The organism is Calidithermus chliarophilus DSM 9957, assembly GCF_000430045.1.
GTDB lineage: Bacteria > Deinococcota > Deinococci > Deinococcales > Thermaceae > Calidithermus > Calidithermus chliarophilus.
Window position 1 is genome coordinate 190608 of the sequence record NZ_KE387023.1, and the last position, 51311, is coordinate 241918.

74 protein-coding genes (1 of these 74 only partly in view) are annotated in these 51311 nt (G+C 65.8%); 44 read left to right on the forward strand and 30 right to left on the reverse strand.

Annotated elements, in window-relative coordinates:
- The 11 genes from MEICH_RS0101005 to MEICH_RS0101055 form a co-directional block, all read left to right on the forward strand.
- On the forward strand, positions 1-172 hold the end of the coding sequence (locus MEICH_RS0101005) for a hypothetical protein (protein ID WP_027891081.1). It extends 425 nt beyond the left edge of the window; the window shows 172 of its 597 coding nt (coding positions 426-597); its start codon lies beyond the left edge, outside the window; it ends in the stop codon at positions 170-172.
- The gene (locus MEICH_RS0101010) at positions 169-579 is read left to right on the forward strand and encodes a hypothetical protein (protein ID WP_027891082.1); all 411 of its coding nucleotides are present in this window, start codon (positions 169-171) and stop codon (positions 577-579) included. The genes MEICH_RS0101005 and MEICH_RS0101010 overlap by 4 nt, the downstream gene beginning before the upstream one ends.
- Positions 580-770: 191 nt before the next feature.
- The gene (locus MEICH_RS22925) at positions 771-1529 is read left to right on the forward strand and encodes a hypothetical protein (RefSeq protein WP_245587588.1); all 759 of its coding nucleotides are present in this window, start codon (positions 771-773) and stop codon (positions 1527-1529) included.
- Positions 1526-2752 (forward strand): hypothetical protein, encoded by a 1227-nt coding sequence (locus tag MEICH_RS0101020; RefSeq protein ID WP_027891083.1) that lies wholly within the window; start codon positions 1526-1528, stop codon positions 2750-2752. The genes MEICH_RS22925 and MEICH_RS0101020 overlap by 4 nt, the downstream gene beginning before the upstream one ends.
- A gap of 12 nt (positions 2753-2764) precedes the next feature.
- Positions 2765-4165 (forward strand): S-layer homology domain-containing protein, encoded by a 1401-nt coding sequence (locus MEICH_RS0101025; RefSeq protein WP_027891084.1) that lies wholly within the window; start codon positions 2765-2767, stop codon positions 4163-4165.
- A gap of 9 nt (positions 4166-4174) precedes the next feature.
- Entirely contained in the window at positions 4175-4801 is a 627-nt protein-coding gene (locus MEICH_RS0101030; protein WP_027891085.1) for a hypothetical protein, read from the forward strand.
- 152 nt (positions 4802-4953) lie between these two features.
- Positions 4954-5223, forward strand: a complete 270-nt coding sequence (locus MEICH_RS29915; protein WP_245587589.1) for a hypothetical protein — start codon at positions 4954-4956, stop codon at positions 5221-5223.
- 528 nt (positions 5224-5751) lie between these two features.
- A complete protein-coding gene (locus MEICH_RS0101040; RefSeq protein ID WP_245587590.1) occupies positions 5752-6891 on the forward strand; it encodes a hypothetical protein in 1140 nt (379 codons plus the stop codon).
- Positions 6892-7172: 281 nt separating this feature from the next.
- Positions 7173-7319, forward strand: a complete 147-nt coding sequence (locus MEICH_RS29775; RefSeq protein WP_157202541.1) for a hypothetical protein — start codon at positions 7173-7175, stop codon at positions 7317-7319.
- Positions 7316-7447, forward strand: coding sequence for a hypothetical protein (locus MEICH_RS30400; protein WP_275052612.1), 132 nt, complete (start codon positions 7316-7318; stop codon positions 7445-7447). Before MEICH_RS29775 ends, MEICH_RS30400 begins: the two co-directional genes overlap by 4 nt.
- A 198-nt stretch (positions 7448-7645) precedes the next feature.
- Positions 7646-8377: a sigma-70 domain-containing protein gene (locus MEICH_RS0101055; RefSeq protein WP_027891089.1), complete on the forward strand. Its 732-nt coding sequence runs from the start codon at positions 7646-7648 to the stop codon at positions 8375-8377.
- 54 nt (positions 8378-8431) lie between these two features.
- Here the strand turns inward: MEICH_RS0101055 and MEICH_RS0101060 are convergent, their stop codons facing one another.
- A complete protein-coding gene (locus tag MEICH_RS0101060; protein ID WP_027891090.1) occupies positions 8432-8692 on the reverse strand; it encodes a hypothetical protein in 261 nt (86 codons plus the stop codon).
- Between the two features lie 150 nt (positions 8693-8842).
- Here MEICH_RS0101060 and MEICH_RS0101065 point away from each other — a divergent pair, with 150 nt between their 5' ends.
- Positions 8843-9100: a hypothetical protein gene (locus MEICH_RS0101065; protein ID WP_027891091.1), complete on the forward strand. Its 258-nt coding sequence runs from the start codon at positions 8843-8845 to the stop codon at positions 9098-9100.
- Positions 9101-9160: 60 nt separating this feature from the next.
- Here the strand turns inward: MEICH_RS0101065 and MEICH_RS0101070 are convergent, their stop codons facing one another.
- From MEICH_RS0101070 to MEICH_RS0101085, 4 genes are all read right to left on the reverse strand, one after another.
- On the reverse strand, positions 9161-9619 hold the full coding sequence (locus MEICH_RS0101070) for an RES family NAD+ phosphorylase (RefSeq protein ID WP_027891092.1): 459 nt from the start codon (positions 9617-9619) through the stop codon (positions 9161-9163).
- Positions 9616-10023 carry a type II RES/Xre toxin-antitoxin system antitoxin gene (gene parS / locus MEICH_RS0101075; protein WP_027891093.1) on the reverse strand — a complete coding sequence of 136 codons (408 nt, stop codon included), beginning with the start codon at positions 10021-10023 and terminating at the stop codon, positions 9616-9618. The genes MEICH_RS0101070 and parS overlap by 4 nt, the downstream gene beginning before the upstream one ends.
- Before the next feature lie 23 nt (positions 10024-10046).
- The gene (locus tag MEICH_RS0101080) at positions 10047-10280 is read right to left on the reverse strand and encodes a hypothetical protein (protein WP_027891094.1); all 234 of its coding nucleotides are present in this window, start codon (positions 10278-10280) and stop codon (positions 10047-10049) included.
- Positions 10281-10463: 183 nt separating this feature from the next.
- Positions 10464-11603, reverse strand: a complete 1140-nt coding sequence (locus MEICH_RS0101085; RefSeq protein WP_027891095.1) for an RNA-guided endonuclease InsQ/TnpB family protein — start codon at positions 11601-11603, stop codon at positions 10464-10466.
- Between the two features lie 107 nt (positions 11604-11710).
- Here MEICH_RS0101085 and MEICH_RS0101090 point away from each other — a divergent pair, with 107 nt between their 5' ends.
- Positions 11711-12103, forward strand: coding sequence for a hypothetical protein (locus MEICH_RS0101090; protein ID WP_157202542.1), 393 nt, complete (start codon positions 11711-11713; stop codon positions 12101-12103).
- 70 nt (positions 12104-12173) lie between these two features.
- Here the strand turns inward: MEICH_RS0101090 and MEICH_RS0101095 are convergent, their stop codons facing one another.
- A complete protein-coding gene (locus MEICH_RS0101095; RefSeq protein ID WP_027891097.1) occupies positions 12174-12836 on the reverse strand; it encodes an IS1595 family transposase in 663 nt (220 codons plus the stop codon).
- Between the two features lie 101 nt (positions 12837-12937).
- Between MEICH_RS0101095 and MEICH_RS0101100 the strand changes: the two genes are divergently transcribed.
- From MEICH_RS0101100 to MEICH_RS0101140, 8 genes are all read left to right on the forward strand, one after another.
- Positions 12938-13765, forward strand: a complete 828-nt coding sequence (locus MEICH_RS0101100) for an IS982 family transposase (protein ID WP_027891098.1) — start codon at positions 12938-12940, stop codon at positions 13763-13765.
- 204 nt (positions 13766-13969) lie between these two features.
- Positions 13970-14284: a hypothetical protein gene (locus MEICH_RS0101105; RefSeq protein WP_157202543.1), complete on the forward strand. Its 315-nt coding sequence runs from the start codon at positions 13970-13972 to the stop codon at positions 14282-14284.
- 166 nt (positions 14285-14450) lie between these two features.
- Entirely contained in the window at positions 14451-14609 is a 159-nt protein-coding gene (locus MEICH_RS29920) for a response regulator (RefSeq protein WP_169730616.1), read from the forward strand.
- Positions 14609-14851 (forward strand): response regulator, encoded by a 243-nt coding sequence (locus tag MEICH_RS29925; protein WP_027891100.1) that lies wholly within the window; start codon positions 14609-14611, stop codon positions 14849-14851. Before MEICH_RS29920 ends, MEICH_RS29925 begins: the two co-directional genes overlap by 1 nt.
- 828 nt (positions 14852-15679) lie before the next feature.
- A complete protein-coding gene (locus MEICH_RS0101125; protein ID WP_027891101.1) occupies positions 15680-16600 on the forward strand; it encodes a carbohydrate ABC transporter permease in 921 nt (306 codons plus the stop codon).
- An 8-nt stretch (positions 16601-16608) separates the two neighbouring features.
- Positions 16609-17487 carry a carbohydrate ABC transporter permease gene (locus tag MEICH_RS0101130; protein ID WP_218916375.1) on the forward strand — a complete coding sequence of 293 codons (879 nt, stop codon included), beginning with the start codon at positions 16609-16611 and terminating at the stop codon, positions 17485-17487.
- Between the two features lie 67 nt (positions 17488-17554).
- Entirely contained in the window at positions 17555-18781 is a 1227-nt protein-coding gene (locus MEICH_RS0101135; RefSeq protein WP_027891103.1) for an ABC transporter substrate-binding protein, read from the forward strand.
- A gap of 7 nt (positions 18782-18788) precedes the next feature.
- Entirely contained in the window at positions 18789-20048 is a 1260-nt protein-coding gene (locus MEICH_RS0101140; RefSeq protein WP_036218106.1) for an alkaline phosphatase family protein, read from the forward strand.
- Between the two features lie 118 nt (positions 20049-20166).
- Here the strand turns inward: MEICH_RS0101140 and merA are convergent, their stop codons facing one another.
- Genes merA through MEICH_RS0101155 form a run of 3 tightly spaced genes read right to left on the reverse strand, consistent with a single transcriptional unit; the run spans position 20167 to position 22262 of the window.
- The gene (gene merA / locus MEICH_RS0101145) at positions 20167-21540 is read right to left on the reverse strand and encodes a mercury(II) reductase (protein ID WP_027891105.1); all 1374 of its coding nucleotides are present in this window, start codon (positions 21538-21540) and stop codon (positions 20167-20169) included.
- The gene (locus tag MEICH_RS22935) at positions 21537-21806 is read right to left on the reverse strand and encodes a heavy metal-associated domain-containing protein (RefSeq protein ID WP_036218108.1); all 270 of its coding nucleotides are present in this window, start codon (positions 21804-21806) and stop codon (positions 21537-21539) included. Before MEICH_RS22935 ends, merA begins: the two co-directional genes overlap by 4 nt.
- A gap of 48 nt (positions 21807-21854) precedes the next feature.
- On the reverse strand, positions 21855-22262 hold the full coding sequence (locus MEICH_RS0101155) for a heavy metal-responsive transcriptional regulator (protein WP_027891106.1): 408 nt from the start codon (positions 22260-22262) through the stop codon (positions 21855-21857).
- Positions 22263-22834: 572 nt separating this feature from the next.
- Between MEICH_RS0101155 and MEICH_RS0101160 the strand changes: the two genes are divergently transcribed.
- Genes MEICH_RS0101160 through MEICH_RS0101180 form a run of 5 tightly spaced genes read left to right on the forward strand, consistent with a single transcriptional unit; the run spans position 22835 to position 24198 of the window.
- Positions 22835-23068, forward strand: coding sequence for a zinc metallopeptidase (locus tag MEICH_RS0101160; protein WP_169730617.1), 234 nt, complete (start codon positions 22835-22837; stop codon positions 23066-23068).
- An 18-nt stretch (positions 23069-23086) separates the two neighbouring features.
- Positions 23087-23272 (forward strand): DUF433 domain-containing protein, encoded by a 186-nt coding sequence (locus MEICH_RS0101165; RefSeq protein ID WP_027891108.1) that lies wholly within the window; start codon positions 23087-23089, stop codon positions 23270-23272.
- Positions 23273-23322: 50 nt separating this feature from the next.
- Entirely contained in the window at positions 23323-23544 is a 222-nt protein-coding gene (locus tag MEICH_RS0101170; protein WP_027891109.1) for a hypothetical protein, read from the forward strand.
- 22 nt (positions 23545-23566) lie between these two features.
- Positions 23567-23788 (forward strand): ribbon-helix-helix domain-containing protein, encoded by a 222-nt coding sequence (locus tag MEICH_RS0101175; RefSeq protein ID WP_027891110.1) that lies wholly within the window; start codon positions 23567-23569, stop codon positions 23786-23788.
- Complete coding sequence (locus tag MEICH_RS0101180) at positions 23785-24198, forward strand: type II toxin-antitoxin system VapC family toxin (RefSeq protein ID WP_027891111.1); 414 nt, start codon at positions 23785-23787, stop codon at positions 24196-24198. The genes MEICH_RS0101175 and MEICH_RS0101180 overlap by 4 nt, the downstream gene beginning before the upstream one ends.
- A gap of 55 nt (positions 24199-24253) precedes the next feature.
- On the opposite strand, the gene MEICH_RS29930 is transcribed toward MEICH_RS0101180, so the two are convergent.
- The 20 genes from MEICH_RS29930 to MEICH_RS0101275 all read right to left on the reverse strand — a co-directional run bounded on the left by MEICH_RS29930 (position 24254) and on the right by MEICH_RS0101275 (position 40481).
- On the reverse strand, positions 24254-24625 hold the full coding sequence (locus MEICH_RS29930; protein ID WP_245587591.1) for a transposase: 372 nt from the start codon (positions 24623-24625) through the stop codon (positions 24254-24256).
- Entirely contained in the window at positions 24516-25424 is a 909-nt protein-coding gene (locus MEICH_RS22940; RefSeq protein WP_245587592.1) for an RNA-guided endonuclease InsQ/TnpB family protein, read from the reverse strand. Before MEICH_RS22940 ends, MEICH_RS29930 begins: the two co-directional genes overlap by 110 nt.
- Before the next feature lie 90 nt (positions 25425-25514).
- Positions 25515-25913: an IS200/IS605 family transposase gene (tnpA, locus tag MEICH_RS0101190; protein WP_036218111.1), complete on the reverse strand. Its 399-nt coding sequence runs from the start codon at positions 25911-25913 to the stop codon at positions 25515-25517.
- A gap of 164 nt (positions 25914-26077) precedes the next feature.
- Entirely contained in the window at positions 26078-26920 is an 843-nt protein-coding gene (locus tag MEICH_RS0101195; RefSeq protein WP_027891113.1) for an SDH family Clp fold serine proteinase, read from the reverse strand.
- Between the two features lie 9 nt (positions 26921-26929).
- Positions 26930-27589, reverse strand: coding sequence for a rhomboid family intramembrane serine protease (locus tag MEICH_RS0101200; RefSeq protein WP_027891114.1), 660 nt, complete (start codon positions 27587-27589; stop codon positions 26930-26932).
- A gap of 15 nt (positions 27590-27604) precedes the next feature.
- Positions 27605-28729 carry a cation:proton antiporter gene (locus MEICH_RS0101205; RefSeq protein ID WP_027891115.1) on the reverse strand — a complete coding sequence of 375 codons (1125 nt, stop codon included), beginning with the start codon at positions 28727-28729 and terminating at the stop codon, positions 27605-27607.
- Positions 28729-29205: a cation:proton antiporter regulatory subunit gene (locus MEICH_RS0101210; protein ID WP_027891116.1), complete on the reverse strand. Its 477-nt coding sequence runs from the start codon at positions 29203-29205 to the stop codon at positions 28729-28731. The genes MEICH_RS0101205 and MEICH_RS0101210 overlap by 1 nt, the downstream gene beginning before the upstream one ends.
- Positions 29195-29629: a phosphate-starvation-inducible PsiE family protein gene (locus tag MEICH_RS0101215; protein ID WP_027891117.1), complete on the reverse strand. Its 435-nt coding sequence runs from the start codon at positions 29627-29629 to the stop codon at positions 29195-29197. The genes MEICH_RS0101210 and MEICH_RS0101215 overlap by 11 nt, the downstream gene beginning before the upstream one ends.
- A 5-nt stretch (positions 29630-29634) precedes the next feature.
- The gene (locus MEICH_RS27625; RefSeq protein ID WP_157202545.1) at positions 29635-30078 is read right to left on the reverse strand and encodes a ferritin-like domain-containing protein; all 444 of its coding nucleotides are present in this window, start codon (positions 30076-30078) and stop codon (positions 29635-29637) included.
- Positions 30079-30146: 68 nt separating this feature from the next.
- Positions 30147-30551, reverse strand: coding sequence for an Hsp20/alpha crystallin family protein (locus tag MEICH_RS0101225; protein ID WP_027891119.1), 405 nt, complete (start codon positions 30549-30551; stop codon positions 30147-30149).
- A 15-nt stretch (positions 30552-30566) separates the two neighbouring features.
- Complete coding sequence (gene trxA, locus MEICH_RS0101230; protein ID WP_027891120.1) at positions 30567-30995, reverse strand: thioredoxin; 429 nt, start codon at positions 30993-30995, stop codon at positions 30567-30569.
- An 81-nt stretch (positions 30996-31076) separates the two neighbouring features.
- Positions 31077-31247 carry a hypothetical protein gene (locus tag MEICH_RS29935; protein ID WP_245587593.1) on the reverse strand — a complete coding sequence of 57 codons (171 nt, stop codon included), beginning with the start codon at positions 31245-31247 and terminating at the stop codon, positions 31077-31079.
- Between the two features lie 266 nt (positions 31248-31513).
- Positions 31514-32014 carry a DoxX family protein gene (locus MEICH_RS0101240; protein ID WP_027891121.1) on the reverse strand — a complete coding sequence of 167 codons (501 nt, stop codon included), beginning with the start codon at positions 32012-32014 and terminating at the stop codon, positions 31514-31516.
- 58 nt (positions 32015-32072) lie between these two features.
- Positions 32073-32342 (reverse strand): glutaredoxin family protein, encoded by a 270-nt coding sequence (locus MEICH_RS0101245; protein WP_027891122.1) that lies wholly within the window; start codon positions 32340-32342, stop codon positions 32073-32075.
- A gap of 3 nt (positions 32343-32345) precedes the next feature.
- A complete protein-coding gene (locus MEICH_RS0101250; RefSeq protein WP_027891123.1) occupies positions 32346-33023 on the reverse strand; it encodes a peroxiredoxin in 678 nt (225 codons plus the stop codon).
- Between the two features lie 15 nt (positions 33024-33038).
- On the reverse strand, positions 33039-33467 hold the full coding sequence (locus tag MEICH_RS0101255; RefSeq protein ID WP_027891124.1) for a ferritin-like domain-containing protein: 429 nt from the start codon (positions 33465-33467) through the stop codon (positions 33039-33041).
- Positions 33468-33478: 11 nt separating this feature from the next.
- The gene (clpB, locus tag MEICH_RS0101260) at positions 33479-36046 is read right to left on the reverse strand and encodes an ATP-dependent chaperone ClpB (protein ID WP_027891125.1); all 2568 of its coding nucleotides are present in this window, start codon (positions 36044-36046) and stop codon (positions 33479-33481) included.
- A gap of 84 nt (positions 36047-36130) precedes the next feature.
- Positions 36131-37576 (reverse strand): amidase family protein, encoded by a 1446-nt coding sequence (locus MEICH_RS0101265; protein WP_027891126.1) that lies wholly within the window; start codon positions 37574-37576, stop codon positions 36131-36133.
- A gap of 167 nt (positions 37577-37743) precedes the next feature.
- On the reverse strand, positions 37744-40125 hold the full coding sequence (locus tag MEICH_RS28310) for a hypothetical protein (RefSeq protein WP_157202547.1): 2382 nt from the start codon (positions 40123-40125) through the stop codon (positions 37744-37746).
- A gap of 2 nt (positions 40126-40127) precedes the next feature.
- Positions 40128-40481, reverse strand: coding sequence for a hypothetical protein (locus tag MEICH_RS0101275; RefSeq protein ID WP_027891127.1), 354 nt, complete (start codon positions 40479-40481; stop codon positions 40128-40130).
- A gap of 334 nt (positions 40482-40815) precedes the next feature.
- On the opposite strand from MEICH_RS0101275, the gene MEICH_RS0101280 reads away from it, so the two are divergent.
- From MEICH_RS0101280 to MEICH_RS29095, 10 genes are all read left to right on the forward strand, one after another.
- Positions 40816-41853: a hypothetical protein gene (locus tag MEICH_RS0101280; RefSeq protein WP_027891128.1), complete on the forward strand. Its 1038-nt coding sequence runs from the start codon at positions 40816-40818 to the stop codon at positions 41851-41853.
- Between the two features lie 108 nt (positions 41854-41961).
- Complete coding sequence (locus tag MEICH_RS0101285) at positions 41962-42180, forward strand: hypothetical protein (RefSeq protein WP_027891129.1); 219 nt, start codon at positions 41962-41964, stop codon at positions 42178-42180.
- Entirely contained in the window at positions 42177-42623 is a 447-nt protein-coding gene (locus tag MEICH_RS0101290; RefSeq protein WP_027891130.1) for a hypothetical protein, read from the forward strand. The genes MEICH_RS0101285 and MEICH_RS0101290 overlap by 4 nt, the downstream gene beginning before the upstream one ends.
- Before the next feature lie 36 nt (positions 42624-42659).
- Positions 42660-43043: a hypothetical protein gene (locus MEICH_RS26735; RefSeq protein WP_051303822.1), complete on the forward strand. Its 384-nt coding sequence runs from the start codon at positions 42660-42662 to the stop codon at positions 43041-43043.
- A gap of 73 nt (positions 43044-43116) precedes the next feature.
- Complete coding sequence (locus tag MEICH_RS0101300; protein WP_027891131.1) at positions 43117-43719, forward strand: zinc metallopeptidase; 603 nt, start codon at positions 43117-43119, stop codon at positions 43717-43719.
- A gap of 17 nt (positions 43720-43736) precedes the next feature.
- The gene (locus tag MEICH_RS0101305; protein WP_027891132.1) at positions 43737-43955 is read left to right on the forward strand and encodes a DUF433 domain-containing protein; all 219 of its coding nucleotides are present in this window, start codon (positions 43737-43739) and stop codon (positions 43953-43955) included.
- Positions 43956-43963: 8 nt separating this feature from the next.
- On the forward strand, positions 43964-44314 hold the full coding sequence (locus tag MEICH_RS0101310) for a DUF5615 family PIN-like protein (RefSeq protein ID WP_169730673.1): 351 nt from the start codon (positions 43964-43966) through the stop codon (positions 44312-44314).
- A gap of 62 nt (positions 44315-44376) precedes the next feature.
- A complete protein-coding gene (locus MEICH_RS0101315; RefSeq protein ID WP_036218116.1) occupies positions 44377-45192 on the forward strand; it encodes an ArdC-like ssDNA-binding domain-containing protein in 816 nt (271 codons plus the stop codon).
- A gap of 48 nt (positions 45193-45240) precedes the next feature.
- Positions 45241-45732, forward strand: a complete 492-nt coding sequence (locus MEICH_RS22960) for a DUF6839 family protein (protein ID WP_157202548.1) — start codon at positions 45241-45243, stop codon at positions 45730-45732.
- An 80-nt stretch (positions 45733-45812) separates the two neighbouring features.
- Positions 45813-45965 (forward strand): hypothetical protein, encoded by a 153-nt coding sequence (locus MEICH_RS29095; protein ID WP_018465391.1) that lies wholly within the window; start codon positions 45813-45815, stop codon positions 45963-45965.
- 124 nt (positions 45966-46089) lie between these two features.
- Here the strand turns inward: MEICH_RS29095 and MEICH_RS0101330 are convergent, their stop codons facing one another.
- Positions 46090-46461, reverse strand: coding sequence for a helix-turn-helix transcriptional regulator (locus tag MEICH_RS0101330; protein WP_245587594.1), 372 nt, complete (start codon positions 46459-46461; stop codon positions 46090-46092).
- A 496-nt stretch (positions 46462-46957) separates the two neighbouring features.
- Here MEICH_RS0101330 and MEICH_RS0101335 point away from each other — a divergent pair, with 496 nt between their 5' ends.
- The 8 genes from MEICH_RS0101335 to MEICH_RS0101370 all read left to right on the forward strand — a co-directional run bounded on the left by MEICH_RS0101335 (position 46958) and on the right by MEICH_RS0101370 (position 51240).
- Positions 46958-47239, forward strand: a complete 282-nt coding sequence (locus MEICH_RS0101335; protein ID WP_027891134.1) for a hypothetical protein — start codon at positions 46958-46960, stop codon at positions 47237-47239.
- 87 nt (positions 47240-47326) lie between these two features.
- Positions 47327-47854: a hypothetical protein gene (locus MEICH_RS0101340; protein WP_027891135.1), complete on the forward strand. Its 528-nt coding sequence runs from the start codon at positions 47327-47329 to the stop codon at positions 47852-47854.
- A complete protein-coding gene (locus MEICH_RS0101345) occupies positions 47830-48114 on the forward strand; it encodes a hypothetical protein (RefSeq protein WP_027891136.1) in 285 nt (94 codons plus the stop codon). The genes MEICH_RS0101340 and MEICH_RS0101345 overlap by 25 nt, the downstream gene beginning before the upstream one ends.
- Positions 48115-48162: 48 nt before the next feature.
- Positions 48163-48318 (forward strand): hypothetical protein, encoded by a 156-nt coding sequence (locus tag MEICH_RS28315; protein WP_157202549.1) that lies wholly within the window; start codon positions 48163-48165, stop codon positions 48316-48318.
- Positions 48319-48399: 81 nt separating this feature from the next.
- Positions 48400-48603, forward strand: a complete 204-nt coding sequence (locus tag MEICH_RS26740; protein ID WP_051303823.1) for a hypothetical protein — start codon at positions 48400-48402, stop codon at positions 48601-48603.
- 53 nt (positions 48604-48656) lie between these two features.
- Complete coding sequence (locus MEICH_RS0101355) at positions 48657-48839, forward strand: hypothetical protein (protein ID WP_027891137.1); 183 nt, start codon at positions 48657-48659, stop codon at positions 48837-48839.
- Positions 48808-49341, forward strand: a complete 534-nt coding sequence (locus MEICH_RS29940; protein ID WP_245587595.1) for a hypothetical protein — start codon at positions 48808-48810, stop codon at positions 49339-49341. The genes MEICH_RS0101355 and MEICH_RS29940 overlap by 32 nt, the downstream gene beginning before the upstream one ends.
- Before the next feature lie 756 nt (positions 49342-50097).
- Positions 50098-51240 (forward strand): hypothetical protein, encoded by a 1143-nt coding sequence (locus tag MEICH_RS0101370; protein WP_027891138.1) that lies wholly within the window; start codon positions 50098-50100, stop codon positions 51238-51240.
- The last annotated feature ends 71 nt before the right edge of the window (positions 51241-51311 follow it).

Consider the following 51311-nt stretch of genomic DNA (forward strand, 5'->3'; position numbering starts at 1 on the left):
CTCGGTGGTGGGGCGCACCGGGCTGCCCCTGCTCATCCTGGACAACCAGGCGGTCTATATGCCCACCTGGTGGCAACTGGACGGCCCCACCATGCGCCAGGTGCTCACCTGGGGGTGCTTGCTGGTGGACCAGATCAGGGCCGCCAACCTACGCAAGCAGGAGGTCAAATGAGATTCCTGGCCCCCTTCCTTCTTCTGTGGATGGGTTTGGGGCTGGCCCAGCAGCCGCAGCAGATTCTCTTCCAGACGGCCAGCCTCCCCCAGGCGGTGGGGTGGGTGAGCAGCGTGGGGGGGCAGGACGCCCTGGTCATTGGTGACCTGCCCGATCCGGCCTTTGCCCGCGCCCTGCCCCCACGCACCCGCGTCCTGGTCTCCGGGGCGCTGCCCTCGTGGGTCAGGACCGGGATGGAGGTGCGGTATCTGAAGGGCTTGCGGGGCAAGGGGATGCTCCTCATTGACCGGAGGTACTTCGTGGTGAAGGACGGCAAAGGGCTGTGGACGGTGCTGGCGAGCCCGGAGGTGGGGATGCAGGTGGCGTACTACCTCGAGCAGCTGTGGCAGATGGGGGTGCGGGGATGAGAGCGCTGATCGCTTTAGCCACCACGGGGGTCATGGGCCTGGCTATGGCCCAGGGGCCCGACTGCTCGAGCGTTTCCCCCTCGCTCGTCCCCAGCCTCAGCGCTCGGCCCGCGATGAGCGTGAGCGTAGCCCCAGGGGGATTGGCCGCACCAGGGACCTTCTCCGTACAGGCCGACGCACGTGCCTACGTAATGAGCGCGACCCTCTCAGTGCGGGGGGCGTTGCGCTGGGGCGACTACGGCCCGGTGGTGCTCACGTCCTGGACAGGCTCGTCTACCGCGGAAGCGGGATTCGGCCCACTCTCCTCGAGCGCCAACGGGATGTACACCTTCACCCTCACCGCCACGGTCTGCTACCGGCTGAACGGGGTGGTGATGGGGGAAACCCTCACTCAGGAAACCCGCGTGCCTGTGTACATCCCCTGGAGCACCGCCGACCTGCCCTGGCTGTTGTGGAAGGAGGCGGAAGCCACCAACTACATCAGAGGGATCCTGAACGACGTGGCCGGAGGCCAGCCCATGTTCATCGAGGGCCTGGTCACCGGCCTGGCCGAAGGGGTGCGGGCGGTGCTGCGCGACTACCTGGCGAAGGGCTACCTCAACCAGGGGAACTACCCGCCGTCGTGCTCGGGGTTGTGCTACTCCATCGCGCCGGTGCAACTGCGGCTTTACGCGGTGCAGGGCGTGGGGGGGCTCTTCCAGCAGGGCTGGGCCAGCCTGGGAGTCTACGGCGGGATGAAAGACAGCCGCTCCTACGAGCTCGGCACCAAAGGGGTGGCGGGGGTGCTCATCGTGCGCGGCTACCGCCACGACTACATCCTGCTGTCGGGGAAAGGAGATTTCTCCGATACCGTCCAGGTGATCGAGATGCCCAAAGGCGGGGCGGAGCTCTTCCGCAAGGCCCTCTCCCTCTCGGCCTTGCAGTCCCAGGCGCGGGAGGTGCGGCCATGAGGTGGACCGTCGGTGTATTTCTGGCTCTGGGGGTGGGGATGGCTCAGACCACCAGCGGCAGCCTCAGCGACCTGTCCGGCCTCAGGAGCGTGCTGAACGCGCCGGGGGAACTGCACCTGGTGGTGCCGCAGATTACCCCGTGGGCGCTCAGGCTGCGGGAGTGGCGCACGGCGGGGCCCACGACCTTCTACATCCCGCAGTCGGAGGCCCGCAAATACTGCGGCAGCACGCTCCCCATCCGGGTGCTCCCCGGCGGCGTGAAGGAGCCGGTGGGCTTCATCGTGGGGCAGGGAGGCACCCTGGAGGGCATCGCCCTCCGGGGCCTGGGGCTCATCTACGACCCGGGGTGGGCCGAGAACGACCGCATCGCCCTGTGGATGGGCCTCTCGGGGCCGAGGGCGGGGCGGGCCTGGGTGGAGGGGAGCTGGACGGGCGGCCTCACCGCGCGGGTGGAGTTCCAGGTCACCGAGCGCTACCTGGGCGACCCCGTCACGACGAGCTACCTGTTCAATCACGTCTGGGACGGGCGCATCCAGGACGTGCGGGCGCAGGGGTATGACCCCTACCGCGTCTACAGCGGGGAGAGCCTCACCCTGGTGGAGGCCAGCGGGACCGCGCGGGGCGACTGCACGCTGCGCTCGCGCACGGCGCTGGTGGAGGCGGGGGTGGACACCGGCCGCACCACCACCTCCGCCAAGGTCGCCTGCTGCGGGGGTGACGGGGGGGCGACCTTCAGCTTCGACCCCGGCAGCGGGGTGGAGACCTTCCGCAGCGTGCAGACCTCCAAGCAGTGCGGCTGGCTCGGCTGTACCCGCCGGGACTACGTCATCTACGACCTCCAGGGGCGCAGCCGGGGCTACGGGGTGGGCTGGCAGTGCGGGTGGGGCTGGTGCCAGGAGGTGGGCATCCACCCCCTGAGGTACGAGACCCGCAAGACGGGCGAGGAGGTCACCGCCCGCATCCGGCCCTGGCTCGAGCGCGTGGTGTGGCAGCCCCAGGGCACCTTCCCGGTGGAGCCGGGGGGCTTTGTGCGGGTGAACGGAGAGGTGTACCAGATACCGGGCCTTGAGGGCTACGGCAAAAGGCCCCAGGGAGTGGGGATCGAGTGGATACGTGGGGAACCTTTTGTCAGCAACCTGGCCATAGCGACCGGCCTCATGGGGGGGCAGGTTTACCGGGGTCAGGTGATGAGCTTGCAGGAATATTGTGCAGATGTAAGGTAATATGTTATTGCTATGCCTTCACGAGAAAAGCGTTTGCGTCTCACTAAAGCCGCCCTTTCTGTTTGGAGCGCCAGTCTAGGATTGGCCCTGGCCCAACAGGCTCCCTTCAAGGATGTTCCTCCCACGCTAGAGGACATCCGTTTTCTTTACCAGAAGGGGATCGTCCAGGGGTATCCCGACGGCACGTTTCGGGGTAAGGAGTATATGACGCGATACCAGGCCGCCGCGATGCTCTACCGCACCTATCTGGTCTTTGCCGACGACGTGGCGAAGCGGGTGCGGGAGGCGCTGGCCCAGGACTCTCAGGCCCGCCTCGAGGAGGCCCTGGCCGCCATCAAGGACTTACAGGAAGCCGTGCAGATCGTGCAGGAGGCGATGGCGGACTACCCCGAGGTCAGGGCCAGTCTGGAGGAAACCCGCAAGAACGTGGAGGGCCTGGCCGAGGAACTGGCCCAGGTCTCCAGCCAGATGGTCACGCGGGAGGAGATCGGGGATTTGATTTCATCGGTCGGGGCCCTGGAGAACCTGATCAAACGCTCGGAGGACGGCCTGAAGGCCCTCCAGGCCAGGGTAAGCGTGCTCGAGGGGGCTCTGCGTGACCTCGAGGGGCGCTATCAGGCCGGTCAGGGGGAGCTCAACAAGAAGGTCTATGACCTCGGCGGGCGGGTGGACGCGCTGGAGAAAAAGGGCAAGAACGCCCCAAAGCTCACCGTAGGGGGGTCGGTCGGCCTCTCGGACGGACAGCCGGACGGCGAGGTGTTCGTCCGGGGTGAGGCGAACGGCGTCCGGCTGGACGGTCGGCTGACCTCGGACGGGGTGCAGGTGCGGGCTGAACAGGGCGGCCTCACCCTCGAGCACCGCGCCCAGGGCGGGCTGTCGGAGAGCCGGGCCGGGTATCGGCTGTTCGAGGGGGTGGCCCTGGGGCTGGAGTTGGGGTATGGCGACTCGGCCTTCGGGGTGGTGCGGATCGTGCACGAGCCGGACGGGGGCCTGATCCCCGGCGTGGTGGCGGAGGCCGGGGTGGGGGCCGGGTTTCACGAGGGCAACCTCTCGCGCAACCTGCTCTTCGCGCGGGCGGGCTACCGCTTCGGGGCGGTGACCCCCAGCGTGGGCTACTACCGTTACCAGGGGGAGGAGCCCTACAGCCTGCTGGAAGGGCGGCTGGACTGGGGGGCCGACTTCGGCAGCCTCGGGGGGTACTACCGGCTGGTGGCCTTCCCCGGAAGCGGAAACAGGGGCAGCGAGTGGGGGGTGCGCTTCACCTCGAGCTCCAACCCCTTCGTGGAACTCGGGCTGCGGGGAGCGAACGGGCTGGTGGCGGGCGAGCCGGGCAGCTTCAGCTTCCGCTACCAGAACGCCACGGCCAGCCGGACGGACTTCACGGTGCGGGTGGGGTACAGGCTGGAGTTCTAGGAGGCAGCGGTGAAAAAGTCTGTGCTTCTCGGGGGGGCCTTGCTGGCCCTCCTGGTCTCTGGATGCGACGTAATCTCAGGGGTGGCCGGGGAGTTCCAGCCTGCCGCCCTGGTGGAGGTGACGGGGGCGCTCGAGGGGGCCTGTGTCCGACTCGAGGCCATCAAGGACAACCGGACGGCGGGAAGCTGGACGGGCTGTACGGCTCCGTACACCTTCCGGGTGGACCTGCCGGACGGGGCGTACACCCTGGTCGGACAGGCCGGACGGGACGGGCTGGTCTATCAGGAGGGCCGGACGGACGCCACGTTGAAGAAGGGTGGCCGGACGGGGGTGGCCCTCTCCCGCAAGCGGGTGAACGTCCAGGTGACGGCGGCCTGGCTCGACCCGGCGCAGGGGGGCTTGGCCGAGGCCTGGATGCTCCCCCAGGAGGCGGCGGGCGTGCCTACCTACGCCGACCCCCCGCCGGCCAGCCTGAACGGGCGGGTGCTGGTGGCCCGTGAGGTGGTGGCCCAGGGTAAGGCCACTCTCTCCGTGCCCACCGGACGGGACGTGGCCTTCCGGCTGGTGCAGGGGGAGAGCGAAGGGGTGACGAGGGTCAGCCGGTTGGAGGCGGACGGGAAGGTGGTGGTTCCCTGATGGAATGGAAGGATGAACCGAACGAACGGACGGACGGACAGGGGCGGACAGAGACGGGCAGGCGAATCCCGGTCCTGGTTGTACGGTCGAGGGCATGGACGCTGTGGGTACTGGCGGGGCTGACCTACCTGGGGTACGTGGCGATGGCGGCGATGGAAGCGCCCACCCTGCCGGTGGCGGCGGGGCTGGCCCTGCTGCCCCTCTTGCGGCTGTTGCCGGAGCGGACGCTGGTAGGGGTGGGCATAGGGACAGGCTGGTTCGTGGGTGGGCTGTTCGAGGCTGTCAGCGCGTACACCCTGTTCGCCCTGATACTGGCCTCGGGGATGCTGGCCCTGGCCGCTGGCCGGGTCGAGCGGTGGGGCTGGCTCATCGGGGTGGTGGCGGGCTACGTGGCTGGAATCTGGTGGGAGGTGTCCCGATAGGACACCCCGGACAGGTCAGGGTGGACACCCCCCTGTCCGGTCTAGCCTGGACAGGGTTGGGACACCCCGAACGAGGGACGAGTGTTGCTGGAGTATCCCAACTTCCCCACCCCCCGGACACCCCCTGTCCAAACCGCTTGAGGACGAGAAAAATCGCAGATGGCGGTGAGGTCGAAAATGTCCAGCGAGGATAGAGAAAATAGCGTGCAGGAGAGAAGAAAGGGCGCTGAACCCCCTCAATCGGACAGGGTGGAGGGACAGGGTGGACACCCCCTGGACACCCCCCCTGTCCTGTCCGTGGACACCCCTGAAGGACAGGTCGGACAGGGCAGGGACACCCCGGATGGACACCCTGGGACACCCAGGGTGGACAGGGTGGGACACCCCCCGGACACCCTGAAGGACACCCCCCCTGTCCCGGCAGAGAGGGTAGGGACACCCCCCGGACAGCCTGGTGCGGACACCCCGGACACCCCGGACGCCCTGTCCGGCAAGACCCGGACCCGCTGGAAGGAGGCGTACCGGAAGGTGTTTGGGGAGGTGGATGGCCTCTTCGAGGCGCGGGTGCGCCGGGCGATGGGCTTGATGGAGCGGGGTGAGGCCAGGAGCCGGGTGGAGGCGCTGGAAGCGGTGCGTCCCTGGAACCCGGACCACGAGTTCGACCCCCTGGTCCTGGGGCCGGGCGGCAGGCCGGTAGAGGCGGGGCGCATCCTGCCCCCGTCACCGGACGAGGAAGGGGAGCCAGGGGGCAAGACTGCCCCCATGAGCGAGGGGGAGGCACAGCCGGACAGGCCTGTTTCCTCTTCCGAGGACGATCCCCTGTCGGGACGCTCTGCGAGCGTACACCGGGAGGACACTCGAGCGAATCGAGTGAGGATTGAAACCGAGGAAACTCAGAACCGCAATCGGGCGAAGTGGCACGAGGCCTACCGGACGGTGTTCGGGGAGGAGCCGGACGGCCCGCTGGCCGAGGCCCGCATCCGTGCGGCCATGAACTTCTACGACCCCGGACGCTCGGTCGGACGGCGGAAGGCCCTCGAGGCCGTCCGGGCGTCCGAAGAGGAAGCCGCCGGACGGACGAGGGAGCTCACGGAGGTCCTGGGGCCGGACGATCCCCTGGTGGGACGGGGTTCACGCCCCGTACACCGGACGGACGAACCGGACGAGGAACCGGAGTTGGGTGGGACCGCGTACCTCCCCCTGCCGAGCGAGGAGGCCCTGACCCTGGGGGCGGCGCTGATGAAGATCGGACGCCTCGAGGCCGAGGTCGAGGAGCTTCGCCGGGCAGTGGCCCGGCTGGAGGCGGGCCTGCACCGCACCGAGACCCGGCTGGGGGGGATGGCCCCAGGGCTTCGGGCGTTGCGGGAGGCCGCCCGGGAGGCCCGCGACCTGGCCCTGAAGGTGAGCCATAGGGTAGACACCCTCGCGCCTGCTTCCTCTTCCGAGGAAAAGTCCGCGCCTCCGGGCAAGAAGGAGATACGGGAGCTCCGGGCACGGATGGACGAGGAGCGCGGGCGGATACTGCTGGAGGTGGAGAACCGGCTGGAGGAGGCCGAGGAGCTCATGCGGCGCTCGACGGAGAGCCGCATCGCGGCGCTGGAGTCGTGGGTGCGGCGGGTGAGCCGGTATCTTGGAATGGGTAAGAAAGGAGGACTGTTCGGAAGATGAGAAAGCCTATTTTGATCGGACTGGTGATCGCGGCAATGGGTACGGGTTTGGGTCTTGCGCAGAGTGGCGATAGGGCTTTCTATGTAGTCCCGCCGGGCATCCCCCTACCCCTTGCCAAGTCCCTGGCAGAGGGCGCGTGCAAGGGGTTGCTGGATCGCGCCGTCAAGCTTGTGGGCGCGGGGCCAAAGGATGTGGGTTGCTACAGCTTCTCCCGGAGAAAGGGCGACACCCTGGTCAATCAACTCGCGAGCGGGTGGGCGCTTAGCCTTTCGGCCACGCCTGTGCGCCTGGTTGCTGCCTACGAGGTGGAGGGGATCTTCGTAGCGTCTTTCGTGGACACTCTGAACCCTTCGCGCGGCTACTACCTGGCGGCGGGTGAGGTTGACCCCTCCACGGCGCAGGTGGTGATCTGGAGCATCTCCCGATGACCCTCGAGCACGTGGCACTGATCTGGCAGCAGGGGGTGGGCTTCGGCTTCAAGGCCGGAGTCGCAGTCGGGGTGGTGGCGGGCGTGGCCCTGGCCTGGCTGTGGGGCCGGTGGGTGCGCTCGAGGTAGAAGCAAGCCGGAATGTAGGGGGGCGGATAGCCCCCTTTCTCGCATTAAGCACTTCAGCCTCCCTTGCGGGAGGCCTCGGTGCAGGAAGTAAAACCACCAGCATCAGCCGAGTGGTGCCTTCACAGGCAGCTTCAGTATAGCACGGATGGCCGCACTTTATTGATCGTACATGGTAATCTGTTCCCAGGAGGTAAAACCATGTACGACAGCATCCGGCTGATGGTCGGCGGCCTGGCGGTCGCTAAAGCGAGCCCTCTTGGGCTTTTGTCGCGGGAGATGGTCATGCGGAACTACATCGCTTACAAGCACGGGGATGGCCAGGCTTTCGAGGCCCTGGTGGCCCACTACGGCTACCTGGCGTTCGAGAAGGCTTTCCGGCTGTTCCACCGCCTCGGCGACGAGGCCCGTGACCTGGCCCAGGAACTCCACTGGGAAGTGGTGGAGGTGCTGAAGAAGCCCCTCCCCTCCGGCTCCAAGAACCTCACCTTCTGGGTGAACGTGGCCCTCGACCGCAAGGTCCGGGAGCGGCTGACCCAGGACGGCGTGGGCACGTACCGCGAGAACCGGCTTCTCAAGAAGCTGGTGGCGGTGCGGCTGGAGCGGGAAGGGGAACTGGGCCGTGCCCCCACTCCCCCCGAGCTGGCGCAGGCCCTCGGGGTCGATGAGGAGACCCTCGAGCGCCTGCTCTACCTGGAGGAGGCGAACCGCATCCTCAGCCTCTCGGCTCCCCACCCGGAGACCGGTACCCGGCTTGAGGAGATGGTGGCGGTTGAGTTTGAGGATGAGCTCGAGGAGGCTCTGGAGAAAGCCCGACTGGGGCTGAAGGCTGAGGAACTCTCTACCCTCGACCGCTTCCTGGCGGGAGAGGAAGTCTCCCAGGCCAATCTGGACGCCCTGGCGGCGACGCTCAAGGCCCGCATGGTCGCATAGCAGGCAAGCCTTTTTGCCTTCCGAGGATCATCCCTGTCCTTGGAAGGTTCTTTTTTAGTTCATCGGGCCGCGCTTGCGGAAACGCAGGTACTCCCCCTCAGCGTAGGGAAGGAGGGTGCGGTCGCGCGACCTTTCAAGAAAGGTCAACATGCGAGGAGCACCGGAACAATCGATCTCTACCACGTCGTTATCTACGCTGATTTCCGGAGCCTCGCCCATACCCTCGGCTATGCGGCGCAGAAAGTAGGCTAGGTCCTCCGGGTGATCGGTGTCAACGAAACGAACGCGGGTTCCTTCGTGAACGGCTCTGGGCATAGCTCCATGTTAACGCAGAGTGACCGGGATGGCCCGGCCACTTGCGGTCAGGAGGGGAAAAGATGTCCCCTTCCGCAAAACATGGTACTCGAGGGGGCTTGAAACGGTCAAGGATTGAGCAATACCATATTGCTGTCAGGAGGTAACAAAATGGAAAAGGTGTTTCTGTGCCGGGATATGGACGTCGCCTTCAAAGCCATCCTCGAGTTCCCCTACACCCTCTTCGGCATGAGGATGGACACCGACGAGGTGCAACCGGATGACCCGAAGCGGGTGTACTCCGCTGTCGCTGACGACGGCTGGACGTGGAACGCCTATAGGGTAAAAGGGGATCCCATCTTCGTCCGGGGCCTTGCCGAATACTGCAAGGCGTACTTTGGAGACGAGTGGTTCGTAGCCCTCGATTAACCCTTCCGTCCTTCTTTGCCTTCTGGGGATCGTCCTTTTCCTCAGGGGGTTCTTTTTTGCCTAGCGCAGCAGACGCGGGTCAAGGAAGAGCGGCTGGGGCTGGCCGACCCTCACCTCGGGCATCGCGGGGTGGCGGGGGTTGAGCAGCAGGTTGAACTCGCTGGGGACCACCGCCGAGGGGACACGCAGGGCCAGGGAGCGCAGGCTCAGGGCCCACTCGCTGCCCAGCCTCTGGGTGGACTCGGGGTAGGGCTCGGGCAACTGCCGCCAGTCGGGGGGCAGTTCGCTCAGCTCCTCGACGTGGGGATCGGGGATCTCCACCTCGATGGCTGCGAACGCGGTCAGGTGAGCCCGGTCGTCCACGTGAACCAGCACCTCCAGGATGCCGGTGGAGAGGTGTTCGGCCAGGTACACCACCGGGACCCCGAGGCGGTTCCAGCGTCCGGGGCTCTTGGCTGCCCCTTCCCCGGTGAAGGCGGTGTGGGCGTAGCTGCGCGAGGCGATGCGCCAGGCCCTCACGTCACCAGGCCGTCCTCCAGGCGGCCCAGGAGGTGCTCCACCGCCTGGGAGCCAGGTTCAGTGTCCAGGTACGCGAGGGGGCTCGAGCCGTGCAGGAACACCTTGGGGCTGTTCATCCAGGAGGCCGCCAGCTGGGGCGAGCCGAAGAGCTCCTCGGCACGGCGCAGCAGGTAGATCACCCGGTACAGGCGGTTGGACTGCTCCTGGTTCAGGCGTCCCAGGCCCTTGTAGCGGTGGACGCTGCTGCGGGGGATGCCGGCGGCTTCCAGCACGTCGTGCTGGCTGAGGCCGTAGTGCCGGGCCACCTCGGTGATGAGTTCGACCGGCAACCCTTCCCGGACGCTCGCCACGTCAGTGGGTGAGCCGTCGAAGCGGAGGGGGAGCACTGTTCCCATATGGGACATTATGGCGTTCCACCTTGAACAAGTCAACGCTCCAGCCCCAACCTCCTCGCCGCCCGCAGGGTGCGGGGGGCCTGGGAGAGATCGGCCTCGAGGTAGTCCCGCCTCCGGCGGAAGCGGGCGGCTTCCCCGTAGCGCTTTGCCAGCGCCCGGAAGTAGTCCTCGCTGAAGCGGAGGAAGGCGGTAGCAGCCTCTCCCCGCAGGGTACAGGGCGGGTAGAGGCGGAAGCCGTTCTCTCCATAGCGGATATGGGGCTTCATGTTTCGATGGTAGCAGAAATGCGTGTGGGTGGGGTCTTCTTGCCCCCGTCGTGGGATGGGAGGGGCAAAAGGGGAGGCAAGAACCAGGGGGCCTAGCGGCCCCAGATCGAAAGGCAACAACCCGTAAGTCCTGACTGCGCGGCGCACAGGCGGGGTGAGGAGGTTTGCGTAACAATCCCACGGCTAAAGCGCGTGGGCTTTCGGGAAGGGACGATGCAGAGTAGAGATTCCCAAAATCGGGGCCGTGTTACGGCGGCCCGCGCCCGTCGAGCCCGCTCTCTGGGCGATGTTGGCGGATGCGTTCAGGTCGGCGTTTTGCTGATACCCGCACCGTTGGCAGCGAAACAGGGCTTGGCTCTTGCGGTTGGCCCCGTCGCAATGCCCGCACCGGCTGCACGTCTTGGAGGTGTCGCGGGGGTCAACGGCGACCACCCGCACCCCCTTGAGCGCCGCCTTGTACCCCAGCAGGGAGCGGAAGCGGGCGTAGGGCCAGAGGTTGTGCAAATGCCGGGCCTCCTTGCCTCGCTTGACAGTGCGACTTCTAAGCCCCGTCAAGTCCTCGATGGCGAGCGTATCGCCGGGTTCGAGGCTGTCCACAATCCGCTTTGCCAGGGTGTGCAGGGTGTGGTCCACGAAGCGCCGCTCTTTACCGCTAAGCCGTTCCCAAAGGGCGCTCAGCCCCTTGGTGCGCCCGGTGTCGAGCTTGCTCCGTACCTCGGCGCGCTTGTTGCGGAGGTGGATGCGCCGAGACTTCACGCCCCCGCCCGAGACCTGGATGCCGCTGGACAGGGTAGCCATGTAGCGCTGCCCCATGTCCAAACCAACCACTTTACCGCCGCCTGTGGGCGGGGTGGGGACTTCCAACCTGAGTATCAGGTTGATGTACCACTTGCCCTTCGGCCCCTTGGTGAGCACCCCGCCCTGGACGCTCTTGGCCCTCGCCAGCATCCCCCGCTGGTAGTTCCCGAGCTTCATCGGGACGATGAGCCGCCCCGCCGTGGTGGTCAAGGACACCGACTCACCCCGGAGGGACAGGGTGCGAACGTCAAAGGCGGCCGAGGTGGGCTGGTAGAACCTGGCCCGGCTGCCCTTCTTGCGACCCACGCGGGCAATCGCTTGTATGGCGAGGTTGGCACTGAGCCCCATCGAACGGAGGTCGTTATAGACCAGGCGGTGCAGGCTGAACCGCCGGAACTCCCCCTTCTCCCGCGCAACCCGCAGGGCGTGGTTGCAGCCCTCGGCAAACAGCCGCACCGTGGCCTCCAGCGCTGCCGCCTGTTCAGGGGCGGGCTTCAAGGTGCAGCGGAGCGTGAGGGTCTGCATAGGGCTATTCTAACACGTCATAGCATTTGGGGGTATCCAGCGCTCTTCCAGAGCGCAACCCCCTTCCTCCCAGGGCTAAAGCCGCTGGGTTTCCGGGGGTCATCTCTATGAGCAAAGACGGCGGCGCTTATGGGGTGTTCGTGCCGGTGGAGGTGGGCGACGAGAAGACCTTCTGGAACCGCATCGGGACGGGCTTCGTGAACAGCAAGGGGCTGACCCTCTTGCTCGATGCCATCCCCGCACAGGGCCGGGCGGGGGTGGTGGCGGAAGACCTGGCCACCGAGGACAAGCCCTACAAGGTCTTTACCCCGGTGGAGTACGAGAAGGACGGGGAGCGCAAGACCCGCTGGACCCGCATCGGCACCGCCATCCCCAACAAGAAGGGCCTGACCGTGCTCTTCAATGCCCACCCCGTGAGCGGCAAGGCGGTGGTGATGGTCGAGGAGGAGAAGGAAGGGGGTGAGAAGGGCGAGGAAGGCGAGGTGATCGACATGTTCTAGTCCAGCGCTGTCGTACATGGGAAGGGGGCTACGGTCCCCTTTTTTGTTTTGGGGCTGTCCTAGATAAGCCCTAGATTACCCCCTCCTCCCTGAGCCAACGTTTGAGTAGCTGTAGTTGCTCTTTGGGACTGCCGTAGTTGAATCTGAACCCGCACTCCTTGATGAACAGCTCGAAGTTGTCCCTGGGGATGCCGTTGTACTTGCGCAGGATTCGCTTAGCTTGATTCCGGAAGTTCTCGATGCCATTGATGTGCTTGCCTGCGTCGTCCACGAGTCCCTCGCCGTGATTGATGCGTTCGTGCTTGAACTCGCCTACGTCGAGCACGTCGTAGCCCTTGAAGCCGTCGACGTACACAATGGAGTCGGGCACAACTTTCTCCCGGTTGATCGGCATCAGGGTCTTGGCCTTGAGGTCGTCGGGGACTACCGTGTACACCTTGCCCACACGTTTCAGAATACCGAACACCGCCACCTTCCCCGCCGCGCCCCGGCCTCGCCTCCCCTTGCGGGCTCCGCCGAAGTACGACTCGTCCACCCCCACCTCGCCCGCAAACGGCGTTTCATGCTTCAGCCTGCGGGCGATCACCCCCCGTACCTTGCGGTAGAACAGGGCGGCGGTGTCCTTGCTCACCCCCACTAACTCCGCCGCCCTGCGGGCCGTGACCTCGGCAATAAACAGCTCCAAAAGTCGCTGAACTTTCCAGTCGCTAAGTTTTGTCCTTCTGCTCGTCATAAAGCTGTGCCTAGACTACCCTTATCTAGGACAGCCCCTTATATTCTAACTCAAGTTGCTACCTAGCCAAATAGAGCAGGAGGGGAAAAACTAAGGCCACTATGACCTGGACAATCGTAGTGGCCTACTGCATTGTAGATGATTTGCTCAAGGTGTTGGGACACCAAGACGACCCCCAGAGCAAAACCCCCGCCAGTGTAGTGCTCAGCATCTGGATACTGGCTGCTCTCGAACATGGAGGCAAGCACAACAAAGCCTTGGAGCGTTGTGAGGAACTGGGATTATTTAGCTTCATTCCCTCCAGAAGCCGTTTCAATCGCCGATTACACGCGGTGAGTTATCTAATCCCGCTGCTGTTGCCCCTGTTCAAGACCCTATGGGAACAACTCCAAGAGGTACAGGAGTATGTCCTGGATACCCTCCCTTTGCCCGTGTGTGAGAATATTCGTGCTCCCCGCTGCCGTCTGGCTAAAGATATCAGCTACCGGGGTTACATCCCTAGCAAAAAGGTCTACTTTCATGGCTTGAAGCTACATTTGTTAGCCGCCAGCAATCGGTTCATTTGCGAGGTGCAGTTCACCCCAGGCAGTACGGCTGATCTAGATGGGCTGTATCTAATGTCCCTCGACTTAGCCCAAGGCAGTGAACTCTATCTAGATCGGGGTTATACCGACTACCTGGCTGAGGACGACCTAAAACAAGCTCAAGCCATCCACGTCAGGGCTATTCGTAAGCACAACTCCAAACGCTACTATCAGCCCAGCCAGTTCATCGCTATCCTAGGCCGCAAGATCATTGAGTCGGTGGGGTCTGCACTGACCGAACTCTTTCCCAAACGCATTCACGCCACTACTCTCCAGGGCTTTGTCCTCAAGGTCTGGGGCTTTGTTTTTGCTCACAACTGCAAACTTCTAGCTCGCATTTTGTAGGTGGCAACTTGGGTTATTCTAATGTGACTTAGTGTCTAGCTTTAGGCCGATAAAAAGAAGCCTTTGTTCGTATCCCCGTAGGAATTTTTAGGTTGGCGGGGGTGGGGTTGGGGTCCCCGAACTCCGACCCGGACTCGAGGCTGATTCCGGCTATATATGTAAGCGGGTGGCGTCGCCACCCGCAATGGAGGTGTGATGGCTGGGATGATCGAGGTGCTAGGAACCGACATGCTGCCGCAGCTGGCGATCGATTTAGAAAACATCGACTTGGTGTTCACGTGGGCGGCGCGGGACGAGTCGCAGTGGCTCAGCACCCGTGGGTGGGTCTTGGTTTATCTGCGCGGCGGGCTGTTAATCCGGCTCGCGTACGCCACGAGCGACGCAGCACGCGCCAGCGCCTGGGAACTCCAGCAGGCCCGCAACGGCGGCCAGCCCGACGTGGGCGTGATCCGCACGGGGCTGTGCCAGCTCGAGATCTGCCCGGCGGGTTCCGGGAGCTACGTGCGCTACGACTTCTGACGCGGTGCCGGGGCAGGCCCGAAGAATAAGTTGGGGTGCTATCCGCCCAATGCCCCGGCACCCCGGCCTGGTGGTGGACACCTGGCGGGTCACTGGGAGGTGGGGCGGGCTCGACTGACCTTGCCTTGCCCTCCGGGGCGGGGGGGTCATGAGGATGAGGATGAGGATGAGGACCGTCCTGGTGGCCGACGACGACCGGGCCCACCGCAACCTCCTGCGGCGCGCGCTGGAGCTGTCGGGGTACGCGGTGCGGCTGGCCGAGGACGGCGAGGCCTGCCTGCGGGAGGTCGAGCGCGACCCCCGGACCTGCTGGTTCTCGACCTGATGATGCCCGGCCTCGACGGCTACGCCCTGCTGCGCCGGTTGCGGGGGCGGGGGCTGCGGGTGCTGGTGCTCAGCGCGAAGGACGAGGCGGAGAGCGGGCCAGGGGACCTGGAGGGCGCCGACGCCTACCTGGCCAAGCCGGCGCGGCTGGAGGAACTGCTCGAGGCGGTCGAGCGCCTCAGCCGGGCGGGGCGGAAGCCCTCCCCGCCCGGCGGGGACGGCCCGGACGCGGCGCCCGGCTGAGGGGCCTGGCCCGCGCTCACCCCGGCCTTAAAGCGATCCCCGGCCGCAGGGCACCCAAAGGACTCTTCGGCTGCGGCCGGGGGTTCCTCCTGGAACGGGGCCAGTGTACACCGGCCTGAGGGGCCGGGCGGCCGTAGATGAACCCCGTGCGACGCGCCGTTCTCATGGTTGACCCCGGGCCGGGGATAAGATCGGGGGCCCGAGGCGGGGAGGAGGGAGGAGGAAATGGGGAGAAGGGGCAAGCGCAAGCGGGCGGCTCCCCCCGGACCCCACTCCTGGGGGTGGAGGACGAACTTCGTCGTGGCCGAGGAGGACCTGCTCTCGCGGGAGGGGCGGGATCGCGGGCCCGCAGGCGCCTTGCGCAACCCCTAACCCCTGGATCGTGGACGCGCCGGAGGAGTACCTCGACCTCGCCGCGGGACCCCGGCTCAGGGCCTAGCCCCGCGACCTGTGGGCCGGGGCGTGACCCTTGCCGAGCGGGAGGAGGCGGTGCTGCGGCTGCTGCAGGGCGAGCCCGCCGGGGCGGTGGGGGCCGGGCTGGGGGTGCAGGCGCGCGCTTTGCGGGGGTGGGTGCGGGTGTTCCACGAGTGGGAGGCCGCGAGCCGCTTGCCGGGCGCGGCCTCCACCCGGAGGGGGCTCCGGCGGTGCGGGGTATCCGCGGGAACCGCTCCGGGTACGCTAGGAGCGTACAGAAAAGAAAGGCCTTCTTCCGACCCACTCGAGCATTCGTGGTCCTGGGCAGGCGGCGCTTCCATACCCGCTTAGACACCCCTGCGTCATGGGAGTGTGACTGGCAAGCCTTTGACATTGGGGCTTTAGCCTCCGGGCGTGGCTATCGCACGCGACCGCCCCGCAGTGGCCCCACGGGCCCGTCCCCGAGGCGTTAACCACCTGGTGGAGGCGCTGCCCTATCTGCTCCCGGCGCTTTTGGTCTTCGCCCTCTTCGAGTACTACCCCCTGCTCCGGGTCATCTACCTCAGCCTCACCGACGCCGACCTGCTCAAGAGCCCCCAGTGGATCGGGTTAGCCAACTACACCCGGATGTTCCAGGACGCTGAATTCTTGAACAGCTTGGCGGTGACGGTGATCTTCGCCTTCGCGGTGACCGGGCTCGAGGTCGTCCTGGGGATGACCCTGGGTTTTTTGATGAACCGCAAGGGCCCTTTCCAGAATCTGGTGCGCGGGGCCATCTTCGCCCCGGTGGTGGTTTCCCTCGCGGCGGCGGCGGTGATCTGGCTCCACCTGCTCAACCCCACCAGCGGCCCGGTGAACCAGTTGCTCCAGGCGCTCGGGTTGCCCCCCTCCCGCTGGCTGCAAGACCCCAGCACCGCGCTGGCTTCGGTGATCCTCATCGCCCTGTGGAAGGGGGTCGGCCTGCCCGCGGTGCTGTACCTGGCCGGGCTGCAAGGGATCCCCAGGGAGCTTCAGGAAGCCGCCCAGGTGGACGGGGCCACCCCCTATCAGGCGGCCCGGTGGATCACCATCCCCCTGCTCGCCCCCACCACCCTGCTGGTGTTTTTCATCTCGCTGGTGGGCACTTTCCAGAGCTACGGCCTAATCCTGGTGCTCCGCACCGACGGCGGCCCGGTGGGCAGCACCATGCTGCTGGGCTACTACATCTACCAGAACGCCTTCCAGTACTTCCAGATGGCCTACGCCAGCGCGGTGTCAGTGTTCTTGTTCTTGTTGCTGGTCTTCCTGGGCTGGTTGCAGTTCAAGGTTTCGGAAAGGCGGGTGCATTACCGGTGAGGTCGAAGGTGAAGGGTCCCAAGCCCGGCGCCACGGCCCGCCTCGGCCTGGTCGCGGGGACGCCGGTGGCTCGAGCCCGCCTGGGCAGCGTGCTGATGGACGGGCTGACGCTCTTTGTGGCCCTGTTGTTCCTGGCCCCGCTGATCTGGCTGGCCCTGGGGGCTTTCAAGACCCAGAGCACCCTCTTCACCGGCCCCCTCATCCCCGAAAGCTGGAATTGGCGCAACTTCGTGGACGCTTGGAACAGCGCCCCCTTCGGGCGCTACCTGTTCAACTCCCTGCTGGTCTCGACCGCGAGCACCTTCCTGGTGGTCATGACCTCGGCGCTGGCCGCCTTCGCCTTCTCCAGGATGAGCTTTCCCGGCCAGCACGCCCTGTTCCTCCTCGCCCTGGCCACCTTGATGATCCCCGGCGACGTGCTCCTCATCCCCAACTTCCTCACCGTCCGCGGCTTCGGCTGGATCAACAGCTACTGGGCGCTGATCGTCCCCTTCGCCGCGAGCGCCTTCGGGATCTTCCTGCTGCGGCAGGCCTTCCTGAAGACCCCGCAGGAGCTCGAGGACGCCGCCCGTATCGACGGGGCCACGCCCATGCAGTTCCTCCTCCGCGTCCTGATGCCGGTGAACGCCCCGGCCCTCAGCGCGCTGTCGGTGCTGACCTTCCTGTCGAGCTGGAACGCGCTGGTGTGGCCCTTCATCGCGACCAGCCGCGACGAGTACCGCACGGTGCAGGTGGGTCTGGCCCAGTTCAACAACCTCGAGGGGGCCACCAACGTCCCCGAGATCCTGGCGGCCACGCTGATCGTCATCACCCCGGTGCTACTGGTGTACGCCTTAGCCCAGAAGTGGTTCATCGAAAGCGCCGCCAGCAGCGGGCTCAAAGGCTGAGTGCGGGGTGAACGATGACCCTATCCCTGGACTTTCGACGGCAATAAGGGCAATAAGGAGGAGCAGAATGGGAAAGAGACCGCTAGTGCTGGGTTTGGCCGTGGTGCTGGGCTTCGGCTTCGCCCAGCCGAGGACCGAGATCACCTTTTTGTACGGGCTTGGGGGGCGCCTGGGCGAGATCATCCGGGCCACGGTGGACACCTTCAACAAGAGCCAGAACGAGGTGGTGGTTCGCGCCGAGTTCGCCAACAGCTACGAGGGGGTGCTGCAGAAGGCCCTGGCGGGGATCGCGGCGGGGCAACCGGCGGCGGACGTGCTGCAGCTCGAGGTGGCCCTGTGGCCCCGGCTGGCGGCGGCCGGCCAGCTCACCGACCTCAGCGCCCTGCCCGGCTTCAAGGCCATGTTCGACAGCTTCTGGGGGGTGTTCAAGCTCCAGGCCGATCCGGACAAGGACGGCAAGGTCTTCGCAACCCCATGGAACAACTCCAACCCCGTCACCTACTACAACCCCGAGCTGCTCAAGAGGGCCGGCTACAGCGCCCCTCCGCGCACCTGGCCCGAGATGCGCGAGTTCGCCCGCAAGGTCAAGGAGGCCACCGGGGTGGCGGCCATGGCCCTGCCGGCTTTCCCCTGGGTGCTCGAGGGAGCGGTGTGGAGCAACGGCGGGGAGATCGTGGGCAAGGACCGGCTGCTGCTGGACCAGCCCGCGGCGCTCGAGGTCATCAACACCTGGACCCAGCTCATCCGCGACGGCAGCGCGGTGGTGGAGAACGCCAACAGCACCCAGGACTTCGTGGCCGGCAAGGTCGCCGTCATCTTCCAGTCGGTAGCGAGCCGCCCGGGCATCAAAGCCCTGGCCGGGGATCGCTTCAAGCAGACCGTGCGGGTGGCCCCGCTGCCCTACTTCAAGAAGCCGGTGGTCCCGGTAGGGGGCGCGACCCTGGCCATCTCCCGCGGGATCCCGCAGGAGCGGGTGCTGGCCGCCTGGAAATTCATCCAGTGGCTCAACCGGCCCGAGCAGCAGCTGGAGTGGATCAAGCAGACCAACTACGTGCCGATCACCCGCACCACCAGCGAGCTCCCGGCCTTCCGCGCCTTCCTCGCGACGGAGCAGGGACTGGACGTGGGGATGCGGCAGTTGCCCAATGCCCGTCCCCGCCCCACCGACCCCGCTTACGTGCAGGGCATCCAGGAGATCCGCAAGACGCTGGAGGAGATCTGGCTCAACAACAAGCCGGTCGAGCCCGCCATCCGCGACCTGGTGCAGCGCACCCGGCCCTTGTTCGCCAACTGAGGCAGCCATGGCCGGTCTGATCGTACTCATGCTCGACGGAATCAGCGCCGACAGCTTCGCCCGCCGCCGCGCCCACATGCCCCACCTGGCAGAGCTGGCCGCCGGCGGGCTGGTGGTGGAGCGCCTGGGCGCCGAGGTCTGCGGCACCTCGTTCCCGGGCCGCACCTCGATCCTCACCGGGGTCCCGGCGGCGGTGAGCGGCGTTTACGGCAACGTGATCTGGGGTGGCACGGCCTTCCGCCACGCCACCCCCGACGACGTGCGGGTCGAGACCCTGCCGGCCAGGGCCAAGCTGGCGGGCAAGGACACCGCCGTGATCGGCTTCGGGATGGTGCGCCCGGAGGACGCGCGGGTGTTCGAGGGGCCCTGGTGGGCGGGAACCTTCCTCCAGCGTTCGAGGGACATTAACCCCGTCGCCAGCCCCAGCGGGTGGTTGCGGGTGGCGCAGCACCGCAGCGAGCGGCTGGTCCAGGCGCTCCAGGGGGGCGGCCTCGAGCGCGCCCCCCTGCCCGAGGCCGAGTCCACCGACAGGTTCACGCGGGCCGCGGTGGGCGATGCGCGGATCATGGACGCGGCAGCCGCCCTCGCCACCTCCGCCCACCCCCCCGAGGTGATCTTCACCGAGGTGCTCCTCCCCGACACCGCCCAGCACTACGCCGGGTACGACAGCGCCCTGGCGCTGTGGTCCTTCGCCTACGCCGACGCCCTGGTGGGCGGCCTGCTGCAGCGCCTGCGGGCGGCGGGCCTCGAGGAGCGCTACAACCTGGCCCTCCTCAGCGACCACGGCCACGGCCCCATCGAAAAGGCCCTGCGCCCGGAGGCGATCATCCCCGGCGCTATCTTCCAGACCGAGGGCAGCATGCTCCACGTGGTCCCCAGGGACCGGGCCGAGGAAGAGCGGGTCACCGCCGCCCTGGCCGAGCACGGGGCCATCCCCTACCCCGCCCAGCACCTCCCCGCCGACCAGCGCGAGCAGGTCCGCAGCTACCTGGCCCCCGACGGCTACAGCTTCGAGTACGACCCCCTGCAGCCCTCGGCCGAACCTGTTGCTGCGCCCAGGCTCCGCTCCTCGCACGGGCTGCGCCCCGGGCACCCCCGCGACGAGCGCTTCATGGTGCTGGCGGGGCCGGACGTACCCCGACTCCGCCTCGAGCGGGCGGCCGCCGTCCAGGTGGCCCCCACCCTGGCCGCCCTCCTCGGGCTTTCGCTCACGGACTTTCCGGGCGAGGCCCTGCTCGAGCCCGGCTGGTCTGCCGCCCGTGCATGAAGGGGCCGCCGTGAACGAGCCACCTGAAGAAGGTCTCGGCACAGAAGCTCGAACTCGTGGGGGGATAGCGGCTCGAAGGAGTAGTCGGGCATCCTGGCGTTCATCACCTCCTTCACGTTCACGCGCAGCACGAAAGCATCCCCACCTCGGTGTCCAGGGCCTGGGCCACCAGCCGGATTCCCTCGGCCAGGGTCAGGTAGGGGTGGAAGGTTTCGATCAGGTCGCGGTAATTGAGGCCGAACCTGACCGCCAGCACCGCCTCCTGCAGGGCGTCGCCAGCCTCAGGAGCCAGAATGGAAAGCCCCAGCACCACCCCCTCGGCGTCCACCACCAGCTTGAACATTCCCCGGTGGTCGTGCTGCACCAGGGCTTTGGGGAGCTGCTCGAGGGGAAGCCGGGACACGCGAATGGCTGAACCGTACCGCCGGCGGGCTTCCTCCTCGGTGAGCCCCACCGTGGCCAGGGCGGGGTCGGTGAAGGTCACGCGGGGCACCGCCTGGAGATCAAGGGCTTCTTCCCCCCCGAGCGCATTCCGCGCCGCGATGCGCCCGGATTGGGCCGCCACGTAGACGTACTGCGGCAACCCCGCGGCGTCACCCGCCGCGAAGACGCGGGGGTTGGTGCTCCTGAGGCGCTCGTCCACCCGGATTTCCCCCCGTGAGCCCAGCTCGACCCCGGCGGCCTCCAGGTTTAGCCCCTCGGTGCGGGCTTTGCGCCCGGTGGCTACCAGCAGGCGTTCGGCGCGGTAGACCCCGCCCTCGGCGTGTACCCGGAATTCACCGTCGCGTTCGATCTTCTGCACCCTGACCCCGGTGTGGACCTCCAATCCTTCGGCCTCGAGGTAGCCCCGGAGCAGGGTGGAGAGCTCGGGGTCTTCGGCGGGGAGCAGGTAGGGGGTGGCCTCGAGCACCGTCACGCGGGTCCCCAGCCGGGCATAGGCCTGGGCGATCTCCAGCCCGATGGCCCCCCCGCCGATGACCAACAAGCTCTCAGGCTGGATGTCTGGGGAGAGGGCCTCGAGGTAGGTCCAGGGCCGGCTTTCAGCCAGGCCGGGGATCGGGGGCAAGGTCGCAACTGCGCCGGTGGCGAGCAGGTAGCGCCGGGCCTTGTGGACCTGTCCGCTCACTTCCAGGGCTTCCCCGTCCAGAAAACGGACCTGCCCGCGAATTAGCGGTACACCGGCGGCCCTTAGCACCTCGGCGTACTTCTCCTGGCGTAGCCCCTCCACCAGCCGGTCCTTTTGCCCGATAACCCGCGACAGCTCGACGCTCCCGGCCTGGGTCTGGATGCCCTGGAAGGGGTGATGCCCGGCTTTGTGGAAGGCCTCGGCGGCGCGCAGCAAGGCCTTGGAAGGCACGCACCCCACGTTGACGCAGGTTCCGCCCAGGACCCCGCCCTCGACGACCGCGGCCTTGGCCCCCCTCGAGGCTGCCTCCAATGCCGCGGCCACCCCCGCCGAGCCGCTGCCCACGATCAGCAGGTCGTAGCTCATCGCGCCCCCTCGGGGATGACCTGGGCGGGATACCCCACGGCTTGCAGTTCGTCGAGCCAGGCTTGTAGGGGAGCTTCCCCTGCCACCATGGCTTCCTTGCGCAGATAGTCCACCCGTGCCCGCACCGTGCCGGGCACGCGCTTGAGGGCGGCTTCCACCGTGCGGATGCAGCCTGAGTACCGGCGGTTGCCGGGTCGCGCGGGCGCGACTTCACTGGCGCAGCGCATCCCCGGAACCTTGAGCCTGTACTGAGGTGTGTTTTCCATGGCCCCACCCTAAACCCTGGAGCGGGCTCCAGGGTCAAGGGGGTGGGGTCAGGCCGGGGTGGAATCCAGGTAGACGCAGTGGTCCTTGCCGTCGCAGGCGGGGTCGGGGTGGGCCTCGGCCCACTCCAGCCGTTCGGCCAGGGCGTCGCGCAGGGTGCTGAGCTCGGCGATGCGCTGCTCCAGCAAGGCCACCTTCTGGCGCAGCATCCGGCGCACGTCGGCGCAGGGGGGGCGGCCTTCCTGCATGACCTCGAGCACCGCCTTGATCTCCTCCAGCGAGAGCCCCAGGGCCTGGGCCTGCTTGATGAAGCGCAGGCGCCGCACGGCCTCGGCCTCATAAAGGCGGTAGCCCCCCTCGCTGCGCCCCTCCGGGCGCAACAGGCCCTCCCGCTCGTAGAAGCGCAGGGTGTCACGGCTCACCCCGGTCTTCCTGGCAAGCTCGCCGATGCGGTACACGGAAACAGGATATTCCCTCTGGCCGCCCGAAAAGGTGCTCCCGGAAACCCCGCCCTGATTCCCCCACTCCGCCCGTCTGTAGCGACCGTGGACTGGGGGGGCAGTTGCACCTCCACGGGTTCAATGGCTCCCCCACCAGGGCAGCCAGAGACCACTCACGCAGGTCCGGGTCCGCATCCGGCCCGATCTCGGCGCCGCGCTGCCGAGCGTAGCGCTCCCGGAAGCGGGGCAGCTCGAGCGCGAGGGTGTGCACACGCTCCAGCAACCAACCCTTGAGGGGGCCAGGGGGCAGCGCCGCGAGGTGCTCGAGGCAGACGAAGCCCTCCCCTCGCCCTGCCGCAGGGCCAGCGCGAGCGTCTCGGTGGGCAGCCGTCCCAGCACTCCCACGTAGCGCCTGGCGGCGGCCAGCTGCACCTCACACGCCGGACAGGATCGCGGGCTATCGGCAGCCTCCAAAAGGTCGTCCAGCAGCGCCTCGCTCAGCCGTGGCACCCCAGAGTGCCGCGCCTCGAGCGCCACCAGCTTACGCCAGTGGCGGCTGCACAGCACCGCAGCGGCCGACCCTGACCTTTTTGCTTACCCCGGCAGCGATTGGAGTGCTGGCCCTGGCCTACGGGGTGGGGCTGCTGTTCGTCCCCGAGGAGGAAGCAGCGAGCCGGGAGGCGCTTTCGATCCTCAGAGAGGAGGGTCTGCGGGAGGAGGAGCTCGAGCAGGCCCGGCGGCTCCTGGCGGTCTACGGCCAGAGCTACTGGCTGGTGCCGCTGGTGGCGCTGGCGGTTCTGGGATGGCAGGCGGCGGGGGCCTAGCCGTATAGGGTGGAGAGTATGGACTGGCGCGAGCGGATCATCTTCGATCCCCGGGTCATGGGGGGCCGGCCCTGCGTCCGGGGGATGCGGATCACGGTGGGGACCATCCTCACGCTGCTGCGCCATCAGACCCTGGAGGAAATCCTCCGGGACTACCCCTACCTCGAGCGGGAGGTAGCGGTCTTGCGACAGCTACCCTTTTGAGGCGGGAGATAGAACCAGGGGGCGGCAGGGGCCGCCCCCCTCCGGTGGGCATGAAAACGCTAGCGATCACCATCGGGGTATTCAGGAATCAGGTCTACGCCTACCGGCTGCGACAGGGCGAGGAGGGGCGGGTGTGCATCGAGCTCGGTCTCAAGGGGAGTGAGCGGGTGTGGGAGTGGCGGCCCTGGAAGGAGGGGGGCCTGGAGCAGATGCGGACGCTGTACCAGACCCTCCAGGCGCACGACCGGGGGCGGTGGCTGAAGGTGGAGTAGTATTACATGGTATGATAAACTCATGCGAACCACCATCTACCTGCCCAACGACCTCGCCCGGGTGGTGGAGGCTTACCTGAAGGAGCACCCGGAGACCAACCTCTCGGCCCTGGTGCGGGAAGCGCTGGAGGCCAGGTTGCGCCGCAACCCGGCGGCCCTTTTGGAACTGGCCGGGGTCGTCGAGAAGGCCTCAGGGAGCGCCGGGGAGGGGGCTGAGGACCGCCTGTACCGCCAGGAGCGATGACCCCGCAGAGGCTGGTTCTGGACGCGGGGCCGCTGATCGCGCTCTTCCACGCCGCCGACCCCGACCACGAGGCGGCGGTGCGCGGGTTCCGCGCGCTGGCGGAGGGGAATAGTCGCCTGATCACCCCCCTGCCGGTGGTGTTCGAGGTGTACAAGTGGCTGCTCTTCGAGGGGGGTGCGGCGGTAGCCCGGGGGGCCCTGGAACGGATGGTGGAGGCGTTGGAGGTCGTTCCGCTCGGGCTGGAAGACCTCGAGGCCATCCGGGTGCTGCTGGCCTCGAGGCCGGAGTGGAGGGGCACCCTGGAGGACGCGGGCGTGGTGCTCCTGGCCCTGCGGTCCAAAGCCCCGGTGTGGACGCTGAACTACCGCGACCTGGGGGTGTTCAGGGAGCTGTCGTTCTGGGCGGGCTGAGGGGGCTTCTTGCCCCTCCGCCCCTCGCCCTGACAGGGAGTTGACACTCCCACGGCTAAAGCGCGTGGGATTCTTGGTTCGTTGCCGCCTGCCCACCATGCGTAGGTCTTACGGCGGCTCCCCAAGCGTTTTGCGTCTCCGTGTGCCCCACGGCGACGGGAATCCTGTGGATTCCTTCGGCGCGGATGTTTCGCGCCGCGTTCAGGTCTCGGTCGTGCACCGCCCCGCACCCACAGGTCCAAACCCTGTCCGAGAGGGTGAGGGCGGTGTGGATTGTCCCGCACTCCCGACAGAGCTTGCTGCTGGGGAAGTAGCGGTCAATCACGGCGAGATGTTTGCGGTGCCAGACCGTTTTGTACTCCAGTTGCCTGCGGAACTCGCCCAACGCCGCGTCCAGCACCGATGTGGACAGCTTGGTTCTCGCCATCCCCTTCAGGTTCAGGTCTTCGATGCACAGCCCCGTCGTACTTCTGGACGAGTCCGGTGGTCAGCTTGTGCAGCCAGTCCTGCCGCTGGTTACGCACCCTGGCGTGTACCTTGCTCAGCCGATGCCTGGCCTTATCACGGTTCTTGCCCCCTTTCTGCTTGCGGGAAAGCTCCCGCTGCGCCCTACGCAGCTTGCTCAGCCCCTTGCGGTAGAACTTGGGCGGGGCGATTCTCGTACCGTCCGAAAGGACCGCGAAGTCCTTCAACCCGAGGTCTATCCCTACTACCCGTTCAGGGTTGGCAGGGGGCAAGGGCACCTCAGGCATCTCGAACTCGGCGGTCAGGGTGACGTACCAATGCCCTTGCGTATCCCGCTTGAACGTAGCGCCCTTGATGGCGCAATCGATCGGCTGGCTTTGGCGAATCTTCACCCGACCGACCTTGGGGATGTACACCTTGGAGCCTTCGACCTTCACCCGCTGGGGGATGCGGAAGCGGGGGGTGTCACGCTTTTTCGATTTGAACTGGGGGAACCCGGCCCGCTTCTCGAAAAACGCCTTGAAGGCCCGGTCGAGGTCTTTCAAAGCTTGTTGCAGCAGTTGGCTATCCGCCTCCTTCAGCCAGGCGGTCTCGGGCTGCTGCTTCAGGGCGGTCAAAAGGGCGGCCTGCTGGTTGTAGGTCAGCCCCTTGCCCGTCGCGGCATAGGCTTCCTTGCGCCGGGCAAGCCCCCAGTTCCACACCCACCGCCTGGCCCCCGCCATGCGCTCCAAAGCCTCACCCTGTTCGCGGGTGGGCTCCATGCGGAAGCGGTAGACCTTCCGGTGTACGCGCCTCCCGCCGCCGGGGCTGGCGGCGTCCCGAAGGGAATCTACCTTCCGGTGTACGGCCATTCAGTCCCTCGTCTTCTGGGCGGCGACGTACTGCTCGATGGTCTCGCTACTCACCATGCCCGCCGTGCTCACGAAGTACGAGCGCGTCCACAGCGCAGGAAGGCGGATGAGGTGGGGGAACTCCCGGCGCAGCACGTGCGAGGTGTAGCCCTTCAAGCGGTGAGCGACCTGATTGGGGGCCACGTCGGGGTCTACCGAGATGAACAGGTGCAGGTGGTCGGGCATGACTTCCAGGGCGATGATTTCCCAGCCCAACTCAGCACACTTCTCCACCAGCAAGGCCCGCAACCGCTCGGCCAACGGCCCTACCAGAATCTTGCGGCGGCGCTTGGGCACAAAGACGAAATGGTAGCGCAGCAGCGAGACGGTGGTGTTTTTGTGTTTGTAGACCGTAGGCACTACCACAGTATAGCACACCTGCCGCCCACCATGCTATGTGCTCCTTCGGAGCACGTGGGGGAGTCCATGTATCCCCGCGATGAATCAGCGGGGGATTATAGCTCCCCCACGCCCCCTCGTTTTTATAAAAAATCTTGAGCGTAATATTGTCAATATATTTGCAATTACGGCCTGCTCTTAGCCGGGCCGCGTTCCCGCTCATAGGGGAAGGGAACGTACTGTACGCTGGGCTTGCCTCCGCGGGGCTGGGGATACATCTCCATCAGCTCATAGACTTCCAGGGGCATCTCCGTGGAGACCTTGAGCCCTAGGGCGCGGGCCTCCTCCACGCTGATGGGGTAGTCGTGGGTCCAGGTGCCCTGCGAGAGAATGCTGGCCACCTCCTCTGCGCGGGTCTCCCCGAGGTGCTTCTTGAGGAGGTTCTTGGCTGTGGTGTGAACCTGGATCAGTGCCTTGCGGGCTACATCGGCCAAGATGAACGTTTGGTCATCGATTTCGCTGGCGGGTTTGTGCTCGAGTACCTTGATCACCGAAGCCGCCGGGTACTGTCCAAGCTGGGGGTCTACTGGCCCCAGTACAGCGTTTTCGTCCATCACGATCTCGTCGGCAGCCAAGGCGATAAGCGTACCGCCGGACATGGCGTAGTGAGGTACGAAGACCGTGACCTTGGCGGAGTGCTTCAGGAGGGCCTCGGCGATCTGCTCGGCGGCCAGTACCAGCCCGCCGGGGGTATGCAGCACCAGATCAATGGGCACGTTCTTGTCGGTAAGGCGGATGGCCCTCAAGACCTGCTCGGAGTCGTCGATGTCGATATAGCGGGCGAAAGGGATGCCCAAAAAGGAAAAGCCCTCTTGGCGGTGGATGAGGGTGATGACCCGGCTTTTGCGCTTATGCTCGAGCTGGGTGATCTTACGCGCGCGGCCCAGCAGAAGCATCTGCTGGTTGAAGTAGGGGGTGAGGGTGGAGAGGACGAAGAAAAGCCAAAAGAGCTGAAAAAAAATGTCCATACGACCTCCTTAGCGGTAGAAGAACCAGCTTTCCCAGCTTGGAGCAGTGAGGTAGGCCCTCCGAGGACGAAATATCCAGGCTAGCGCCATCCCGGCTGCGAAGCCGCCCAGGTGGGCCCACCAGGCCACCCCAGGCAGACCCAACAGCCCGTTAACCAGCTGAATTAAGGCCCAGTAGCCCAAGTAGGTGCTTGCTGGAAGCCACAACAAGAAGAAAGGAAAAAACCAAGTCAACACATAGGCGCGCGAAAAGAGCAAAAAGTAGCCTCCGGCCACCCCCGAAATCGCCCCTGAAGCCCCAACCATGGGGATGTGGGGGTCGGAGAAGAGGGTTTGGGCCAAGGCGGCGGCCAGACCGGCCAACACGTACAACAGCAAGTAGCGCCCGCTGCCCAAGCGGCCCTCGAGTGCAGGGCCAAACACCCAAAGAAACCACATATTGCCCAATAAGTGCCCCAGCGAGCCGTGAGCGAACATGCTGGTGAAAAGCCGGTATCCCTCACCGAGAGGGTTTGCCAAAAGTAACGCGGGGACCAGGGCCAAGCGCTCTATGCTGGCGTCCAGCCTAATAGAAAGCTGGAAGGCAAATCCCAAGACACATAAAGCGATGAGGGCTTTGGTAACCAAGGCCGGGCCATGAAAGTAGATAGAGTCGCGCAGGGGAAGCATAGTCTGCTCCTTCGCTTATGCCCGCCGGGGAGACTCCCCCGCAGATGAGCGCAGCTTACCAAACCATTCCGGGGCATAGCGCATCAGCACGCTACCTAAGGGGATGGAAACCAGCACCAATATAACCGCTACCTGAGCGACCAAGAGGTACCCTTGGTGTAGCGCTAGCGTTCCCAAAACCAAGTTGAACTCCCCTCTGGGAAGGAGGTAAATGGCTGCGTAACGCTGCCGCTTGGGGCTGAGTCCGGCTTCTTTGGCCCCCCATAGGTTGAGCGGAAGCTTAGCTAATAAGCCGATAACCGCCAGGCCTACCGCCAGCCCTCCTACCCCTTGGATAAGCCCCAAAGCCTGCGCCCCTACCGTGAGGAAAAATAGCGCCACCCCTAGATCCCGCACCGGGCCGAACAGGTGCTCGAGCCGCTCCCGCAGACCCAGCCCAGCCGCTACCATCCCACATAAAAAGGCCCCTACCCCTTCCGAAGCCCCTATGCTGTGGAATAAATAAGCACTTCCGCTGACCAAAGCGGCTCCTGCCAGCAGCACTAGCTCGTTGGAAAAACCCTCTATCCCCCGGCTCAGCCGCGGGCCTAGCCATCGCGCCACCATCCAGTAGGCGAAGGCTAATCCCACCCCCCCTAGCAGCCCCATGCTGCTTCCTCCTCCCAGAAGCACCAGCAAAAAGGCCACTACCAGATCTTCGAAAACCAGCACCCCTAGCGTCATCTCGCTTTCCGGGGAAGAAGCGCGGCGTAGATCCAGAATCAGCTTGACAATAACCGCGCTGGAGGAAACGTAAAGGATGCCCCCCAACAGCAAAGCCCCCCGCCAATCCAGTCCTGTTGCTAGGCCTAACCCGGCCCCTAGCGGCAGCGCCAGGGCATCCCATGCCCCTGCCCGCAGTACCCGCTGGGATAGCTGGCCCAGCCGGTCGGGGCCGAACTCCAGGCCCACCGAGAACAAAAGCAGCAAAAGTCCCAGCGAGGGCAAAGGCTCGAGCGCTTCTATATCAAGCCGCTCACCCAGTGCCAGCCCTACCAGCAAGTAAGCGGGTAGAGGTGGAAAGCGCAGCCGGTGTACTAGCGCGGCCCCCAAAGCCAGCAAGGCAGCCGCCAGGGCAAAAGCTTCAACCGAAGGGTGGATCAAGGGCGTACCTTCTGCACAAAACGCTCCACCGCCTCACGGGAGCCTGCTACTACCAAGGTATCGCCCGCGTGCAGTACGGTCTCCGGTGGGGGATTGGGCAAGAGGGATTCTCCCTCGCGCAATACCGCCAGTGTATGGGCTCCGGGGGTGGCAAAGTTGTCGATGCGCTGCCCTACCCCGGGTGAGCCAGGTTCAATCCTTACCCACTCCAGGCTTTCTGCCGCCAGCTTGGCGCGGGTATCACCTACGGCCTCCGGGGCGAAGAGCACCCCGGCTAGGATGGCCCCTAACTCGCGGGCTTCCTCGTCGGTGAGATCGAGGGTTGCGGCGGGCTCCTCGAGCTCCCCCTTCTCGAAGTACTGCAGCTCTCGACCTCCCGAGTGATGCACCACCACCACTATGCGATCCCCAGAGCGCGCGGTGATGGTGTACTTTCGGCCCACGCCGGGCAATACCACTTCTTCAACGCGCATCTTTGCCCCTCCCTGGGTAGCGTACCGCCAAGGTACGCGCTGCCACCAAAGCCAGTAGACCCCCGCTCCACCACAACACCTCCGTGCCTTGGATATTGCCGCCGAATAGCCCTAGCAGCATTTCTCGCAACACAAAGGCCACCCCCACTTCTAGCAGCACCTCCAGCCGAATACGCTCGAACTCGAAGTACTCCACGAAGGCCCGTACCAACTCGAGCATCACCACCAACGAGAGCACATTAGTGATGAGTTCCTTAAGGCCCAGCCGCACGGTGGGCTCGGAGAAGGCTAGGCCTAGCTCGAGCAGGGTCCGCCCCACCCCGATCAAAAGTCCCAGCAGCAGAGCCAGGATGGCTAAGTTGTAAATGAGCTGGATGGTGAGGCGGAAGCTGCGAAGGATGATTTGCTGGAGGCTTCCGGGCATTTTCCTCAGGCTCCCCAGTCGTAAGGATCTATCCGGGTGATCACCTGGCGCAGCTCTTCGATGTTTTGTTGCTCTTCTTGAGCGATGCGGTGAAAGAGGGCCTCGAGCTCTTCATCGGGAAGGCTATTTTCCAGATATGCCACCTTGTCAGCTTTTTCCGACTCGTATGCCGCGAGCAGCTCGTGCCAAGTGGCCTGATCGGAAATGGTGGGCGGAGGGGGTGGGGTACCCCCCAGGGCACGGATTTTATCTGCCAGCCATTCGGCGTGCTGTTGTTCCCGCTGTGCGATGCGCTCGAGGGTTTGGCGCAGGTGCGAATACGGCAGACCTTCTGCCGCTTGCTTGGCCAGGGCCGCGTCACTGATTTCATCGCGGTAGCGCTCCGCCAGTACCTGCAGAAGCTGCTGGCGCTTTTGTGTCTCGAGGGTTCTCAGGAGCTGCTCGATCACCTCATACCTCCAAAAACCCCACCCGAACCCTTAATTCGCGGGCCGGGGGTTCTCCTTGTTTGCTGGGCCTAGCTTTCTACCGCGATGCTGCGGCGGGCGGGGCTAGAGCTTGGGGTACGGGGAATCTCCACCTCCAGCACACCCCGCTTTAAGCGGGCTTGGATCCCCTCAGGCTGGGCGTCGGCGGGCAGGGGAATAGAGCGGTAGATGCGGCCATAGTAGATTTCCGAGAGGTGGCGTTTGCGCTGCTCCTCTTTGCGCTCAGCTTCGATGATGAGGAAGGGGCCTTCGAGGTACACCTGGACATCTTTTTTGTCTAATCCGGGCAGCTCGGTGCGCAGTATGTAGCGACCTTCCTCCTCTACCAGCTCGCTACTGGGTTCGAAGTCTGCGCCTTCGAAAGCTTTCTCCAAGGCTTCGTCTAGGGCTTTACGGAACTTGTTGCGTCCAAAGGGCCAGATACGCTCTAACATAGCTGCCTCCGAAGCTTAGTTTTTCTGCGACAAATGCCCAGAGAGCCGGTTCATGAGGGCGGATTTGGGCAAGGCCCCTACGGTGCGCTCTACCGGCTGGCCATTTTTGAAAAGGATCAAGGTGGGAATGCTTTGCACGCTAAAAGCGCTAGCTGGAAGTGGATGCTGGTCCACGTTGAGCTTCACTATCTTAAGCCGCCCGGCTTGCTCGCGGGCGATTTCCTCGAGCACCGGGGCCACCATCCGGCAGGGGCCGCACCACTCCGCCCAGAAGTCCACCAGCACCGGCACGCTGGCTTGCAGCTCCGCGCTGAGCCCTCCCTCGCCCACATTCACCAGCCAAGGGAGGGGTTGGTGGCACTTGCCACATACCGGTACCTGACCGGCTGGGGGGTTGCCCAGCCGGTTTTTGGCCCCACACGCTGGGCACACCACCACGTTCATAACGCCCCTCCGGCCATAGCCCAACCTGAGACAAGCTGCTGCGGATCTTTGCTAAAACCAATCATTCTCCCAACCTCCTGCTTAGGCCCCCAGGCCATAAGGATCCACCCGGGTAATCACCTGGCGCAGTTCTTCCACGTTCTGCTGCTCCTCTTGGGCGATGCGGTGAAAGAGGGCCTCGAGCTCTTCATCAGGAAGAGTGTTTTCTAAATAGGCTACCTTATCGGCTTTCTCCGACTCGTAGGCGGCCAATAACTCTTGCCAGCTGGCCTGATCGGGAATGGTGGGCGAAGGAGGTGGCGTACCCCCTAGGGCACGGATTTTTTCCCCTAGCCACTGGGCATGTTGCGCGCTTGAGGGTCTGGCGCAGGTGGGGGTAAGGCAGGCCCTCGGCGGCCTGCTCGGCCAGCATTGCGTCGCTGGACTCGTCGCGGTAACGTTCGGCTAGCAGTTGCAAAAGCTGCTGCCGTTCTTGAGCACTGAGGCTGCCCCAAAGCGGCTTCAACATCCCTACCCCCTCAGGCGGCAGGTTGGGCTGAGCGCCGGCTCGAGGCCAAGAGCGCTATAACCCACCCTGCTAGCACCAGCAGCACACCCCAGCGGGCTACCTCCGACGGTAGGGCAGTCCCCCATAGGGCATCCAGGGAGTAAATCCCGGGCCCAGCCATGCCTACGGCAGCAGCTACCGCCAAGTTGGTGAGGGGAAGTTCAAAGCCGCCCTGGGTCACCCACAGCTTAGGCCAGTGCACCTTGAAGATGGCGGTGAGCATAGCCGCCGTGATCAGCAGCGGGCCAGCCGGACTAAACAGCCCCAACGCTAGCAAGAGCCCACCGAAAAACTCACACCCTCCCGCCAGCAGCGCCCAAAGCCGCCCGGGGCGGAAACCCAGCGACTCGAGCCAGCCCGCGGTGCCAGCCAACCCATGCCCACCAAACCAGCCAAAGAGCTTTTGCGCACCATGACCCGCCAATAGTAAGCCAGTTACCAAACGGAGAACCAAGAGAGCCAGATCGGACATCTTCTATCACCTCCGTTGCAGAACATGCGTTGCGTAAGGGAGTTACCTGAAGGGCGCTTTAGAGGAGGCCGCGGCGCATCAGCGAACGCTCTAGCTCCGCCAGGCTGGGTTCTACCAGCACCTCCCCGCCTACGTAGACGGTGGGGTGGCTGGCATAGCCGCCCGTCCACCAACGCAGCTGGGCCACTGCCTCCGGGTGCTCTTCGAGGTCAACGAAGCGGTAAGGAATGCCCAGGCGCTCGAGATAACGCCGCACCAACTGGGATTGGGCACACCAGCGGGTGCCGTAGACCACCACCGGTGCTAGGGTCGGGGTGCGGTACAGCATCGCTTACCTCCGGAGCGTGTCCAAAGCCGCGAAGAGTTCCTCGATGGGGGGAACATGGTGGAGGTAGGGCGAGACGTGGGCGTAGCGAATCATCCCTGAGCCGTCCACCACGTACAAAGCCCGCTCGCTGAAGCCATCGTTTTCCCGGAAGACCTGGTAACTACGGGCCACTTCTCCCTTGGGGTGAAAGTCCGAGAGCAAGGGGAAAGCGATCCGCCGCACCGCCGCCCAAGCCCCGTGGGAGTAAATCGAGTCCACCGAGATGCCCAGGATTTGGGCTCCGCGCCGTTCGAATTCGGCAAGTTCGCTTTGGTAGAGGTCAAGCTGCTGGCTACAGCCGGGACTCCAGTCGAGCGGGTAGAAGACCAGCACCACCGGTCTACCCCGGAAGTCCGAAAGCCGGACATGCTCGCCTTGCGCGTTGGGCAAGGAGAAATCTGGAGCCGGGCTGCCCACTGGTAGGCCCGGGTTGACGGCTGCGGCCTCCATCTTAGGGGCGCTCTTATAGAGGTTGCGTAACCACTCCAGCCCCCCGTCGCTTGGGGAGGCCTGGCCTTGCTGCCGCCACGCTTCCTGAGTCATGGCGAACAACACGGATAGCGCTTCCCGCTCGGGCCCTTGGGGTAGCTGAGGCTCGAGCGCCATAAACCGTTCCGAGAGTTCTGCGAATCTCTGGCTCATGATCACCTCCCAGCATCACTCTTGCCATTTTCCCCGCAACAGTTTTTCGGTTTCCTCCTTATGACGGGTTTCTTCCGAGATGATCTCCTGAAGGTCGTTGGAAAGGCCGAAGTCTCCCAGCGATTCGGCTTCTTTCATGCGCTGGACGTAGCGAGCGATGGTCTGAGCCTCGGCCTCCCGGACCGCCTCCAACATCTCCCGCGCGCTCTTAGCGGCAGGAACAGGGGCAGGGAGGGTGGTGGGCTCCCCGCCCAAAGCCGCGATTTTGTCAGCCAAGAGCTGGGCATGGCGCAGCTCGTCTTGGATCTCGGTCAGGAAAAACTCCTTCAGCTCCTGGCGGTGGATGCCTGCCACCGAGGCGGCATAGGTGGTGTATTGAATGATGGCGGCATACTCATGAGAGAGATCTTGGTTGAGGCCTTGGAGAAGGGTTTCCCTGTCCATACGCACCTCCTTTAGGCTTGCACCGGGGCCTGAACCTCAAAACTGAGGCCTTGCGGCCCTACGTTCACCCGCAGGTAGGCCCCGTCTTGTACCTCGCCGGCCAGGATCTTCTTGGAGAGCGGGGTCTCGAGCTCGCGTTGGATCACCCGCTTCAGGGGGCGTGCCCCGAATACCGGGTCGTAGCCGCGCTCGGCCAGGAAGCGCTTGGCCTCGGGGGAAAGCTCTAGGCTGATGCGCCGCTCGGCCAGCCGATGCCGCAGGCCCTCGAGCTGGATCTCCACGATCTGGGCGATCTGCTCCTGGGTGAGCGGTTTGAACACTACAATCTCGTCCAGACGGTTCAGGAACTCGGGGCGGAAGTGCTGCTGCAAGACCTCGAAGACCCGGTTGCGGATGGTTTCGTAGGGGAGCCGAGCCTGTATGCCCTCGAGGATCAGCGGGCTCCCTAAGTTCGAGGTTAGGATGATCACGGTATTGCGGAAGTCTACCGTGCGCCCTTGCCCATCAGTGAGCCGCCCGTCGTCGAGGATTTGCAAGAGCACGTTGAACACGTCGGAGTGGGCCTTCTCAATCTCGTCGAAGAGCACCACCGAGTAGGGGCGGCGGCGCACCGCTTCGGTGAGCTGCCCGCCTTCCTCATAGCCCACGTATCCCGGAGGCGCTCCAATCAGCCGCGCCACAGTGTGCTTCTCCTGATACTCCGACATGTCGATACGTACCATGTTCTCTTCGGTGTCGAAGAGCTGGGCAGCCAGGGTTTTGGCCAACTCGGTCTTGCCCACCCCGGTAGGCCCCAGGAAGAGGAAGCTCCCGATGGGGCGGTTTGGATCCTTGAGGCCGGCCCTGGCTCGCCGGATGGCATCGGCCACGGCGGTGATGGCCTCGTCTTGGCCCACCACCCGTTTGTGCATCTCTTCTTCAAGCCGCAGGAGTTTCTCGCGCTCACCCTCCAGCAGCTTGGCCACCGGGATACCCGTCCAGCGCGAGACCACCTGGGCGATATCCTCCTCGCTGACCTCGAGCTTGACGAACTTAGCCTCACGCAGCCGTTCGGAGAGTTCCTTGACCTGAGCCTCGAGCCGGGGCAACTCACCGTAGCGCAACTCGGCGGCCTTGTTGAGGTCGTAGGCCCGCTCGGCTTGCTCGATGCTCGTGCGCACCTCGTCGAGGCGCTGCTGGGCTTCGCGCAAGGATTTCAGCACCTCGCGCTCGGCCTCCCACTCCGTTTTGAGCTTGCCGATCTCCTCGTTGAGGCTGGCGATCTCCGCTTCTATGTCGTCCAGGCGGGCCTTGGACTCGAGGTCGGTCTCCTTCTTCAAGGCCTGGCGCTCGATCTCGAGTTGGAGCTTCTTGCGCTCGAGCGAGTCGATTTGCTCAGGGCTCGATTCCAGCGCCATGCGGATGCGGGCTGCCGCCTCGTCGATGAGGTCGATGGCCTTATCGGGGAGTTTGCGGTCAGAGATATAGCGGTGCGAGAGTACCGCGGCAGCCACGATGGCCGGGTCGCTGATTCTGACCCCGTGGTGCACCTCATACTTCTCCTTGATCCCGCGCAGGATGGAGATGGTGTCCTCCACGCTGGGCTCTTCCACGAACACTGGCTGGAAGCGGCGCTCGAGGGCAGCATCCTTCTCGATCTCGCGGTACTCGTCCAGGGTCGTCGCACCGATCATGTGCAACTCGCCCCGGGCCAGCGCGGGCTTGAGCATGTTCCCGGCGTCCACCGCGCCCTCGGCCTTGCCCGCCCCGACCACGGTGTGCAGCTCGTCCACGAACAGGATCACCTCGCCCGCACTCTGGATGGCTTCCTGAATCACCGCCTTCATGCGCTCCTCAAACTCGCCGCGGTACTTGGCTCCGGCCAGCAAGGAGCCCATCTGGAGCGAGATGATCCGCTTGCCTTTGAGCCCCTCGGGCACGTCGCCCTTGACGATCCGCTGGGCCAGCCCCTCCACGATGGCGGTCTTACCCACCCCTGGCTCACCGATGAGCACCGGGTTGTTTTTAGTCCGGCGCAGCAGGATCTGCACCGTGCGGCGGATCTCCTCGTCGCGCCCGATTACCGGATCAAGCTTGCCTTGCTCGGCCAAGGCGGTGAGGTCGAGACCGTACTGCTCGAGGGCTTGATAGGTGCCCTCCGCGTTTGCACTGTCCACTTTTTTCCCTCCTCGTAGTTCTAGAATAGCCTCTCGAAGCGCCCCGACGCTAGGTAGCCCGGCGTAGCCAGTCTCGGCCAAAGCCAAGGTAAGAGTATCTATAGCAACGAACTTGTCGCCGAGTTCCTTAGCAAGGGCCTCGGCGCGGTCAAAAACCGCGTTCAGCCGGTTGGATAGATACTGCCCCCCTTCTGAACCGGAGACCTTAGGTAGCCGCCCCGACTCGGTTTGTGCGGCTTGGTAGATGGTGGTGGGGTTGCCCCCGGCCTTTGCTACCAACCGCGCGGGCAAGCCTTGGGGATCCCGTAGCAGCACGGTGACCAGGTGCGGCACGTCGATGGCTTGGTTGGAAAGCTCGCGCGCTAGGGTTTGGGCTTGCGCCAAGGCTTGTCTTGCTTGTTCAGTCCAGGCCTCGAGATTCATAGCTAATACCAATATGGCGCTTGAGTGCGGTATTGTCAAGCTATTTGAGTGTCTAAAGCCGAATATGAGCGGGCAGCGCTTGGGTTATGTGGTCAAGGGGGCTTTTCGGGCCCGCATGGCCTGCTCGAGGCCATAGGCCAGCCGGATTAAGGTTCCCTCGCTCCAAGCGGGCCCCAACAAGGTAATCCCCACCGGGAAGCCCTCCGGGGTGTACCCTGCTGGGACGGTGATGCTCGGATACCCAGCCTTGGCCCCAATGCTGGCCCCCCAGGATGTGGGGAATACCAGGGCATCCAGCCCGAACTTGGCGAAGGCTTCGTCCAGGCCGCCCTTGGCCACCTCGAGGTCGCGCTCGCGGCAGTAGCGGTAGGCCGCGGTGTGGGTTCCCCCCGCGGCCTCGGCGGCAAGCAACAGGATCTGCCCGTAGCGGAGCATGGTTTCGGGGTGGGCCTCGTTGTAGCGGATGAGTTCTTTCAGGTTCTTGATCGGGGAAGCTGGCCCCAGGCTGCGAAAATACTTGTTCAGGTCGCGGCGGAACTCGTACAAGAGCACCTCGTAGCGCAGCTCGAAGACCTGGGCGGCTCCGGGGATGTCGGCGGGGTCGGTGACCTTGGCGCCCAGCCGGGCCAAGGCCTGGATGGCTCCCTCCACCACCGCGACCTCGGCCTTGCTGGGTTTCTCGTAAAACACCACCCGGGGCACCCCCACCCGCAGCCCCCGGAGATCGGGCTCGAGGAAGCGCATGTAATCGGGATGAGCCCTTTGTCCTCGGGTGGCGGGGTCCCTCGAGTCCTGCCCGGTCATGAACGAGAGCAGGATTGCCGCGTCGGTCACGCTGCGGGTCATCGGCCCGGCGGTGTCCTGGGTGGCGCAGATGGGGATGATCCCCGACCGCGAGACGAGCCCCACCGTGGGTTTGATCCCCACCCCCGAGTTGTTGTTGGCGGGGGAGAGGATCGAGCCGGAGGTCTCGGTGCCCACCGCCACCGCGCACAAATTGGCCGAGACCGCCACCCCCGAGCCGGTGCTCGAGCCCCCGGGATCGAAGCCGGGGCCGTAGGGGTTCAAGACCTGGCCGCCCCGGGAACTATAGCCGTTTTTCATCCCGATGGTCATGAAGTTGGCCCACTCGGTCATGTTGGCTTTGCCCAGGAGGATCGCCCCCACCTCACGCAACCGGGACACCAGAAAGGCGTCTTGGGGGGCCAACGAATCCTTCATCGCCAACGAGCCCGCCGAGGTGTGCATCTTATCGGCGGTGTCGAGGTTGTCTTTGACGATCACCGGGATGCCGTGCAGTGGTCCACGGGGGCCTTTGCGGGCGCGTTCTTTATCCAAGGCTCGGGCGATCTTGCGGGCCTCGGGGTTGGTCTCGAGCACGCTGTTGAGCCGGGGGCCGCCCTGGTCGTAGCGGCGGATGCGGTCTAGGTAGTACTCCACCAGCTCGAGGGCGGAAAGCCCTCCCGCCTCCATCGCGGATTGGAGTTCGGGGATGGTCTTCTCGAAGGGGTCGAAGGCCTTTTTCGCCATGCCAGATTGTATCCTCTCACTCTCTCGAACCGGATAGCTCAATCAGCCGCCCCTTTCCCCCTCTTCTCGGGGGAAAGAGGGGGAAAGGGGCAGGCGCGAGGCACTAGGGGGTTGGAGTTTCAGGCGAGAGGGACCGTCGGACCGTAGCGACGCCGGGGTGGGAGCCCTCAAGCCTTAGCGCGGTTTCGGCTCGAGCGAACCTTGACGGGCGGCTCCACCCGGAGGGGCTCGAGCGGCAGCCGCACCACCGAGAAATGCTCGTGAAAAGCCGCCACCTGGAGCGTGACCGAGGGGATCACGTTCACCTCGCGTTTGCAAACCGGGTCGAACCTGACGCATTTGGAGGCGCTCATGGCGTTGCCGGCCTCGTCGTTCACCGTCACCTTGACCAAGAACTCCAGGAGGCGGCGGCTTTTCAGGGTCAGGATCAGGTGGTCTCGGTCTACCTGGTAGGTCGCCTTCTCCCCGGCGATCTCCAGGCTGCCCTGCGGATCGAGCAGATCGGTCCCCGCCACCTGCCAGTGGTAGCTGAGTTTCCCGCTGAAATTCTCCACCGTGGCCCGGAAGTGCCCGGTCTGCGAGGTGGGGCGGACCAAGGTGCCCCTCCAGCGGCCCAACCGCATCGGCCCCGGCGCGGCTTTGGCCGGTGTCGCCGCCCGAGCGGCTTGCAGGTTCGACCCGAGCGCCGGGTTTGTTCTGAGGAGGCCTAAGCGAGAGATGGGCTCAAAGCGGATGTTCTCGAGGTCTTTGACCACCTCCGGAAAGTGCCAGCGGTCGCAGACGAACTCGCCCCGAAGCTGTACCGAAGGCAGCCGCTTCTCGTAGGTCTTGTAGCGCAGCCGGATGCGGTCGTCGAAGACCTCCGCGACTTGGATCACGCCGTAGCGTCCCTCGGCGGTCCGGATTGCGTAGACCAGGTGGGGCTCGAGGTATTTTTGCGACTCGGGGATGTGGAGAAACGGCAAGTCGGGGAAGGGCAGGGGCAAGGCCAGCTCGCTGAGCGGGATAGTGGCATCCCCGTAGGCAAAGGGGTAGAGCTTCCAGCGTAGGATGCCCGCAAAATCCACCGCGCCGGTGCGAGCCAGCCGCGCCCCGCAGCGGGTGCGAAGCTGACGGCCAAACCCCTTCCCCCGCCACTCCAGATCGGCGCTGCTCATGCTCTCCGAGCCCACCTGGCCGCTATCGAGGTCAATGAACTGCCGGTTTCGCACCTCGAGCACCCCCGAAGCCCGGATCGGTACGGTTTCGATGGGTCGGGCGTCAAAGGTGATCGCTACATCGTCGATGAAGACCCGCTGGAAAACCAGGTTCAGCCCGATGGCGGGAACCTGCAAGTCCTGCCTCAGTTTGTCGGCCAAGTTCCCCGCGATTCCCTCCACGGTGTTCTCCACCACGTTTTCGGCGATGGCCAGCAGCACCGGAACCAGGATGCCGATGAGGATAGCCCCCACGATGCCCCCCACCACGACCCCACCCACCACCCCGCCGACTACTGCCCCGCCCACCGCACCCACCACGGCCCCCACCAGCACCCCGACCAAGCCGCCCGCGATGGCCCCCACCACCGCGGCCCCCAACCAGCAATACCAGGGAATGTCAATATCCACGTCGGGATCGTCAATCTCTGCTTTGAACACCAGTTCACCAGCGGTCACTTCGGCCCGGATCCGACCCGATATCTTGCCGGTGGCGTCATAGCAAAAGCCCGACTTGGCGATCTCACCTTTGAGTTCGATAAAGCCGTCCTTGAGCCGTAGCTCGAGCTTGGTAAGGTCGGCGGTTTCGCCCCCGCCGGAGACCTTGATGGTCTTATTGAGTTTGAGGAAGTCATCCCCGAGGTCGAAGTCGGCCTCGTCGGCCTCGAGGGCACTGGCCACTTTGGGCCTCAGGATGCGGGCCAGCCAGCGAAAGAAAATCGCGATGGCTCCGGTATCGCCCGAGTTGATGAAGTTTTGCAACCCGGCTGCATTCCCCGCCGTACCCCCGGCAAACGTCAGCATGATCGCCAGCGCGTCGCGGTTCGCCGCTGAGGGGTCGTCGATGACTTGGATGTCCCCCCGGGTGGGCAGGTCCGCCGGGTCGGTGGCGTTCCGCTTGACCGGAACCGGGACGATGGGGATGGCCTGGACCTGGCTGCGCAGGAAATCGGCGAACAGGTTGGGCAACAGCGGGATGGGGATGCTCCCGGCGGTGAACCCGGTGAAGTGAAGCTGGTTGCGAAAATCCACCTCGGCGATGTCGAAATCGCCCGAGGTGGTGCGGTTCATGTTGAGCCCGGCTACGGCCCGCAGTTGCCCTAAGCTCCCGTCTGTACCGATATCGAAACGCATATCCAACAAGTTGCTGGCTCCACCCGGTAGCGGCACGTCGCTGGGCCGATCAAAGAGCACGTCCAGCGAGAAGGCCCCATCTGCCGAGCCCAGCCCCACCGCGTTCAAGAAGGTGGAGAGCAGGCCGCTCGAGTCAAAAAACGTGGAGAGCACATCGTTGACGCTTTGCTCGGTGAACTCCATGACCGCGTCAAAGCGTTGGGTTTGGCTGCCGGGCATCTTTAACTCTCCTTCCCCTGGGTAAAGCGAACCCGGATGTGGGCGGTGACGGTTTGGCCGCCCGGCAGGGCGTAGGTCTGGCGGCGCAGGTGTTCGGCTAGGTTGGGGTCGAATTGCTGCAGGCGCCGTTTGAGCAGCACCGGTACCTCGATGCCGTGGGCTTCCAGCGTGTGCAGCGGGTCGGAGAGGTACTGTTCGGCTTTTTGCGGGTCGCTGAGCATCTTGAGGATCTTGGCCTCGTGTTTACGCAGCGCCTGCATCTCGCGTTGCAGGCTGGGGCTGAGCCCGGCGATGGACTCCTCGAAATGGCTCGAGGCTTTCCGTTTCGGCTTGGCCTGCGACTTGGGTTTTTTCATACGCGGCTCCTATTCGGCCTGCGCGAGCACGACGACCCCGGAGGGTGGCTCGGGCAATCTATGACGGTGCAGGTTGCAAGAAGGGTAGCAAGGCTTGCGTTACAGCAACGTTACAGCGATGGTGGCATGAAGGGCACTTCTGAAGCGCTGGCCGGAATCAGGTTGCCATATATCCCCTTGAGAAAATCCGCCTCGCCGCGTACACTGCGAGATGCCATCGCAAGGTGGCTTCTTATGATCGACCTGGCCTAATCTTCCCCCCCACGCCCCCTCTTTTTTATAAGGCCGCACTGTATTGCCTCTCTGTGGTATCCTGTTCCCAGGAGGTAAAACCATGATCAGCACGGCGGTCTGGAGCAGCCGGGTCCAGGCGGCTCTGGGGCGTGAGCCTCGGAGCGTAGGGGAGGCCCTCGAGGGTCTCCGGCAGGTCCTCAGGAGGGACGGGGTGAGCAAGGAGGAGTTCTTCAGGGCGGCCCGCGAGGGGTGGCGCTTCGAGCGCTTCCCCAAGGGCGACCGGGTGGCCCTCATCGTCTGGGCGGCCCTGAAGGAGGCCCTGGAGAAGACCCGCAGCCGCCTCGTCCAGGAGACTGCCTCCACGATGGTCGTCCGCAAGGATGACCGCCTCAAGGAGGAGGTCAAAGGGGTCAAACCCGTCGGCAATTGGAAATCCCCGGAAGGTCGCGTCTATGACGTGTACCCCTGGGACATCCCGACCCGCGTCCGTAAGGGGGCGCGGATCAGGCACCCCCAGCACGGCCAGGGAACCGTCCTCGAGGTGGACGGCAACACCGTCACCGTGGGCTTCAAGGCGGGCAGGAAGAAGCTCGCCCTGAAGGCCGTGAAGGGGATGGTCCTGGATCGGTATGCGGGGGCGACCGACCCGCGGGTGGCCGAGGCCAGGCGGTTCCTCGAGCGCTTCCTCGCTTCCGGCGAGGAGGTCCGGGCAAGCTCTCGCCTCGAGCGGGAGGGTGAGCTCGCCGGCAACCCGCACTTCTCCGAGGGCGTCGTCTCGCAAGAGACCCTGCGGCTGCTCGAGGGCGCGGGTTTCGCCCTGGAAGAGGCCGACGACCTTGAGGGGCTGCACGACCTGGTGGAGGCCCTCCCCGCCAGGGAGGAGAAGGTGAGGGGGGCGCTGGAGGGGCTCGGGCACCCACTCCCCGAGAGGTGGTCGGTGACGGAAGTCGCCTCCGCCCTCAAGGGACTGCCCACCCCGCCCCGGAAGAAGGCCCGGCTGTGGGAGCTGCTGAAGGAGGTGTCCGCCCTGCGGGCGCTGAAGGCGGAGCTCCACCGGGCCGGGTATGCCCCCGTTCGGGCCGTCGCTTACCGCGACTCGAGCGGGGAAGTCGTCTACACCGCGCCGGTGTACGGCTAAAGGTAAGCGTCCTTTCCTGCCTCTCGGAGAAAGTCCTTTTCTCTGAGGGGTTCTTCTTTTGAGAGCCAGGGGGCCTGCGGCCCCGACGGGGTGGGCAAGGAGGTCGGTATGGAGTTCAAGAAGGTCAGCAGCGGGTACATGGTCAGGAGCGAGGGCAAGGTGCTCACGCGGGCTAACCCCGGCTGGGGCGGGGCGGTGGGCACCTTGCGGGGGCCGGACGGGGTGGAGTGGCGGTATTTCCCCACGCTGGACGAGGCCCTGCTGGATCCCGATTTCGGGTCGCTGGTGGAGGCCGGTGAGGCGTGGTGGCGGGAGGTGCAGGCGTGAAGGTTGTCTCGCGCCCCCGCTTCATCTACCCCAACCTCGGGCACGGTCATGCCTGGTACGGCGTGGACGTGTACCGGCTGGGGCTGGCGGTGCTGGTGGTGTTGCGCGACCAGGACAACCATGAGGGTCCCAGCCTGACCAATGCCCTGGAGGGGGTGGCCCGCAAGGTGCGGCGGGAGCTCCTCGAGGAGGCCGGGCTGGCGGGCCTGAAGACCCACTGGATCACCTGGAGCCGCACCGACGGGATCGCCAGCGTGGTCAGCTTCACGGACGAGGAGGCCCTGGCGGGCCCCCGGTGGAGCTACCTCCCCCCCGCCGAGTTCGCAAAGGTTCTCGCCGCCTTCGGGGCGGAAGACCAGCTCGAGGCGTGGATCCGGGAGGGGGCGCTGGAGGTGGAGGAGTGGATCGAAAGTACAGGCGAGGAGCGCAAGCGCCCGGAGTAAGACCCCACCGGAAGGGGGGCAGGGGTAGGAGGATCCATGAGCAAAGAATCGAACAGCATCGGCGTTTTCGTGCCCGTCGAGGTCAGTGAGGAGAAGACCTTCTGGAACCGCATCGGGACCGCGTTCGTGAACAGCAAGGGGCTCTCGCTTTTGCTGGACGCGGTGCCCGTGGGCGGTCGGGCGGTGGTGATCTCGGAGGAGATCGCGGTGGGCGAGGGGCCGTATCGGGTGCTCACGCCGGTGGAGTACGAGAAGGACGGCGAGAAAAAGACCCGCTGGACCCGGATCGGTACTGCCATCCCCAACAAGAAGGGCCTCACCGTGCTCTTCAACGCCCACCCCGTGAGCGGCAAGGCGGTGGTGATCCTGGCGGAGGAGCCGAAGGAGGGGGGTGAGAGCACGGACGACCTGGCGTTCTGAGCGGGGTCAAGGCTGGCGTACATGGGAAGGGGGGCTACGGCCCCCATTTTTTCGTTCTGCAAGGATGTCGGGTATGGACACGCAGATGCTCTTCTATCTCTGGGCCGTGCTGGCCCTCGGGCTGCTGGCTCACCACACCCACCGGCGGAAGGCCCTCGAGCGGGAGGCCGGGGTAGAGCTTCCCTTCTCCGGGGGCTATCTGGTACGCAAGCGGGGGATTCCGGTGCGGGCAGGGCGGAGCGATGGCTTCTCTCCCCTCTACGGCACGGTTTTCTTGCGGCGGGGGGTCATGGAGGGCCGGGCCGTGCGGGACGTGGCCCTGGCCGCGCACGAGGCGGCCCACGCCTTGCGGCTGGCGCGGGGGGAGCGCACGGCCTGGCTGGCGAGCCGGGTGATGGTGGTGCGCTGGATGCTCTTCGGCAGCGGCCTGACCCTGGCCTTCCTGCTCAACCCGGCGGCCATCGGGGTGCTGGCCCTGGCCTATGGGGCGGGGCTCCTGGTGATCCCTGAGGAGCGGGAGGCCAGCCGAGAGGCCCTCCTCATCCTCAGAGAGGAGGGGGTTGGGGAGGCGGAGATCGACGTGGCGAGGCGGATGCTCGAGGGGTATGGGGACAGCTACTGGCTGGTGCCCATCGTGGCCCTGGCTCTGCTGGGCTGGCAGGCGGTGGCGGCCTAGGCGTGTAGGATGGAGCTATGGACTGGCGCGAGCGGATCACCTTCGACCCCCAGGTCATGGGGGGCAGGCCCTGCGTCCGGGGGATGCGGATCACGGTGGGGACCATCCTCACGCTGCTGCGCCATCAGACCCTGGAGGAGATCCTCCGGGACTACCCCTACCTCGAGCGCGAGGACATCGACGCCGCGCTGGGGTACGCGGCTTACCTCGCCGACGAGCGGGAGGTGGCGGTCTGAGGCTGCTGATCGACGTCAACCTCACCCCCAAGTGGGTGGGGTTTTTTCAGGACCACGGGGTGGAGGCCGTGCACTGGTCGGCACTCGGGGCGCTGACAGCCAGGGACGAGGTGCTCCTGGAGGCCGCAGCGGAAGGCGGGTATGTGCTGCTGACCCACGACCAGGACATGGGCACCCTGCTGGCCCTGGCCAGGAGTCACCGCCCCAGCGTGGTGTTGCTGCGCACAGGCGACCTGCGGCCCCAAGGGGTGGGGCCACGGCTTCTGCAAATCCTGCGCGGCCTGGAAGGAGAACTCGAGGCCGGGGCCATGGTGGTGGTCGAGGACCGACGGGTCAGGGTGCGCAGGCTGCCTTTCTGAAACCTTCGAGAGCACCAGGGGGCGGCAGGGGCCGCCCCCCTTCTTTGGGCGAGGAGGTCGTTATGTCCACGAAGGTCGATACGCTCATGCAGAGCATCGAGACCTGGTTGAAGCAGCTGGCCGCCGAGCTCGAGGAGGGACGCACCGAGGGCTTCCTGGGCTTCCTGGAGGCGATGGGCCGCTTCCACCGCTACAGCGCCCGCAACGTGGCCCTGATCCTCCAGCAGCGCCCCGGCGCCACGCTGGTGGCCGGGATCAAGCGCTGGAACGAGCTGGGGCGGCGGGTGAAGAAGGGGGAGCGGGCCATCGCGATCCTGGCTCCCACCCTCAAGAAGGTGGAGGTTCTGGACGAGGGGACCGGCGAGGTGCGGGAAGAACGGCGGCTGGTGGGCTTCCACACCGCCTACGTCTTCGACGTCGCGCAAACCGAAGGCAGGCCGCTGGCCCCGACTGGAGAGGCCTCCCCGGAAGGGCCCGCCCTCTACGCCCGGTTGCGGGCCGCCTGCCCGGTGCCGGTGCGGGAGGGGCTGCTGAGGGGCGGGGTGCACGGGCAGACCGACGGCAGGGAGATCATCCTGGCCGCCGACCTGAGCGCCGGTGACAGGGCGGCGGTGCTCCTCCACGAGTGGGCGCACGTCCTGCTGCACTACGGGGGAGTGGAACCGCCGGTGACGGTGAAGGAGCTCGAGGCCGAGGCCACCGCCTACGCGGTGGGGCGGCACCTCGGGCTCTCGATGAAGGGCAGCCGCGACTACATCCTGCACTGGCGGGGCACGGTGGAGGGGCTGGAGGAGTCCCTCGAGCGGATCAGCCAGACCGCCAGGGAGATGCTGGGGGCCCTCGAGGGGGCCCAGCCAGCCCAGGCGGAAGCGGCCTAGAACCAGGGGGCGGGCAACCGCCCCCTGTCCTTCGTGCAGGAGGTAAACGTGAGCCACGTAGCCCGCTGGAAAAGAGAACAGGGAAGCGACCCCCTATCGGGCAGCCTGGGAGAAGCCTGGCCCCTCCCCTACCCCTCGGAACTCGAGGAGGGCAGCTGGGCCTTCCGCCACGGGGGGAGGGTCTGGTACTGCGCCCCCGAAGACCTGGAGCTCCTCCGGCCGTGGGAGGAGGGGGTGCGGGTGGGCGACCTCGAGGACGGGCGCTACCTGCTCGTGAGCGACTCGCAGAACCGCCGGGCGGTGCTGGAGAGCCTCGGCCTGGAGAGGGAACTCCCCGAGTGGCCCCACCTCTTCGTGTGGGCGAAGGACGGGGAGTACGTGGAGGTGTGGGGCTGCCGCTTCGACATCCCTCGCAAGGGCGACCCCGCCGTGCCCCTCTTCCCCCCGCAGGGACTCGAGACGCCCTCCGACGACCCGGACTGGCTCGAGGCCAAAGAGTGGGAGGACTTCGAGGGCCCCGAGCTGCCCCCGGAGTGGTAGAAGAAACCACGACACCGGGGAGCAGCAGCGCAACCACCGGGTCACCCGCCCGCGGTACACTGTAGGTCGAAGAGGATGCCATGCCCGCGCTGATTCGGTGGCTGCTCGCCCGCCTGGGCTTCTCCCGCGCCCTGGTGAGCCGGGAAATTCCCTGGCGCGCCGTGCCGCGGGGCTCGGCGGAGGCCAGGGCCGCCGAAGAGGAGTACCTCGAGCGCAAGCGGCGTGAGCGCTAAAACCCGGCGGTACCGGCCGGCCCCCCACAGCAGGGGGCCGGCCGACTCGAGGCTGGCACTGCGGGCATGACCCCCCTTCCGGCCCACAGCCGGGGGTGCATGCCAAGGTAGTAGAGGGCCAGCTCTACCCGCCCCTCAGGCCGAGCTTCTCCCGCAGAGCCCCCACGCGGTTCTCCACCGTGCGGCGGCTCACCCCGAGCTCGCGGGCGATCTCCGCGTTCTCCAGCCCGAAGGCCAGACGCCGCAGCACCGCCCGCTCACAGGGCAGCAGTCCGTCTTCCAGCACAGGACCCTCGTAGAAGCACTCCCCTTCGGCCACCCGCCCCAGGGCAGCCAGCACCTCCTGGGGGCCCACAGGACGGGCGATCACCCCCTGTGGCCTGAGGTCCACCAGGTCACGCAGGTAGGGGGCTGAGTTCACCCCGGTGACCACCAACACCGGGCGGGGCAGGTGCGGCAGCGTATGCAGGGCGTATCCCCAGGGGGCGTCAAGCACCAGGTGGGCTGCCCCCGGAAGGGGGGACGAGGCACAGAGGGCCTCGCCGTGAAGCCGTAGCGTGTCGTTGTCGCTGAAGACCATCCACCCACCTCATGCCGTGAAATCCGTCTACCGGTCCAGGATATACAGATCGAATCCGGTTAATGGTTAGACGGGGTGCGTCGAGGGCGAGGGGATGAAGCTCCCGCAAATCGTCAAGGGCAAACACCTTCACAAGCCAAACGACGTCCGAGGCCTCAACTGGCCCCCTCAACAAGCCCGTGGGGTTAGGCCACGCTGGCCGCTGCCCTGGTGCTTCCGGGGAGTCGCCCGGGCGAACTGGAGACCGGGGCTGTACTGGAGTGCTGGGGTCGCCGGACGGGAAGCTGAAAGGGTTTCCGAAGGGATCATCCCGGACCGCAGAGGGGCCAGGGGGCGCGAGCGCCCCACTGCGGGGACCGGCCGGGGTGTCGGGACAGGCCTGCACCCGCGCACCCGGCCGAAGGAGGCGGCTATGGCGAGCGTGATCCCCCAGACCCCCCTGCAGCGGCTCTACGAACAGCGCGAGATCCTCCAGGCACGGCTGCGCCGGGCCAGCGACGCCCGTGAGCGGGCGCGGCTCGACGACGCCCTCTTCGAGCTGCGCTGCGCCATCCGTGCCGAGCGCGAGCGTGTGCGGGGGGTGGTGTGGTGCTGCGAGGGGTGCGGCTTTGCCATCCACCCCACCGGCTGGCTCGAGTTCTGCCCGGAGTGCGGGGGTCGCTGGGAGATAGGAAAGGAGCTGAAAGGGCAGTAGTTATCTTGCCCCCCCGGATACCCCGGATTGGGGACGGGGGCAAGAACCAGGGGGCGCAAGCCCCTTTTCTCTTTCCAAAGGAGGCATATGAGCACGAGAGCGCAGATCGTGATAGAAGACCTCGAGGCCATCAAGCTGTACAAGCACTGCGACGGCTACCCCGCAGGGGTCCTGCCGGTTCTCGAGCCCTGCGTGGAGGCTTTCCTCAAGCGGCGGGGCTGGGACCCCGAGTACCTGCTGGCCCGGCTGGTGATGGCCTTCGGCCTGGCCGAGGAGCGCCATCGCCAGGCGATGAAAGCCCACCCGACCCTGGGAGAGCGCTACCGCCACCCCGAGACCACCGGCTACGGCCTCAGCCGGGAATGGTACGCGGACATCGAGTGGGTCTACCGGGTGCGGCGAGACGGGAGCGTCGAGGTCTGGAAGACGGGAGAGGATTGGTGGGGCGCGGCGGAGCGGGGCGAGGATGCCCCCTGGGAGCGCTGTGCCCGGCTCCTCCCGGAGGAGGAAGCCGCCGGGTGGCGGAAGGTCCCCTGGGCCCGAGAGGAGCGAAAGGCGATGCGGGCCTTCTACGGCCTGGAGGAGGTCTCATGCGGCGTATCGACGACCCCATAGCTTTGCGGGACTGCCTGGCCCGGCTATTCGGTGATGCCAACCTGACCGTGGCCCAGGCCCGGCTGCTGCTGGCCTCGAGGGGCATCCGGGTCCGTCAGAGGGTGCTCGAGGCGGCCCTGAAACTCCCTGCGGCAGACCCCAAGGCCTCCCTCGCCCCTCGACCCAAGCCCAATCCCCGGCCCCGCCTGAAGCCCCTGGATGACCTGCCGCTCACCCCCAGGGAGCGGGAGATCATGGAGCGGCTGCGTGGCGGTCGCTGAAGCGAGCCTTGCAGAGAACGGGAGCTTTGGCGCTGAAGTGAGGGAGGCGTGGAAGAGATCGACGAGCTGGAAACCTGTCTGGAGGGACTGGCCCTGGCCCAGGTCGCGCGCAACCGTGCCAGGGAGGCCCTGGAGCTCGCGCGCGCCACCGCTCTGCTCTCAGGAGCGATAAGCGGGAAGAACGCCGAGGAGCGGGAGCCCTAGGCCCGCACCACCCTGGCCGAGGAGTACCGGGCACTGGAGGTTGCCGAGGAGCGCCTGATCTGGGCCAGGGCCCGGGCCGAGGTGGCGCGGGCGCGGTTTGAGGTAGCAAAGGAAAGCGGGTTCAGGAGGGAAGCCTTAAGCCTCGCGGGAGAAAAGGCCCGGCTCGAGGCCCGCCTGCTGGAGATCGAGGAGGCCCTTTCCATCGAACGGGCCGAGGGGAGGGAGGTCGAGCTAACCCGGCAGTTCCTCGAGGAGTACGAAAACCAGGACGAACACGGCAGATAGGAGCCAGGGGGCAGCAGGGGCCGCCCCGCTTCCTTTGCGCGGAGGAGGAAGGCATGCGGCTGTGTTCCCATTGCGGCGGCGACGGCTACCTGGTCTACGTGGGTGGACCGGGGTACTTCAGCCCTTCCTTCGGCAACTGGCTGCCCGGCGAGCGAGAGGAGCAGTGCTCGTTCTGCGGCGGGACCGGGTTGGCGGAGGTGGAGGGTGCGGAAGAGGTTGAAATTCTCCAGGGTTGAGGTCTCCTACCCTGAAGCGGCCGCCAATCACGGGCGGCTTGAGGTCGGGGTCATTTTCCCCGACCGCGAGCGCCACCGGGCAGTACCGGTAGCCGTGGGCGGGCAGGCCACCCAAATCCGGAAGCACCCACCCGGCGAGGAAGGCTTCCTGGCCCTGGTGGGTCTTGATGCGAGCGCGGAAATGGTTTCGCCTCGAGGCAAGCCGGCTGCGGGAGTTGCTCGAGCGGCTCTCCCTCAAGGATGGCTGCTCCTATGGGAAGTCCTGGGGGAAGACCCCAGGGATTTTCCTTTGGGGAAAGCCGAAGCCAGAAGGCAGGCGATTCACCGGATTCGGCGTGACATTTTGTCACGCCCCTTTGCGCGCGAGAGAGGAAAAAAAACCCCTGCGAAAAAGCAGATTGGGCGCGACAACGTGTCACAGGGAAAACGCCAAAACCCGGTGACAAAACATCCGGCCTACACCGACCTCGCCGTGGCCCTGGCGGCGGAGTTGGGGGGCTGACGGGCCGAGCTGATCTACCGGGCCCGCCGGGAGCAGAACCCTCTGATCCAAAAGCTGGCCCACCGGCACCGGGAGAGCCTGATCGAACTGCTCAACCTGGCCGAGGGCTTGCCCCTTCCGAGGAGAGTCCCCGCGAGTCCCCACCACCCTGGCCTGGTTGGGGGAGTTCGCGCTCGAGCTCGAGCGCCTGGGGGATGAGGAGGTACGACGGCTGTTCCTGGAGGACAGGAAGCGGGGGTAGACAATCCTCTGGCCTACGCCGCCAAGGTGCTCGCATCCCGACGGAAGGCCCCTTCGCGCAAGGAGGAGGTATGGACACTGACCGGCGAGCAGTTCTGAACCTTGCCCCCTTGATGGAATCTATCAAGGCAAAAGGGGGCAAGACGTCCCCACCGATCCCGCGCTACCCCCTGCCCCCTCTGCAGGGCCGGGGCCTTCCGGGGCTACCGCTTCGAGTGGCCCAGCCAGATCGAGCACGCCTGCGACTGCGACTACCATGAGGACAAGACCCGCCTCGAGGCCGAAGCCGAGGCGGTGGCGGCGGTGCTGGGGCGCTTCTATGGGCTCAAGACCGAGGCCCACCGCGACTACATCCTGGCCTGGGGCGGCAGGGCGGAAGGGTTGGAGCGATCTTTGAGCAGGATCGCGGCAGCCGTAAAACAGGTCACTCAAAGGCTGGATCTCTGACCCGCCACGGTGCACACCCGAGAATCTGAGATCTTGGCGGAACTGCCCGATGTAGGTGAAGCTAGGGGTATGTGGGACGGCTACCTTAAGCTCACCCGCCAGGAGCTGTACGAGAAGGTCTGGTCCACGCCCGCCCGGAAGCTGCAAAAGGAACTGGGCGTCTCGGACGTGATGATCGGTAAGCTGTGCAAGAAGCACGGCGTCCCCAAGCCCCCACCCGGCTACTGGGCCCGCCTCAGGGCGGGCCTGGCCCCCCGGCGCGCACCCCTACCCAAGCCCGCCAAGTGCCAGAACGAGATGATCTACATCCGCCGCTCCCCGCCCCGACCTCAGCCCAAGCCGCTCGACCCCGGCGTGGCAAAGCGCATCCAGCAGGAGGCCGACCCGCAGCAGCGGATCGAGGTGGCCGACACCCTGACGGACCCCCATCCGTTGGTCCGGGCCACCCGCCGCGCCCTCGAGCGGGCCGCACCGGACACCTACGGGCTGCTGGTGCCCAAGCCCGGCCACGGCGGCCTCGACCTGCGGGTCTCGGCTGGGACCCTGGATCGTGCCCTGCGCATCGCCGACGCCCTGATCCGGGCGCTTAAGGCCCGGGGTTGCCGGGTGGAGGCCGAGGCCGGGGAGCACACCTATGCGGTGATCGGGGAGGAGCGGGTGCGCTTCCGGCTGCGGGAGCGGGTGCGGGTGACCCGCCGCAAGCTCACCGCTCGCGAAGAGGCCCTGCCGTTCTGGGAGCGCCCCTCCACCACCTCTTACACCCCTAAGGGGCAACTGGCCTTCTCCTTCGGCGACTACAACCACTCCTCACGCACCCCAGCGTCCTGCGCCGACGACGAGAAGCGGCCCCTCGAGGCCAAGCTCAACGCCGTGGTGGCCACCTTGCTGCGTGAGGCCGAGCGGCAGAAGCAGGAGCGGCTCGAGTGGGCCGAACGGCAGCGACAGCTCGAGGCCGAAACCCGGCGGCGGGAGGAGGAGCGGCTGCGCCGTTACAAGGAGGAGCAGAGGCTGAAGGAACTCGAGGCTCTGGCCAGCCAGTGGCACCGGAGCCAGCAGATCCACAAGTTCCTCGACGCGTATGAGGCAACGCTGGCGCCGGAGGAGCAAAGCAGCGCGCAACGGCAATGGCTGACCTGGGCGCGCCAGTGCGCCGACCGGCTTGATCCACTAAAGAACAGCGACGCCATCAGGACGTCAGAAACGACATTCTAGGGTATCCCGGGGCTGGCAAGACCGACTTTCAAGCACCAGCATCCCGATAAGCCCCCAAGTCTTGGTTATCA

Bases quoted from the DNA above. Each gene is read 5' to 3' on its own strand.
- MEICH_RS0101010 (WP_027891082.1), top strand. From the start codon at position 169: ATGAGATTCCTGGCCCCCTTCCTTCTTCTGTGGATGGGTTTGGGGCTG.
- MEICH_RS22925 (WP_245587588.1), top strand. From the start codon at position 771: ATGAGCGCGACCCTCTCAGTGCGGGGGGCGTTGCGCTGGGGCGACTAC.
- MEICH_RS0101020 (WP_027891083.1), top strand. From the start codon at position 1,526: ATGAGGTGGACCGTCGGTGTATTTCTGGCTCTGGGGGTGGGGATGGCT.
- MEICH_RS0101025 (WP_027891084.1), top strand. From the start codon at position 2,765: ATGCCTTCACGAGAAAAGCGTTTGCGTCTCACTAAAGCCGCCCTTTCT.
- MEICH_RS29915 (WP_245587589.1), top strand. From the start codon at position 4,954: ATGGAAGCGCCCACCCTGCCGGTGGCGGCGGGGCTGGCCCTGCTGCCC.
- MEICH_RS30400 (WP_275052612.1), top strand. From the start codon at position 7,316: ATGACCCTCGAGCACGTGGCACTGATCTGGCAGCAGGGGGTGGGCTTC.
- MEICH_RS0101055 (WP_027891089.1), top strand. From the start codon at position 7,646: ATGTACGACAGCATCCGGCTGATGGTCGGCGGCCTGGCGGTCGCTAAA.
- MEICH_RS0101060 (WP_027891090.1), bottom strand. From the start codon at position 8,692: ATGCCCAGAGCCGTTCACGAAGGAACCCGCGTTCGTTTCGTTGACACC.
- MEICH_RS0101065 (WP_027891091.1), top strand. From the start codon at position 8,843: ATGGAAAAGGTGTTTCTGTGCCGGGATATGGACGTCGCCTTCAAAGCC.
- parS (WP_027891093.1), bottom strand. From the start codon at position 10,023: ATGTCCCATATGGGAACAGTGCTCCCCCTCCGCTTCGACGGCTCACCC.
- MEICH_RS0101080 (WP_027891094.1), bottom strand. From the start codon at position 10,280: ATGAAGCCCCATATCCGCTATGGAGAGAACGGCTTCCGCCTCTACCCG.
- MEICH_RS0101085 (WP_027891095.1), bottom strand. From the start codon at position 11,603: ATGCAGACCCTCACGCTCCGCTGCACCTTGAAGCCCGCCCCTGAACAG.
- MEICH_RS0101090 (WP_157202542.1), top strand. From the start codon at position 11,711: ATGAGCAAAGACGGCGGCGCTTATGGGGTGTTCGTGCCGGTGGAGGTG.
- MEICH_RS0101095 (WP_027891097.1), bottom strand. From the start codon at position 12,836: ATGACGAGCAGAAGGACAAAACTTAGCGACTGGAAAGTTCAGCGACTT.
- MEICH_RS0101100 (WP_027891098.1), top strand. From the start codon at position 12,938: ATGACCTGGACAATCGTAGTGGCCTACTGCATTGTAGATGATTTGCTC.
- MEICH_RS0101105 (WP_157202543.1), top strand. From the start codon at position 13,970: ATGATCGAGGTGCTAGGAACCGACATGCTGCCGCAGCTGGCGATCGAT.
- MEICH_RS29920 (WP_169730616.1), top strand. From the start codon at position 14,451: ATGAGGACCGTCCTGGTGGCCGACGACGACCGGGCCCACCGCAACCTC.
- MEICH_RS29925 (WP_027891100.1), top strand. From the start codon at position 14,609: ATGATGCCCGGCCTCGACGGCTACGCCCTGCTGCGCCGGTTGCGGGGG.
- MEICH_RS0101135 (WP_027891103.1), top strand. From the start codon at position 17,555: ATGGGAAAGAGACCGCTAGTGCTGGGTTTGGCCGTGGTGCTGGGCTTC.
- MEICH_RS0101140 (WP_036218106.1), top strand. From the start codon at position 18,789: ATGGCCGGTCTGATCGTACTCATGCTCGACGGAATCAGCGCCGACAGC.
- merA (WP_027891105.1), bottom strand. From the start codon at position 21,540: ATGAGCTACGACCTGCTGATCGTGGGCAGCGGCTCGGCGGGGGTGGCC.
- MEICH_RS22935 (WP_036218108.1), bottom strand. From the start codon at position 21,806: ATGGAAAACACACCTCAGTACAGGCTCAAGGTTCCGGGGATGCGCTGC.
- MEICH_RS0101165 (WP_027891108.1), top strand. From the start codon at position 23,087: ATGGACTGGCGCGAGCGGATCATCTTCGATCCCCGGGTCATGGGGGGC.
- MEICH_RS0101170 (WP_027891109.1), top strand. From the start codon at position 23,323: ATGAAAACGCTAGCGATCACCATCGGGGTATTCAGGAATCAGGTCTAC.
- MEICH_RS0101175 (WP_027891110.1), top strand. From the start codon at position 23,567: ATGCGAACCACCATCTACCTGCCCAACGACCTCGCCCGGGTGGTGGAG.
- MEICH_RS0101180 (WP_027891111.1), top strand. From the start codon at position 23,785: ATGACCCCGCAGAGGCTGGTTCTGGACGCGGGGCCGCTGATCGCGCTC.
- MEICH_RS29930 (WP_245587591.1), bottom strand. From the start codon at position 24,625: ATGGCGAGAACCAAGCTGTCCACATCGGTGCTGGACGCGGCGTTGGGC.
- MEICH_RS22940 (WP_245587592.1), bottom strand. From the start codon at position 25,424: ATGGAGCCCACCCGCGAACAGGGTGAGGCTTTGGAGCGCATGGCGGGG.
- MEICH_RS0101195 (WP_027891113.1), bottom strand. From the start codon at position 26,920: ATGGACATTTTTTTTCAGCTCTTTTGGCTTTTCTTCGTCCTCTCCACC.
- MEICH_RS0101200 (WP_027891114.1), bottom strand. From the start codon at position 27,589: ATGCTTCCCCTGCGCGACTCTATCTACTTTCATGGCCCGGCCTTGGTT.
- MEICH_RS0101210 (WP_027891116.1), bottom strand. From the start codon at position 29,205: ATGCGCGTTGAAGAAGTGGTATTGCCCGGCGTGGGCCGAAAGTACACC.
- MEICH_RS0101215 (WP_027891117.1), bottom strand. From the start codon at position 29,629: ATGCCCGGAAGCCTCCAGCAAATCATCCTTCGCAGCTTCCGCCTCACC.
- MEICH_RS0101225 (WP_027891119.1), bottom strand. From the start codon at position 30,551: ATGTTAGAGCGTATCTGGCCCTTTGGACGCAACAAGTTCCGTAAAGCC.
- trxA (WP_027891120.1), bottom strand. From the start codon at position 30,995: ATGAACGTGGTGGTGTGCCCAGCGTGTGGGGCCAAAAACCGGCTGGGC.
- MEICH_RS0101240 (WP_027891121.1), bottom strand. From the start codon at position 32,014: ATGTCCGATCTGGCTCTCTTGGTTCTCCGTTTGGTAACTGGCTTACTA.
- MEICH_RS0101245 (WP_027891122.1), bottom strand. From the start codon at position 32,342: ATGCTGTACCGCACCCCGACCCTAGCACCGGTGGTGGTCTACGGCACC.
- MEICH_RS0101250 (WP_027891123.1), bottom strand. From the start codon at position 33,023: ATGAGCCAGAGATTCGCAGAACTCTCGGAACGGTTTATGGCGCTCGAG.
- MEICH_RS0101255 (WP_027891124.1), bottom strand. From the start codon at position 33,467: ATGGACAGGGAAACCCTTCTCCAAGGCCTCAACCAAGATCTCTCTCAT.
- clpB (WP_027891125.1), bottom strand. From the start codon at position 36,046: ATGAATCTCGAGGCCTGGACTGAACAAGCAAGACAAGCCTTGGCGCAA.
- MEICH_RS0101265 (WP_027891126.1), bottom strand. From the start codon at position 37,576: ATGGCGAAAAAGGCCTTCGACCCCTTCGAGAAGACCATCCCCGAACTC.
- MEICH_RS28310 (WP_157202547.1), bottom strand. From the start codon at position 40,125: ATGCCCGGCAGCCAAACCCAACGCTTTGACGCGGTCATGGAGTTCACC.
- MEICH_RS0101275 (WP_027891127.1), bottom strand. From the start codon at position 40,481: ATGAAAAAACCCAAGTCGCAGGCCAAGCCGAAACGGAAAGCCTCGAGC.
- MEICH_RS0101280 (WP_027891128.1), top strand. From the start codon at position 40,816: ATGATCAGCACGGCGGTCTGGAGCAGCCGGGTCCAGGCGGCTCTGGGG.
- MEICH_RS0101285 (WP_027891129.1), top strand. From the start codon at position 41,962: ATGGAGTTCAAGAAGGTCAGCAGCGGGTACATGGTCAGGAGCGAGGGC.
- MEICH_RS26735 (WP_051303822.1), top strand. From the start codon at position 42,660: ATGAGCAAAGAATCGAACAGCATCGGCGTTTTCGTGCCCGTCGAGGTC.
- MEICH_RS0101300 (WP_027891131.1), top strand. From the start codon at position 43,117: ATGGACACGCAGATGCTCTTCTATCTCTGGGCCGTGCTGGCCCTCGGG.
- MEICH_RS0101305 (WP_027891132.1), top strand. From the start codon at position 43,737: ATGGACTGGCGCGAGCGGATCACCTTCGACCCCCAGGTCATGGGGGGC.
- MEICH_RS0101315 (WP_036218116.1), top strand. From the start codon at position 44,377: ATGTCCACGAAGGTCGATACGCTCATGCAGAGCATCGAGACCTGGTTG.
- MEICH_RS29095 (WP_018465391.1), top strand. From the start codon at position 45,813: ATGCCCGCGCTGATTCGGTGGCTGCTCGCCCGCCTGGGCTTCTCCCGC.
- MEICH_RS0101335 (WP_027891134.1), top strand. From the start codon at position 46,958: ATGGCGAGCGTGATCCCCCAGACCCCCCTGCAGCGGCTCTACGAACAG.
- MEICH_RS0101340 (WP_027891135.1), top strand. From the start codon at position 47,327: ATGAGCACGAGAGCGCAGATCGTGATAGAAGACCTCGAGGCCATCAAG.
- MEICH_RS0101345 (WP_027891136.1), top strand. From the start codon at position 47,830: ATGCGGCGTATCGACGACCCCATAGCTTTGCGGGACTGCCTGGCCCGG.
- MEICH_RS0101355 (WP_027891137.1), top strand. From the start codon at position 48,657: ATGCGGCTGTGTTCCCATTGCGGCGGCGACGGCTACCTGGTCTACGTG.
- MEICH_RS0101370 (WP_027891138.1), top strand. From the start codon at position 50,098: ATGTGGGACGGCTACCTTAAGCTCACCCGCCAGGAGCTGTACGAGAAG.